General features: G+C 55.4%; 55 protein-coding genes (1 of these 55 running past the window's edge). 23 read left to right on the top strand and 32 right to left on the bottom strand.

Annotated elements, in window-relative coordinates; translation table 11 throughout:
• Both QC823_RS10730 and QC823_RS10725 read left to right on the top strand, forming a co-directional pair.
• Positions 1-36 carry the final stretch of a hypothetical protein gene (locus tag QC823_RS10730; protein ID WP_309656344.1) on the top strand. 117 nt of this gene lie to the left of the window's left edge, so the window shows 36 of its 153 coding nt (coding positions 118-153); the start codon falls outside the window, past its left edge; the stop codon is at positions 34-36.
• 178 nt (positions 37-214) lie between these two features.
• Positions 215-823, top strand: a complete 609-nt coding sequence (locus QC823_RS10725) for a hypothetical protein (RefSeq protein ID WP_309656343.1) — start codon at positions 215-217, stop codon at positions 821-823.
• 42 nt (positions 824-865) lie between these two features.
• On the opposite strand, the gene QC823_RS10720 is transcribed toward QC823_RS10725, so the two are convergent.
• Entirely contained in the window at positions 866-1,093 is a 228-nt protein-coding gene (locus QC823_RS10720) for a helix-turn-helix domain-containing protein (protein ID WP_309656342.1), read from the bottom strand.
• Between the two features lie 99 nt (positions 1,094-1,192).
• On the opposite strand from QC823_RS10720, the gene QC823_RS10715 reads away from it, so the two are divergent.
• The 5 genes from QC823_RS10715 to QC823_RS10695 all read left to right on the top strand — a co-directional run bounded on the left by QC823_RS10715 (position 1,193) and on the right by QC823_RS10695 (position 7,604).
• A complete protein-coding gene (locus tag QC823_RS10715; RefSeq protein WP_309656341.1) occupies positions 1,193-1,810 on the top strand; it encodes a hypothetical protein in 618 nt (205 codons plus the stop codon).
• On the top strand, positions 1,807-3,192 hold the full coding sequence (locus QC823_RS10710; protein ID WP_309656340.1) for a DEAD/DEAH box helicase: 1,386 nt from the start codon (positions 1,807-1,809) through the stop codon (positions 3,190-3,192). Before QC823_RS10715 ends, QC823_RS10710 begins: the two co-directional genes overlap by 4 nt.
• 67 nt (positions 3,193-3,259) lie before the next feature.
• The gene (locus QC823_RS10705) at positions 3,260-4,822 is read left to right on the top strand and encodes a TnsD family Tn7-like transposition protein (protein WP_309656339.1); all 1,563 of its coding nucleotides are present in this window, start codon (positions 3,260-3,262) and stop codon (positions 4,820-4,822) included.
• The gene (locus QC823_RS10700) at positions 4,782-6,437 is read left to right on the top strand and encodes a Tn7-like element transposition protein TnsE (RefSeq protein ID WP_309656338.1); all 1,656 of its coding nucleotides are present in this window, start codon (positions 4,782-4,784) and stop codon (positions 6,435-6,437) included. The genes QC823_RS10705 and QC823_RS10700 overlap by 41 nt, the downstream gene beginning before the upstream one ends.
• Positions 6,438-6,752: 315 nt before the next feature.
• Positions 6,753-7,604: a c-type cytochrome gene (locus QC823_RS10695; protein ID WP_309656337.1), complete on the top strand. Its 852-nt coding sequence runs from the start codon at positions 6,753-6,755 to the stop codon at positions 7,602-7,604.
• A gap of 131 nt (positions 7,605-7,735) precedes the next feature.
• Here QC823_RS10695 and rep read toward each other — a convergent pair whose 3' ends face one another.
• Positions 7,736-9,793, bottom strand: coding sequence for a DNA helicase Rep (rep, locus tag QC823_RS10690; RefSeq protein ID WP_309656336.1), 2,058 nt, complete (start codon positions 9,791-9,793; stop codon positions 7,736-7,738).
• Between the two features lie 36 nt (positions 9,794-9,829).
• On the opposite strand from rep, the gene QC823_RS10685 reads away from it, so the two are divergent.
• On the top strand, positions 9,830-10,300 hold the full coding sequence (locus QC823_RS10685; protein ID WP_309656335.1) for a tRNA (cytidine(34)-2'-O)-methyltransferase: 471 nt from the start codon (positions 9,830-9,832) through the stop codon (positions 10,298-10,300).
• Between the two features lie 6 nt (positions 10,301-10,306).
• Here QC823_RS10685 and pyrE read toward each other — a convergent pair whose 3' ends face one another.
• The gene (gene pyrE, locus QC823_RS10680; RefSeq protein WP_309656334.1) at positions 10,307-10,969 is read right to left on the bottom strand and encodes an orotate phosphoribosyltransferase; all 663 of its coding nucleotides are present in this window, start codon (positions 10,967-10,969) and stop codon (positions 10,307-10,309) included.
• 86 nt (positions 10,970-11,055) lie between these two features.
• Between pyrE and QC823_RS10675 the strand changes: the two genes are divergently transcribed.
• Entirely contained in the window at positions 11,056-11,823 is a 768-nt protein-coding gene (locus QC823_RS10675; RefSeq protein ID WP_309656333.1) for an exodeoxyribonuclease III, read from the top strand.
• Between the two features lie 117 nt (positions 11,824-11,940).
• Here the strand turns inward: QC823_RS10675 and rph are convergent, their stop codons facing one another.
• On the bottom strand, positions 11,941-12,678 hold the full coding sequence (gene rph / locus QC823_RS10670) for a ribonuclease PH (RefSeq protein WP_309656332.1): 738 nt from the start codon (positions 12,676-12,678) through the stop codon (positions 11,941-11,943).
• Between the two features lie 125 nt (positions 12,679-12,803).
• On the opposite strand from rph, the gene QC823_RS10665 reads away from it, so the two are divergent.
• The gene (locus QC823_RS10665) at positions 12,804-13,682 is read left to right on the top strand and encodes a YicC/YloC family endoribonuclease (protein ID WP_309656331.1); all 879 of its coding nucleotides are present in this window, start codon (positions 12,804-12,806) and stop codon (positions 13,680-13,682) included.
• Between the two features lie 22 nt (positions 13,683-13,704).
• Here QC823_RS10665 and QC823_RS10660 read toward each other — a convergent pair whose 3' ends face one another.
• The 12 genes from QC823_RS10660 to QC823_RS10605 form a co-directional block, all read right to left on the bottom strand.
• Entirely contained in the window at positions 13,705-14,196 is a 492-nt protein-coding gene (locus QC823_RS10660; protein ID WP_309656330.1) for a DUF4411 family protein, read from the bottom strand.
• Positions 14,193-15,332: an ImmA/IrrE family metallo-endopeptidase gene (locus QC823_RS10655; protein WP_309656329.1), complete on the bottom strand. Its 1,140-nt coding sequence runs from the start codon at positions 15,330-15,332 to the stop codon at positions 14,193-14,195. The genes QC823_RS10660 and QC823_RS10655 overlap by 4 nt, the downstream gene beginning before the upstream one ends.
• A gap of 82 nt (positions 15,333-15,414) precedes the next feature.
• Entirely contained in the window at positions 15,415-15,903 is a 489-nt protein-coding gene (locus QC823_RS10650) for a hypothetical protein (protein ID WP_309656328.1), read from the bottom strand.
• Positions 15,896-16,429: a type II toxin-antitoxin system MqsA family antitoxin gene (locus QC823_RS10645; protein ID WP_309656327.1), complete on the bottom strand. Its 534-nt coding sequence runs from the start codon at positions 16,427-16,429 to the stop codon at positions 15,896-15,898. The genes QC823_RS10650 and QC823_RS10645 overlap by 8 nt, the downstream gene beginning before the upstream one ends.
• A gap of 11 nt (positions 16,430-16,440) precedes the next feature.
• Entirely contained in the window at positions 16,441-16,869 is a 429-nt protein-coding gene (locus QC823_RS10640) for a hypothetical protein (protein ID WP_309656326.1), read from the bottom strand.
• Between the two features lie 106 nt (positions 16,870-16,975).
• Complete coding sequence (locus QC823_RS10635) at positions 16,976-18,388, bottom strand: restriction endonuclease subunit S (RefSeq protein ID WP_309656325.1); 1,413 nt, start codon at positions 18,386-18,388, stop codon at positions 16,976-16,978.
• 2 nt (positions 18,389-18,390) lie between these two features.
• Positions 18,391-19,962, bottom strand: coding sequence for a class I SAM-dependent DNA methyltransferase (locus tag QC823_RS10630; protein ID WP_309656324.1), 1,572 nt, complete (start codon positions 19,960-19,962; stop codon positions 18,391-18,393).
• 40 nt (positions 19,963-20,002) lie between these two features.
• Positions 20,003-20,539 carry a hypothetical protein gene (locus tag QC823_RS10625; RefSeq protein ID WP_309656323.1) on the bottom strand — a complete coding sequence of 179 codons (537 nt, stop codon included), beginning with the start codon at positions 20,537-20,539 and terminating at the stop codon, positions 20,003-20,005.
• A 6-nt stretch (positions 20,540-20,545) separates the two neighbouring features.
• Positions 20,546-21,730, bottom strand: coding sequence for an AAA family ATPase (locus tag QC823_RS10620; RefSeq protein ID WP_309656322.1), 1,185 nt, complete (start codon positions 21,728-21,730; stop codon positions 20,546-20,548).
• Positions 21,731-21,795: 65 nt separating this feature from the next.
• Positions 21,796-25,326 (bottom strand): type I restriction-modification system endonuclease, encoded by a 3,531-nt coding sequence (gene hsdR, locus QC823_RS10615; RefSeq protein WP_309656321.1) that lies wholly within the window; start codon positions 25,324-25,326, stop codon positions 21,796-21,798.
• 122 nt (positions 25,327-25,448) lie between these two features.
• Positions 25,449-26,741 carry a type II toxin-antitoxin system HipA family toxin gene (locus tag QC823_RS10610; RefSeq protein ID WP_309656320.1) on the bottom strand — a complete coding sequence of 431 codons (1,293 nt, stop codon included), beginning with the start codon at positions 26,739-26,741 and terminating at the stop codon, positions 25,449-25,451.
• On the bottom strand, positions 26,731-27,024 hold the full coding sequence (locus QC823_RS10605; RefSeq protein ID WP_309656319.1) for a helix-turn-helix domain-containing protein: 294 nt from the start codon (positions 27,022-27,024) through the stop codon (positions 26,731-26,733). The genes QC823_RS10610 and QC823_RS10605 overlap by 11 nt, the downstream gene beginning before the upstream one ends.
• Positions 27,025-27,215: 191 nt before the next feature.
• On the opposite strand from QC823_RS10605, the gene QC823_RS10600 reads away from it, so the two are divergent.
• Positions 27,216-27,791 (top strand): histidine phosphatase family protein, encoded by a 576-nt coding sequence (locus tag QC823_RS10600; protein WP_309656318.1) that lies wholly within the window; start codon positions 27,216-27,218, stop codon positions 27,789-27,791.
• A 99-nt stretch (positions 27,792-27,890) separates the two neighbouring features.
• Here QC823_RS10600 and QC823_RS10595 read toward each other — a convergent pair whose 3' ends face one another.
• Positions 27,891-28,502, bottom strand: a complete 612-nt coding sequence (locus QC823_RS10595) for a DNA-3-methyladenine glycosylase family protein (protein ID WP_309656317.1) — start codon at positions 28,500-28,502, stop codon at positions 27,891-27,893.
• A gap of 152 nt (positions 28,503-28,654) precedes the next feature.
• Here QC823_RS10595 and gmk point away from each other — a divergent pair, with 152 nt between their 5' ends.
• From gmk to QC823_RS10575, 4 genes are all read left to right on the top strand, one after another.
• Positions 28,655-29,287: a guanylate kinase gene (gene gmk / locus QC823_RS10590; protein ID WP_309656316.1), complete on the top strand. Its 633-nt coding sequence runs from the start codon at positions 28,655-28,657 to the stop codon at positions 29,285-29,287.
• Positions 29,288-29,382: 95 nt separating this feature from the next.
• A complete protein-coding gene (gene rpoZ, locus QC823_RS10585) occupies positions 29,383-29,640 on the top strand; it encodes a DNA-directed RNA polymerase subunit omega (RefSeq protein WP_309656315.1) in 258 nt (85 codons plus the stop codon).
• A 32-nt stretch (positions 29,641-29,672) separates the two neighbouring features.
• Positions 29,673-31,799: a RelA/SpoT family protein gene (locus tag QC823_RS10580; RefSeq protein WP_309656314.1), complete on the top strand. Its 2,127-nt coding sequence runs from the start codon at positions 29,673-29,675 to the stop codon at positions 31,797-31,799.
• A gap of 48 nt (positions 31,800-31,847) precedes the next feature.
• Complete coding sequence (locus QC823_RS10575) at positions 31,848-32,237, top strand: RidA family protein (protein WP_309656313.1); 390 nt, start codon at positions 31,848-31,850, stop codon at positions 32,235-32,237.
• A 42-nt stretch (positions 32,238-32,279) separates the two neighbouring features.
• Here the strand turns inward: QC823_RS10575 and QC823_RS10570 are convergent, their stop codons facing one another.
• Positions 32,280-33,161 (bottom strand): NAD-dependent epimerase/dehydratase family protein, encoded by an 882-nt coding sequence (locus QC823_RS10570; RefSeq protein ID WP_309656312.1) that lies wholly within the window; start codon positions 33,159-33,161, stop codon positions 32,280-32,282.
• Between the two features lie 159 nt (positions 33,162-33,320).
• On the opposite strand from QC823_RS10570, the gene QC823_RS10565 reads away from it, so the two are divergent.
• Complete coding sequence (locus tag QC823_RS10565) at positions 33,321-34,265, top strand: hydrogen peroxide-inducible genes activator (protein WP_309656311.1); 945 nt, start codon at positions 33,321-33,323, stop codon at positions 34,263-34,265.
• On the top strand, positions 34,262-36,340 hold the full coding sequence (gene recG, locus QC823_RS10560; protein ID WP_309656310.1) for an ATP-dependent DNA helicase RecG: 2,079 nt from the start codon (positions 34,262-34,264) through the stop codon (positions 36,338-36,340). The genes QC823_RS10565 and recG overlap by 4 nt, the downstream gene beginning before the upstream one ends.
• A gap of 7 nt (positions 36,341-36,347) precedes the next feature.
• Here recG and yccS read toward each other — a convergent pair whose 3' ends face one another.
• The 4 genes from yccS to QC823_RS10540 all read right to left on the bottom strand — a co-directional run bounded on the left by yccS (position 36,348) and on the right by QC823_RS10540 (position 40,671).
• Entirely contained in the window at positions 36,348-38,570 is a 2,223-nt protein-coding gene (yccS, locus tag QC823_RS10555; RefSeq protein WP_309656309.1) for a YccS family putative transporter, read from the bottom strand.
• Positions 38,571-38,741: 171 nt separating this feature from the next.
• Positions 38,742-39,098, bottom strand: a complete 357-nt coding sequence (locus QC823_RS10550) for a hypothetical protein (RefSeq protein ID WP_309656308.1) — start codon at positions 39,096-39,098, stop codon at positions 38,742-38,744.
• Positions 39,098-39,370, bottom strand: a complete 273-nt coding sequence (locus tag QC823_RS10545; protein ID WP_179930433.1) for an HU family DNA-binding protein — start codon at positions 39,368-39,370, stop codon at positions 39,098-39,100. The genes QC823_RS10550 and QC823_RS10545 overlap by 1 nt, the downstream gene beginning before the upstream one ends.
• Before the next feature lie 131 nt (positions 39,371-39,501).
• Positions 39,502-40,671 (bottom strand): NAD(P)/FAD-dependent oxidoreductase, encoded by a 1,170-nt coding sequence (locus tag QC823_RS10540; protein WP_309656307.1) that lies wholly within the window; start codon positions 40,669-40,671, stop codon positions 39,502-39,504.
• 147 nt (positions 40,672-40,818) lie between these two features.
• Here QC823_RS10540 and QC823_RS10535 point away from each other — a divergent pair, with 147 nt between their 5' ends.
• From QC823_RS10535 to phoR, 4 genes are all read left to right on the top strand, one after another.
• On the top strand, positions 40,819-41,358 hold the full coding sequence (locus tag QC823_RS10535) for a chorismate--pyruvate lyase family protein (RefSeq protein ID WP_309656306.1): 540 nt from the start codon (positions 40,819-40,821) through the stop codon (positions 41,356-41,358).
• Between the two features lie 37 nt (positions 41,359-41,395).
• A complete protein-coding gene (ubiA, locus tag QC823_RS10530) occupies positions 41,396-42,286 on the top strand; it encodes a 4-hydroxybenzoate octaprenyltransferase (protein WP_309656305.1) in 891 nt (296 codons plus the stop codon).
• 95 nt (positions 42,287-42,381) lie between these two features.
• Positions 42,382-43,068, top strand: coding sequence for a phosphate regulon transcriptional regulator PhoB (gene phoB / locus QC823_RS10525; RefSeq protein ID WP_309656304.1), 687 nt, complete (start codon positions 42,382-42,384; stop codon positions 43,066-43,068).
• A 2-nt stretch (positions 43,069-43,070) separates the two neighbouring features.
• Positions 43,071-44,357: a phosphate regulon sensor histidine kinase PhoR gene (phoR, locus tag QC823_RS10520; protein ID WP_309656303.1), complete on the top strand. Its 1,287-nt coding sequence runs from the start codon at positions 43,071-43,073 to the stop codon at positions 44,355-44,357.
• A gap of 15 nt (positions 44,358-44,372) precedes the next feature.
• Here the strand turns inward: phoR and cysZ are convergent, their stop codons facing one another.
• The 6 genes from cysZ to QC823_RS10490 form a co-directional block, all read right to left on the bottom strand.
• On the bottom strand, positions 44,373-45,113 hold the full coding sequence (gene cysZ, locus QC823_RS10515; RefSeq protein WP_309656302.1) for a sulfate transporter CysZ: 741 nt from the start codon (positions 45,111-45,113) through the stop codon (positions 44,373-44,375).
• Between the two features lie 114 nt (positions 45,114-45,227).
• The gene (gene phoU, locus QC823_RS10510; RefSeq protein ID WP_309656301.1) at positions 45,228-45,953 is read right to left on the bottom strand and encodes a phosphate signaling complex protein PhoU; all 726 of its coding nucleotides are present in this window, start codon (positions 45,951-45,953) and stop codon (positions 45,228-45,230) included.
• 38 nt (positions 45,954-45,991) lie between these two features.
• Positions 45,992-46,801, bottom strand: a complete 810-nt coding sequence (gene pstB, locus QC823_RS10505) for a phosphate ABC transporter ATP-binding protein PstB (RefSeq protein ID WP_309656300.1) — start codon at positions 46,799-46,801, stop codon at positions 45,992-45,994.
• The gene (gene pstA / locus QC823_RS10500) at positions 46,795-48,168 is read right to left on the bottom strand and encodes a phosphate ABC transporter permease PstA (RefSeq protein WP_309656299.1); all 1,374 of its coding nucleotides are present in this window, start codon (positions 48,166-48,168) and stop codon (positions 46,795-46,797) included. Before pstA ends, pstB begins: the two co-directional genes overlap by 7 nt.
• Positions 48,165-49,298: an ABC transporter permease subunit gene (locus QC823_RS10495; RefSeq protein ID WP_309656298.1), complete on the bottom strand. Its 1,134-nt coding sequence runs from the start codon at positions 49,296-49,298 to the stop codon at positions 48,165-48,167. Before QC823_RS10495 ends, pstA begins: the two co-directional genes overlap by 4 nt.
• Positions 49,299-49,400: 102 nt before the next feature.
• Positions 49,401-50,348, bottom strand: coding sequence for a PstS family phosphate ABC transporter substrate-binding protein (locus QC823_RS10490; protein WP_309656297.1), 948 nt, complete (start codon positions 50,346-50,348; stop codon positions 49,401-49,403).
• A gap of 132 nt (positions 50,349-50,480) precedes the next feature.
• On the opposite strand from QC823_RS10490, the gene QC823_RS10485 reads away from it, so the two are divergent.
• Complete coding sequence (locus tag QC823_RS10485) at positions 50,481-50,921, top strand: acyl-CoA thioesterase (RefSeq protein ID WP_309656366.1); 441 nt, start codon at positions 50,481-50,483, stop codon at positions 50,919-50,921.
• A gap of 68 nt (positions 50,922-50,989) precedes the next feature.
• Here the strand turns inward: QC823_RS10485 and QC823_RS10480 are convergent, their stop codons facing one another.
• The 4 genes from QC823_RS10480 to hexR form a co-directional block, all read right to left on the bottom strand.
• On the bottom strand, positions 50,990-52,078 hold the full coding sequence (locus tag QC823_RS10480; protein ID WP_309656296.1) for a TRAP transporter substrate-binding protein: 1,089 nt from the start codon (positions 52,076-52,078) through the stop codon (positions 50,990-50,992).
• A 103-nt stretch (positions 52,079-52,181) separates the two neighbouring features.
• Positions 52,182-52,661, bottom strand: a complete 480-nt coding sequence (locus tag QC823_RS10475) for a phosphate-starvation-inducible PsiE family protein (protein WP_309656295.1) — start codon at positions 52,659-52,661, stop codon at positions 52,182-52,184.
• A 57-nt stretch (positions 52,662-52,718) separates the two neighbouring features.
• On the bottom strand, positions 52,719-54,917 hold the full coding sequence (uvrD, locus tag QC823_RS10470; RefSeq protein ID WP_309656294.1) for a DNA helicase II: 2,199 nt from the start codon (positions 54,915-54,917) through the stop codon (positions 52,719-52,721).
• A gap of 48 nt (positions 54,918-54,965) precedes the next feature.
• Entirely contained in the window at positions 54,966-55,820 is an 855-nt protein-coding gene (hexR, locus tag QC823_RS10465) for a transcriptional regulator HexR (protein WP_309656293.1), read from the bottom strand.
• 340 nt (positions 55,821-56,160) lie between these two features.
• On the opposite strand from hexR, the gene QC823_RS10460 reads away from it, so the two are divergent.
• The gene (locus QC823_RS10460) at positions 56,161-56,382 is read left to right on the top strand and encodes a PA3496 family putative envelope integrity protein (RefSeq protein ID WP_309656292.1); all 222 of its coding nucleotides are present in this window, start codon (positions 56,161-56,163) and stop codon (positions 56,380-56,382) included.
• Positions 56,383-56,507: the final 125 nt, after the last annotated feature.

Below are 56,507 nucleotides of genomic sequence, written 5' to 3'. Positions count from 1 at the left end.
ATGAAAAGCTGCTGGCGATTCTCGATGATGCGATAAAGCAACAGCGTGAGCATACGCGGGTGATGTTAGATGCTGGCGACCCTTCGACAGGTTCAGGGTGATCGGAAGGTTCAAGGGAGCTTGATAATCAATTTGCCTTGAGGTATCCCAATAAAGGCACGGTGCCGGTGGCATGCTGGTTGTGCCCACCATAATAACGAGAAAGGAATCGGGGATGGATACGACAACATTGATACTGACAATCGCGATTTTGTCGATCTGGTTCAGTCTTAATTGCGGCTTGGTGGTGGTATATCTACTAATGAACGGCGATTCGTCGGGGGCGAAGTTTCGTTTCCGTAAGCGCTCTGCCCCTTCACCCGTAAGCCCTGCTAACACAGTGACGACAGACGATACCCCGGTGTTGGTGGATGAAGACGCGGGAGCGTGGGGGCTGTTTGTGATGTTCGATGACCCGACCATGGCCAGCAACGAGCGCTTGAGTATCGTGATTTCAGCGGCAGGGGCAGTGTATGAGAGCAGTAGTAAATCCTTCACCGTCGCGGGTGATTCACCGCGTAACCCTATCTATATCGCCAACGCTTACCCACCCGGCACACTGCCTTCGTTTAATCAGGATAACGGCCATTTTCCGGTTAAGGGTGTGACGGTGAAAATGCTCAAAAAATCGAGTAACGCCACTCCCAATAAGCTTCAGCTGGTACGCTTGGTGAACTTGGCGAAAGAGCTCTCACGTATTGGCGGCAAGGTGGTGGATGCCGCAAAGCAGCCGGTGACCGCCAGCGGCTTTCAAGCAGTGATCGATGGTAAGGCGAAGGTATAATAGCGTTTGTGCTCTGCTTCCCATATTAAAGTTGCTGTTTAGTCAGCCTATAAAGTGATCAACGCTTGGAAGCAGCGAAGCAGGCTCGCAACTCAGCACGGCAGCAAGCCTGTAAAGTTTCTCCACCGTAATATTGACTTCTCCTCGCTCGATTCTCCCCATGTAGCTACGGTCGATGCCTGCGACTAGAGCAAAGCCATCCTGTGAGAACCCTCTCTCCTTTCGTTTTTCCCTAATGCTTCTTCCCAGCACCTTTGCTAGCTCTTCCATATTGCCTCGCCCTTTCCTTTTGGGGGAGGACTATCTTTCGTTGCGGTCTATCTATCCACGGATTATAATCCTTATTAATTTTTTTCGGTGGTGACGGTCATGATTAGCGATGCTCCTTCCCTTGATCGGCGCATTTTTGAATTGCTGCAGCAGCCTGAAAACGCCCAGTTCACGGTATGTAGTCTTAGAGATGCCTACGCGCAGAAATTTGCCATAGAGGCCCATGGCCGTGCGGCTTTGCGTCGCTTTATTTATGAGCACCTCGTCAAGCTGCTGAATGCGGGACTAGTAGAAAAAGACGCTGAGCGACGTAAAAGAGATCAGCTCTTTCACGTGGCGTCAGGTCTGAAGGGGGAAGTACTGAACCTGGAAGGAGAAACCTTCGAGGTGTGGCATCAACGTTTATCCACGCAGCAAGCAAAACGAAAGGCATTAAACAAAAGTGCGAGTCCTCCAAGCGCGAAAAAGGAGACTGTCAACACGCGCGAGAAAGCCTCTCATGAGATGCTTGAGAAAATGCTGAAAGAGGTGCAGCGCGATTTTTTGGAAACTCTTGGTGAAACCGAAATTTTTCAGAAGCTTATTCAAGATTATCCAGAACTTGGAGAGAGTATTGGCGGCGAATACAAGGCTGCATGTGACCGCAGTTCACGCTTACTAGGTCATGTTAGTGCACTTGAAAAAGCAATACAGCGCTTTTCGGCAGATGCAAAATGAAGCCACTTCGTCGATGGCAGTCCGAATGTATTGTGCAGGCCTTGGCGCATTTCCAAAACGGCAGGCACTTTTTTGTACAGGCGACACCGGCAGCTGGAAAAACCCGACTGGCTGCTGAAATTGCAAAGTGTTTGCTTGAAAAAGGCCTGATTGACTTCGTCATCTGCTTTGCGCCGACGAGAGAAGTCGTTGCTGGCATACAGCGTACATTTACGGATGTTTTGCAGAAGCGCTTTGGGGATACAATCGGTGCGGTTGGTGCAGCTTACACGTATCAATCCATGGCGTACCAAAGCAATGATTTTTGGGATATTTTCAATAAATTTCGCATCTTATTGATTTTCGATGAAATTCATCATTGCGCGGGACACGACCCATTATTGAGCAACAGCTGGGGACAAAAAATTCTCCAGTATCTCCAGGATCAGGCAACTTACACAGTAGGCTTATCCGGGACACCTTGGCGCTCTGATTCTCTTCCTGTTGCATTGGCTCGCTATAGTGATCCTGATGAGCGGCTGGTTTGTGATTATTGTTATGACCTACGTACAGCAATCCGCGATGGGGTATGCCGCGCCCCGCGAGTCACGCTAATCGATAATTCGATGATTCAACTTGTTGAAGAGCAAGAAAACAGCAGTTCAGTACGTCTGTTCTCTGGAGTTGCTCAGTTATTAGGTGAGTCACCGGTTAGCTACGAAGACCTTCTCAGGCATGATGATATTTTGAATGCCGTGCTCGATATCGGGATTCATAAGCTGGGTAAAGTGAGGCGAGTAGTGCCAGATGCAGGTGGCTTGGTGGTCGCGGCGGATATTGAGCATGCGCATCAAATTTCTGAAATTCTGCATGCAAAAGGCGAGAGCTTTGTAGTGGTAACGAGCAAAACACCGCGAGCCCATGATGTGATCGAGCAATATCGCCACAGCGATATTTGCTGGATTGTCGCGGTAAGCATGATCAGTGAAGGAACAGATATCCCCAGGCTTTGCACTTGTTTATACCTTAGTCGGATACGTACTGAGCTCCATTACCGACAGGTACTGGGGCGTATTCTTCGAAAAATAGGCATCGAGGATGACATGGCGTGGCTCTACGTCATCGCTGAGCCAGTTTTACGGAAGTTTTCTAGGCGTATAGCTGACGACCTTCCGGATGACCAAGCGACCTTACAAACGAAAAAGTTAGCTGAACACCTAGAAAAAGCACGAACTGATCATGGAGCAGCTTTAATTAGTAACAGCGGAGGTGCTGAAGTGGAGGAAGCTTCGGCAATTGAGCATAAAAAATATCCTGAAAAAAGTAAGTTGCTTGTCAATAGTGATTTTTTAACGCTTAGTTTTTCTAATTACTACCGGCAGTACTTGTTGTCGTTAATATAAGGTAAGAATAAGAATAAAGGTTAGCTAAAATTATATATTTAACTGCTGGAAGTTAAGGAGAATAATCATGCTGATGCAGTTTCCAGTAGCCCATAGAGATGAGTTGCTCGGTAGTGTGATAGCGCGCTTTATTTATAGACAAGGTATCGAAGAGGATAAAGTGGCGTTATCGCAGTTATTTGGCTCTCAAAAAATATTGGCATCTTGTTTTCTACAGGGGCACGCCACCCAGCTTCTTTGCCGCATAGGGCATCTTTGGCCAGTTCAAGAGCGTGAATTATTGGAAGCACATACGATTCTTCCTCTCTTTAAGCCCTTTGTAGAAAATTCTATATATAAACGTTTAATTAGAGACCTTAGTGAGAGCGGGAAAAACAATAGTAGTTTAAGAACTGGCTTTAATGCATCTAACTTAGTTTATCCTGCATATTATAAAATATGCCCGCTTTGTTGGAAGTCGCAAAGGGAAAATTATGGATATAGTTTTTGGCAGCGGCTCTTCCAGTGTCCAGGTGTTGAAGCTTGCCCAGTGCATGGTTGTCTGCTTATTGATACCGAAGTGAAAACGCAATCAACAAGTCGGCATAAGTTTGTGGGAACCCATGCAATAGAGTTAAAAGTTCCCGAAGTTTTAGAACCCGCCGACGAAAAAAACATTAAGTTTTCTATTCTTGTATCTGATCTGCTTGGTTTGGGAAAAGAGACAGCGCCGACGAGAGTACAGTGGAGCCGTTTCTATCGTAATTTAGCACGACGAAAAGGGTTAACTTATCGCAAGGGAATTAACCATGAAGAAGTTGCAAAATATGTCGATGGTTTTTGGAAAAAAGAGTGGCTAGAGAAAAATGGGCTAACACTAAAAGGTAATGATAATTGGCTGATAAATATTTTCAGAAAACATCGTCGTTCCTTCTCATATTTGCAACATTTTACTTGCTGGCTTGCACTGAGCCCTGACAAGATAAGATTAAACCAAGTTCTGAATGAGGCAGCATGCCTTTCAAATAATAGCTACCAAAAAGTAGTTTATTTTTCATCAGCAGCGGAGAATCGTTGTCATGAGTATCGCAGCAAGTGGCTTGATTTTCTAAAGCAATACTCCTATTTGCGTGATATCAGAAAGCAACGAGAAGGAGCTAGCGTATACTCATGGTTATATCGCTTTGATTCTGAATGGTTGGAGCATCATAAGCCGGCTAAGAAAAAAAAGATGCACCGTGCTCGCATAGACTGGGCGAAACGAGATCGTTCGATTGTGAGAGAGCTGCTATCTATCGAACGATCTGTCTGGCTAGGCCTTGAGGGCCCGAGACGCTCGCGCAGCTGGTATTGCAAGCAGGTAACGCGCAGTTGCTTAGAGAGAAAGCTTGACAAGCTGCCTCTATGCCGTGCTTTTTTTGTAAGGTATACTGAAACTGTCGATGAGTTTCAAGCTCGACGCTTAGCATGTATATTCTCACAATGCATCTTAAATGGCCGAGGGCGAATACCCGTTTATGAGCTTGAACGAATGGTGGGACTCAAACCGCAGACATGTCGAGATGTTGGTCGACAGATTCTGGAGCGGGATATCCGAGGCTGGCAGGCAGATGAAAAAGTTGCCTTCTGGAGCCCCACTACAAAAAGTTGATGGTATCCACTCTCGTAAATTAGGCTTTTTTAAAGAAAGAAATTACGTCTACGCTAAGTTTGAGGGGCACCTCCCAAGTTATTTGCCTATTGAACTTCTCACTATGTTGGTTATCGGTAGTAGATATGAAAACAAGAAGCGATTTTCACAATATAATAGTATTAATTATGGGTTTAGAGTAGTCCGTGAACCAGAAGTTTTCTTGTTAAAAAATGAAGGGTATCGGGTGAGGTTTTTATCTGACGATGGCGTAATCGTTGAAATTCGCCAATTAGAAATTGCCAGGGTACTTTTCTTTCATAATATTCATTTAGTAAAGGCTGCTTTTCGACAAAATGGCTTGGCGGGTTTGGCACAAATTATTTCAGATGAAAATATAAAAATTATAAAAATCAATAGATTTAATGATTATCCTTTTTCTAGACTAAATTCGGACTCAGAATCTCAGCATTTTGCATGGCTGATTCTGGATCAGAAAGCGCGAATTAGTTTTAATTCAATTTTAAAAGAGTGGATGATGTCTGAAAATGAAACTCATGAGTTTAGCTTTCAGCCCCCACCCATGATGAATTGGAAAATTGGAGGCTGTGGTGACTACGTTGATAGGGCTGGAGTAAAAGTTTTTGTCATGAATGAAGTCACTGTTTTATATAATCCTAATTTCTTCCATTCTGAAAGAGTGATTATTGATCATCATCGCTCAAAGAATATTCTTGTCAGTGAACCTTCAAATGGCAGTAGTTCTGTAATCCAGCGTACAGATGATGACTCTCTGCTGGATCTTAGTGTTGATCCAGTTTTTGGAAAGCGTATAGATCGGGTATCGGAGTCTAGTCTTTCTTTTACCTTTGGAAATAGCCCAAGAGTTGAGATGAAAGATAATGGTGAAGAGTCACAGGTGAAACCAAGAGTTGACACTAAATCTGATCAGTCAGTTGAAAAAACGAGTGTTGGAGATATTAATGAAAGGGGAGAAGCTCGTGAGCTAGATCATGGCATAAATAAATCAGAAGAAGATGATGATGAGGTCTCAAATAATTTAATTGAAGCGGAACCAACGGATAAGTTTCGTATTTTTGAGAAAGTGATTCAAAAATTAGATAAGCATCCTGGGTTTAATGTTACTAATATAATTTGCTATAAAATGCCTAGCCCAAAAACTGGTCGACTTGCGGCGACACGTACAAAAATTGGAAAAATAGTTCAGTGTCACGTTGCAACTGTAACTTATAGAAAAATTTCGTTTATTATCATTGAAATTGATACAGAAAATATGAAAGTCGACCATTCGATCAGCACATTAATAGTAGGGTTTAAAAAAGATGCGACGGAATCCCTCAGTTCAGTACTTCAATCGTGTTCTGATGAGGGGGTGCGCTGGCCACGAGATAAGATTCACGAATTGAGTGTTGTAGCCGAATATTGTCACCACCCTCGGCGTATGAAGAAAGTAGAAAATAAGCGACAATCTCTTACGCCAGAGGAGTATCAAAAAGTCTGGCTAGAAAAAATCATGGCACGAATCAAGGAAGCAGCAAAGTGTATCGATATTGATCCCGTTCTTGGAAGGCGATCTCACACTATATCCGAGGATAGCGAGGAAGCTACAAGCTAGGTCTAGCGCTTTCCATAAGAAAATAACAAACTTTATTGTCAGCTTAAGAGGACCTATGAGCCGAAACCAGATAAAAAATTATCAAACTTTATGCTGAATTTGATCATATTTTGATCGTTTTAAGCCATTTTTATATCAAACTTTATTCTAATCCCACAGCGCCATACGTTGCATTTTCCTGCGGTTTGCGATGTCGGTATACTAGGTTCACAAGTGACAAGTACGTTTTGCGTCCCGGTAGCGCCTAGCCGATGTTGGCACCGCTGCGCGCGGAAGCGACAATAACTTCGATGTAAAACCCAAGAGGTGGTGAGAGTGAAATTTAAGCTGATCATGAGCGGGCTGGCGGCCTTTGGCGTCATGGCAGGCACTTCAGGTGCTTTCGCCCAAGAAGACGCGGTGCGTAATGCAATGGCCGAGCGCTTAGCGCCCGTCGGGCAAGTGTGCTTGCAGGGACAGGATTGTGGCACTGCCTCGGCGCCTGCTGCTGCCAGCAACGATAGTGGCGATGGCGATATTGATGGTGAGGGGATTTACAATAACGTGTGTTCTGCCTGTCACGATACTGGTGCAGCGGGTGCTCCTATCAGGGGTGATGAAGACGCCTGGGCAGCGCGAACCGAACAAGGCTTTGCAACACTGCTGGATCACTCGATCAACGGTATTGGTGCGATGCCAGCCCGTGGCGGTAACCCCAATCTGTCTGATGAAGAAATGGAAGTAGCGACCAAGTATATGGTTGAGCCTGTCATGGATGTATCTGACGTAGGCAGTTCGGCGGGTAACGATGAAGCCGCCTCTGAAGAAACCGCTGCCACAGACGAAGACGAAGCAGCAAGTACACAAGACGACATGGCCGTTGCTTCTGAAGAAGCGGCAGCAGGTACTCAGGAATCAGAGGCCGCGACTGCCAGCACGGATAGCGGTCTGGATGGTGAAGCGCTTTACAGCAGCCTTGGCTGTGTCGCCTGTCATGCAAATGGCGTGGCTGGCGCGCCGGTATATGGCGATGCGGAAGCGTGGGCGCCGCGTATCGAGCAGGGTAACGATGCGCTTTATCAGAGTGTCTACAATGGTAAGGGCGCTATGCCGCCGCGTGGTGGTAGCGGCGGCTCGGACGAAGAGATTCAAGCGGCGGTCGACCACATGGTCGCGGAAGCTCAGTAAGCAATCTAGCAAGCAGAACTGATCTATCCACAGGCGGGTGAAAAAACTGCCTGTGGATATTTTTTTGCTATACGCTCAATACCCAAGCCTCCTTTTAGACGCGCAAAGAGCCTTAAATTAAGTAAAAGCCTTCAGCCAAGTAGAGAGCGCAATCCGGCAATGGCATCCTGGCCGCGGGCCTGCTTTTTCTCAGGGGTTTCTTTATCGGCGCGGCCTTCCCACTCCAAGTCGTCAGCGGGCAGCTCGTCGAGAAAGCGGCTGGGCGTACAGTCTATTAGCTCGCCGTAGGCTTTGCGTTGGCGGGCAAGCGTTAGCGTCAGCGTGCGCCTGGCGCGGGTAATGCCGACGTAAGCGAGGCGACGCTCCTCCTCAACCGTTCCCATTTCGACGGCGTTGCGGTGGGGCAATAAGTCCTCTTCCAGCCCCATCAAATACACGTGGGGAAACTCCAACCCTTTGGAGGCGTGCATGGTGAGAAGCTGCACGCGGTCGGAATCGTCCTCTTCGGCCTGCTGTTCGAGAATATCGCGCAGCACGAGGCGCGAAATGGCCGCTTCAACGCCGTCGGTTTCGGTGGCGTTGGAGGCCGTGTCGTCTTCCGGGTCGCGGTTCAGTGACTTCTCCAGCTGATCGATCAATATCCACACGTTGGCCATGCGCCGCTCGGCGATCGTTGGCGCGCTGGCGTTTTGGTAAAGCCATGCCTCGTAATCCATCTCGCGCAGCATCTCGCGAATGGCGGCGATGGCGTCGTCTTGATCCATGCGCTTGCGCACGCCGTCGATAAAGTGGGTAAAACGTCCAAGGCGCTCAACCGCGCGGGTCGGCAGTTGTTGCTCAAGTCCCAATTCATGACAGGCGGCAAACAGCGAAATGGAACGCTCGGTGGCGTAGTTGGCGAGTTTCTCTACCGTTCCAGGGCCGATTTCCCGGCGCGGCACATTCACAATGCGCAAAAAAGCATTGTCGTCGGCGGGATTAATCAAAAGGCGCAGGTAGGCCATGGCGTCTTTGACCTCGTTGCGGGAGAAAAACGACTTACCGCCCGAGAGTTTGTAGGGAATTTGGTAGTGTTGCAGCTTGAGCTCTAAAAGCCGCGCCTGAAAATTGCCGCGGTAAAGCACAGCAAAATCGCGCCATTCAGCACGCTCCTTGATCCGCCGGGTAAATATTTCGCTGGCGACCCGTTCGGCCTCGGCTTCTTCGTGACGGTTGACGATGACACGAATTGGCGCGCCATCGCCCATTTCCGACCACAAGGTTTTCTCATAAACGTGAGGGTTATTGGCGATCAACGTATTGGCCGAGCGCAAAATCGTACCGGTGGAGCGGTAGTTCTGCTCAAGCTTGATCACTTTCAAACGCGGGAAATCATCGCCCAGGGTAATCAGGTTTTCCGGCCTTGCGCCGCGCCAGGCGTAAATCGATTGGTCGTCGTCGCCCACCACGGTAAAGGTTGCTCGCTCGGCCATTAATAGCTTCACCAGCAGGTATTGAGAAACGTTGGTGTCTTGGTATTCATCCACCAGCATGTAGTGGATTTTGCGTTGCCAGCGGGCCAACGCCTCAGGGTCGCGTTGCAGCAATACCACCGGCAGCAGAATTAGGTCGTCAAAATCCACCGCGTTGTAGGCTTTCAAATGGCGCACGTAGGCTTCATACACCCGCGCGGCAAACTGCTCGTTATCATCAGCGGCAAACGAGAGGGCGTCACCCGGCAGGACTAAGTCGTTTTTCCACTGCGAAATTTGGCCCTGAACGGCGTTGATCTGCTCGGCGTCGACCTGGGCATCTTTGTTCATCAAATCGCGCAGCAGTGCCTTGGCATCCTCTGGGTCGAACAGCGAAAAACCGGGCTTGTAGCCCAGGGCTTTCAGTTCGCCGCGAATGATATTGAGCCCCAGGGTGTGGAAGGTTGAGACGGTAAGCCCGTGGCCTTCTTTGCCCTTTAGCATTTGCCCCACGCGCTCTTTCATCTCCCGGGCGGCCTTATTGGTGAAAGTCACCGCGGCGATTTTGCGCGCGCTCATCCCGCACTCCTGCACCAGATAGGCGATCTTGGTGGTGATCACGCTGGTCTTGCCCGAGCCCGCGCCGGCGAGCACCAGGCAGGGGCCGTCGATGTAGCGCACGGCTTGCTGCTGACGCGGGTTTAAGCCGTTAAGACGTTGGGCGATGCTCGGGTTCATGGCAGAATGCGTCCTTTACGTGTGGAAGGCAGACCGATGTTTGAAATTGCGTTGTTCGAGCCCAAAATGGCGCCCAATACCGGCAATATTATGCGTTTGGTAGCCAATAACGGCTGTCGGCTGCATTTGATTGAACCGCTGGGTTTTGACCTGGAAGAAAAAAAATTGCGCCGCGCGGGCTTAGATTACCGCGATCTGGCCAATATCACCCGCCACGCGGATTTTTCGGCGTTTTGCGCCGCGATGCAGGGCCGTGTCATTTGGGCGCTGACCACCCGAGGGACACGCCCTTACAGCGAGGCGGCCTTTGCGCCGGGCGATGTGCTGTTGTTTGGCTCGGAAACCGGTGGGCTCTGTGCCGAGGCGCACGATTTTATCGCCCCCGAGCAGAAACTGTTAATCCCCATGCAACCCAATAACCGTAGTCTAAACCTATCCAACGCGGTGGCGCTGGTGAGCTATGAAGCCTGGCGCCAGCAGGGCTTTGCCGGCGCCGCGGGTATATAGCCGCGATTATTCGACCCCGTAACGCGCGCGGTAAGCGCGGATCGCCTCGGCGTGCGGTTGCATATCAGGGCCGGCGTGCGCTTCTAAATAGGCGAGCACCTGTGCCAGTGTCACAATACTGACCACGGGCATGGCGTAGGTGGCTTCCACTTCTTGGATCGCGCTCTGCTCGCCTTGGCCACGTTCTTGGCGATCGAGCGCGATAATCACCCCGCCTGCGCGGGCGCCGCTTTGTTCGATCAGTGCCATCACCTCGCGGATGGCGGTGCCCGCGGTGATGACATCGTCAATGATCAGAATATCGCCGGCAAGGGGGGCGCCGACGATGTTGCCGCCTTCGCCATGGGTCTTGGCTTCTTTGCGGTTAAACGCGTAGGGCATATCGCGGTCGTGGTGATCGGCCAGTGCGGCCGCAGTAACGGCAGCCAGTGGAATGCCTTTGTACGCCGGGCCGAACAGCACATCGGCATTAAGCCCGCTATCGACAATCGCTTGGGCGTAAAAGCGGCCGAGCTTGGCAAGCGCGCGGCCGGTTTGAAACAGCCCGGCGTTAAAAAAATAAGGGCTCACACGGCCGGATTTAAGCGTGAATTCGCCGAATTTCAGTACGCCCTGTTCGATAGCGAAGGCGATGAACTCACGTTGATAAGGTTGTAAAGGCGCAGTCACAGTGATCCTCGCGATTTTTCGTGGGGGGTTTACCCAAACGTCGAAACGTCGGGTATCATACAGCAGCGACGCAAAAGGGACGATTTATGAAAATTGCCAGCATCAATGTCAATGGTATTCGTGACGCCGTCGATCGTGGCTTCCTGGACTGGCTGGCTCAGCAGGACGCCGACGTGGTCTGCGTGCAGAACATTAAGGCAAAAAGTTTTGAATTGGGCGACCATATTCTCTACCCGGAAGGCTATGAAGGCTATTTTCTGGATGCCGAAGAAGATGGTTTTTCCGGCGTTGGGCTCTACTGCCGTAAGATCCCCAAGGCGATTATGTACGGTTTGGGCTTTCCGCAGTGCGACCATGAAGGGCGCTTTCTGCAAGCCGATTACGACCGTTTCAGCATCGCCTCGTTTTTGATGCCCGACGGCAGCGACCAGAAGGCGAAGCAGACCTTCATGGATCAGTACCAAGAGTATTTAAGCAAGATGGCGCGCAAGCGCCGCGAGTATATTATCTGTGGTACCTGGCATGTCGCCCATAAAACCCTCGATTTGGCCAACTGGTCCGATAATCAGCTGACCTCTGGCTTTCGCCCGGAAGAGCGCGCGTGGATGGACCAAGTGCTGGGCCCCATCGGTTTTATTGACACCTTCCGCGAGATCAATCGCGACGCGGGGGAGTACACCTGGTGGCCGAAGCGTGACCAAGAAGTGCCACGTGAGCGTCAAGAAGGCTGGCGCATTGATTACCAGCTTGTCGGGCCTAACTTCCGCCGCCACGTCGTGGATGCGTGGATTGATTACGACGCGACTTTCTCCGAGTTCGCGCCGCTAATTGTGGAATACGACCTCGACTTATAGCGGCGCTCAGTGCCATTTTCCCACGTCGCTGATACCCACAGGCCAGTGCAAATGCTGGCCTGTGGCGTTTTCGTTAACAGCAGCGGTGAAACGGTAAGCACTTAATGGCGAAAGCGCTTAACTGCGAATTTCCAAGGCGTCACGCTGGTGCTGGGTTAACGCGTTGCCCGTCTGCTCGGCTAAATCCAGCATGGCGTTTAGTTCAGTGCGGTTAAACGTGCCCGCCTCGGCGGTGCCTTGTACTTCGATTAGCTCGCCACTTTCGGTCATGACCACGTTCATATCGGTATCGGCTTGGCTATCTTCCGGGTAGTCCAGATCCACCACCGGCACGCCTTTGTAAATACCCACCGAGATCGAGTTCACCAGCTGTTTTAGCGGGTCGCCTTTGATTTTCTTCTCGCGTTGCAGGTAGCGAATGGCATCAACCAGTGCCACACAGCCGCCGGTAATTGCTGCCGTGCGCGTACCGCCGTCGGCCTGAATGACATCGCAGTCCACGGTGATAGTGAACTCACCGAGCTTTTTCAAATTCACCGCCGCACGCAGGCTACGACCAATCAAGCGCTGAATTTCCAGCGTACGCCCGCCCTGCTTGCCGCGCGTGGCTTCGCGTCCACCGCGGGTATGCGTCGCGCGTGGCAGCATGCCGTATTCGGCGGTGACCCAGCCTTGGTTTTTGCCCCGCAGCCAGCGCGGCACTCCGGCCTCAACGCTGGCGTTACACAGCACTTTGGTATCGCCAAACTCGACCAGTACCGACCCTTCAGCATGGCGGGTATAGCCACGGGTTAAGCGGACTTCGCGCGGCGTGTGGGCCTCACGGCCGCTAGGGCGAATTACCTCAGGACGCATAGTACCTCTCTTGTTCAACATTGGGGGATAGGCGCTCATTGTACACGTCTGAGCCCCCGGCTTTTGCGATATCGGGTAGACTGATTGCAATCTCATCAATCCGATGACTCACGAGAGGAGCCCGCATGGTTACCGCACGCCGCGTAAACAGCATGACCGCCTTCGCCCGCACCGAGCACGCCTACCCGTGGGGCACGCTGCAGGTGGAAATTCGTTCGGTGAATCAGCGCTACCTTGAGCCTCACTTTCGCCTGCCGGATACCTTGCGCGACTTAGAACCGGTGTTACGCGAAGCGCTGCGCGAGCGCCTAGCACGGGGCAAAGTGGAGTGCAGCGTGCGTTTTGAGCCCGCAGAGGAAAGCCAAGCACCCGCCGTCAATACTCAGCGACTGGCGGAAATCGCCGAGGCGCTGAGTGTGGTTCACCATCAAGTGCCCAATGCCGCGGTGCCCACCACGCTTGAACTTTTAAATCAGCCCGGCGTGCTGCAAGCCCAGCCTCTTGATGCGGATGCGGTGAAAGCCGCTGCCAAAGTGCTGTTTGACCAGGCGCTGAATGAACTTATCGATGCCCGCGCTCGCGAAGGCCACAAGCTCGCCGAGATGATTACGGCTCGCCTTACCGCCGTGGAAGAACAAGTCGTCGCCGTGCGCGCGTTAATGCCGCAAATTTTGCAGCGTCAGCGCGCTCAGTGGCTGGAACGTCTCGATGTCGCGAGAACCGAGCTTGACCCCCAGCGCCTGGAAGCCGAGTTGGTACTGGTGGCGCAAAAAGCCGACGTCGACGAAGAGCTCGACCGCTTAACAGCGCATATCGAAGAAGTCAGCCACCAGCTCGCCCAAAAAGGCCCCAAAGGCCGCCGGCTGGATTTTTTGATGCAGGAACTCAATCGTGAAGCCAACACGCTTTCGTCAAAATCGGTGGTCGCTGAGACCACCCGCTGCGCGGTGGAGCTTAAGGTGCTGATTGAGCAAATGCGCGAGCAGATTCAGAATATTGAGTGAAACGGTTTAGCGTTTGGCTTATTTATTGACCGAGAACAAACCGAGCTTCTAACTCCCGCAGAAACCGGAAGGTGTTGAGGCAGGGTACTTCGAATTGCTGGCAGATATTAGGTACTTTAACTTTTCGCGTATTAACGGGCGCGACAGTTTCATGGGTGACCACGCTGGCGCCGATGGCTTTAGCTTTGGCAATAATCCACGGGTCGGCTTTTGCCAGAAAGTTGTCGCGATTGCCAGGGTTGTAGTCCCCTTCCATAACGAACTGCACGATGTCAGCGAACAGTGATTGTGTTCGCTCGTCGTCGTTGTTGATGAAGTGGTCTGGCCGTTTGCGGGCCCAAGCGGCGAGCTCATCCTTGCCTTCTTTTAGCTCGCGGCCAATCATATCTACACTGGCAATGGTACCTAGCGCAAACTGCTTATCCAGCCAGTCCCAGTAAGCGGGGCAAATATCCATGCCGTAATACTGGTTTTTCGCTTCTATATAGGTATTTGCGTCCAGTAAATATCTCAAATTCCCAGCTCCTTAGCGAAGCGCTCCATCTTATTCGGTTTGACCCCGCCTAGCAGGTTGCTCGCTTCGCGTAGCATCAACTGACCACTCAGCGCTTCACTAACGACCGCTTTGGAAAAGCGTTGGCTGATTTGGGCTTTTTTGGCCTTGTAGTAGGTTGGCCCACCACTACCTTGATTAGCCTCATACTTAGCCTGCTGGTCAGCAATATAGCGACTGTATTGCCCTTGGGAGATAAAATTGAGCGTCAGCGCACGGCGGGCCAATGCCCAGGTACTGACGTGAAAATGAGCTTCCAGCGGGGGTAAGTTATCTTGCCAGTGCGCGAAATCGTGTTGCCAAAGAGAGCTGAACTCGCGTTCTGGCACTAAAAACTCTGCCGCAACGGCATTACAAAGCACTTCCTGCTGACGGTGTGTATTAGCATTTCCGTCGGAAATGCCAGATTGCCCAATCCAGATATGGCAGAGTTCATGAATCAATGTGAATAAACGCGCGCCTAGCGCATCGCCATGATTGACGAAAATGATAGGTGCGTAGTCATCAACAATGGCAAACCCGCGAAATTCTTCAACACGCAAAGGGCGTGTGTAGTGGCCCATATCGCCTTGGTGCATAACCAGGATGCCCAGTGCTTCGATTCGCTGGGTTAAATCGCGGTAATAGTCATCCCATTTGCCACGCTTTGGGTGATCCCCAACGCCTAACTGAGAGCGCATGTCGGCGACGATTTCATCGAAAGAGTGATTAGCAGAAAAGCGGCCAACATGTAGGTTGGGCTTAGCAAAGTGCTGCTTTAAATAGTCCCGGTACCACTCCTGGCGCTGAAGCATTAGCTTGATCAGATCAAGAAGCTCAGCGCTTGGCCGTGTGACGCCTTGGCCTTCCAGCGTTCGAAGATCGGGAATGGGCAACCCCTCTTCAGGTGGCTCCGTAAGAAACAGGTAGCCAAAAGGAACATAGGCCTTTTCGGCAAACTGCATCGCCTGGCGGAAAGTAAGGGGCTGTTCACCCGCTTCCCAAGCCAGCAGTTTTTCTTCACTTACTCCGCACTTATGTGCAAATTCAGGCACCGGGATGCCGGAGCGCTCGCGCGCCCAGGTCAGCATCTGGGTGTTGATATTTGCCTTGGCCATACAGGGCTTTCCTAGTAACTATCTGCGTAGATCAAATAAGTCTAGCAGCACCGGACATAGCGCCCAGTATGTGATGGGCCGGTCAATCTGCTATAGGATCGGGTTGCTTGCTAAACTGAACGGTAGGTAAAACGACCCGCGGTAAGCGCAAGCGTTCGCATTGTGAACTTAAGAATTCGCGCCAGTAGGGCCAAACGTGATAACTGGCATTTTTAAGCGCGTACTCGTCTATTGCTTCTTGCTCTAATGGGTCGGTGACTAGGTACTCTGCTATAAACTCCCCTTCTATCAGCGCTTGTATATTAGGCTCATCACCCTCTTCTTGTTGTGAAACCCAGCGAGCCCCAAGGCGAATGTAGATGCGTACCAGTTGGTCGTCGCCATCCACTTGTATCACTTCACTTTTACGCACAATGTGCATTTGCTGCACCGACAGCACTTCTAAACTATCGGCTGACTTGGGATCAAAACTGTCTTCGCACTCAGCTTGTGTGGATTTGAGATAAACATCGTGGATGACCAAGCTATCAATCGCTTGTTGTAACTTTTTACTTACTTTAGCTTTAGCCATAACAGGCCTCACGCTCGATCTCATGAGACTGGATTACTTTAGTATTTACCTTGGGTGAGAATGAGCGTAACCCGACGATAGAAGTCGTTTTCCAAAGGCGAGTTTCTCTGGTTGTTACTCCCGCATCGGCTTTCAGCTTCTCCAGCGCGGCTGGCACCTGATCGGCGACGCGTAACAGCTTATCCATTGCATCAGACTGCATGACATCATCTGATTCGTACTTAGAGAACGCCACAGGGCCACCACCAAAGATGCGGGCAGCGTCTTGCTGGCTTAATTTCCAACGTTTACGTAATGCGAGCACTTCTGCGCCAGTGAGCAACCCCTGCGCTTGTTTCTTAAAAGCAGTCATTGCGCGCTTATTCTCACGTGCTTCCTTTGTTCCTGCCTGCTCACTACCACAGCTATCACAAGCCAAAAAGTGGCTTTCAATGCGGCCATGTTGGCCCATGTGCTCAACGTCCATCCATTCGCTACGGGTATGAAGCTGCCCAGATTCGCAGATCGGACAAATGTGATTAGCCATGACACTCCTCGTTACGATATATGGCAAGAAACCAGTAGCAGTAGCTTGCCCGTTTTGCCAATCGCATATTTTACGTAATATTCTATGTGCATTTCTTTGTGTGCACGCTCTATCCACTCGGTTCTCTGCAAGCGGTAGCTATCGCATGCAGCCCATGGGCCTGTTGGCTTCTGCACACACCATTCAGATTTTAAATACTGACCACCGGTCAGCGCTTGTTTTAGCAACGCACGGACGTCTGATATGTCGTAAGCAAGTTGTTGAACATTTGCTACACACTTGCGTGTCCATAGCACCGTCTGTTCGTCTCCTGCATCCAGCAGCGATAGTACGTCGGTTACGGCGTATAGCGGCCCGCCTTCAATGTGAATTCGTTTGTTACCGGCTTCGCTAGGCGGTTGCCCTGAATAGGCGCTAACGTTGGTTGTATTGTTTACCATAATGGTAACTTTTTCCAATCAATTTGATGTGCCCGCTGCTTATTCGTTCATGTTGTACTTTCTTGCCTAGCCGTTGTTACGTCTAATTGCTAATGGGTTCAGGCGCTTATGCACTACGTTTGCGGCGTTTTGCTGGCGATTTCGCCGCCCGTTCTGCCTTGATCCTCTCCAGTAGCGCCTCAGCGCTGTTCTCGCCGCTAATCAGCTCGGAGTTATCCTTGCGCCACTGCTCGGTCAGCTCACCGCGGAAGGCTTTTGCGAGGATGGATTGGGTGAGGTTATTTACTCGCGCCAGGGCCTGATTGACCTGCTGCTCGATACGGTCGGCGTGGGCGAAAAGTTGGTCTACGCTGCGGACGATTTCGGTTTGTTCGTCTAACGGTGGGAAATAAACCTCAAGGTTTTTAATAACTTTCTGATTGAGGTTCACCATAGTTGAGCCAACTGATGCTGAATTGAAGTAACTAACAGCAGTTGGTGACCTGAGTATGATCTCAAGATATTTAGGCAATGCATTGTTTCCAGCCCGTAGAAGCATGGAGCTTGTTCCGCACAGTTGAGCTTCATCGCTGTCTACAACGGCTGCTCGACCCATTTCACCCCTTCGGCCAACAATGATATCGCCTTTGCGAAGGTGCCAGGCTTCGAGGCTATAGTACTTCTGCTGTGAGATTGTCATAGAATCGGAAGGTGTAATTATTCCTTCCGATATATGCATAGGATTGATGACTGGTATTCCCCCATGCACGTAATCTGACTTGTGGAGAGCACTGCCAAAAGGCCCAGTCTTAACTGCTACTCCTGCATCTGCGACTTTTTTGAAGTCCTGTTCAGGGTTATCTCCTGATCGCCACTCCTCCGTCAACCGCCCACTCACCGCGGCTGTCAGCACGGATTGACGAAAGCGTTTGAGGATTTGCGGAATGCGCTCAAGGCGGGCTTTAGTGTTTTCAACCTGCGCCAGCAGGGTGTCGAGTTTTTCGGCGATGACTTTTTGTTCGGCGAGGGGAGCAATTGGAACAGGCGACTCACGTAAAATTCCAAGAGAAACAAATTTTTGATTGCCTCCTCTCTTGTGTTCTTCAAGATAGTTTTGATATGGCTGTGAATTTAACCAATGAAAAGAAAACCTCCTGTTTAAAAGGGAGTCATTTTTTCTAAATAAACCAACATTTTTTACACTAAAATTTGTATTCTCTGGAACTGATGCAACATTTCCGATAGTACCTATCATTGAGAAAAGTAAATCTCCAGTGCTAACCCCTGAGCGTTTAGAGATTTCTAAGTGATCTTCAAAAGAAATGGTTTTAGTGTTTTTAAAATCAATAGAACCATTAACCAAGTTTTTTGATGTTATTAAAGGAACTCCCTTTTCTGACTGCTTAGGTGAGTCATGCGTGCCATCTCTAACCTCATTAAATGCGAGTTGTGCATACGTAACCCACCAATCATTAGGAAAACTAAATGAGCTTTTTAAATGCATTATTTTTTCTGTTGTGAGTGAAGCTAACTTTGACATTATTAGGTTCCTCTCAATGCCAGCATTAAGTTATCAAGCTCACCAAGCGCTGATGTCAGTTCACTCATCGCTTCACCGGCCAGCATTTCAGGCGCGGGTAGGTCGGCGGCGTCGATGCTGTCTTTATCTTTGAGCCAACTGATATCCAGCGAGTCGCCCTTGGTATCGCAAATCCACTCGCGGGAGAAGCAGCGCCAGCGGGATTTAGCGAGGCGGTCATCATCAACGTTCTGGTTTTCCTCAGTGGCCTCACGATCCACCGCGATTTCTTCGGCGTTGAACGACCACTCGCCTTCCTGACGCGGGCTCTGGGCATTGGGCTCACTGCCGTAAACCGCTTCGAACGGCTTTAAGTGCTGTTCGCCAAAAGGCGTGCGCTTGCCGAAGCTGGGCATATTGGTGCGCAGGTCGTAGACCCAGACGTTCTCGGTGCAGCCTTCTTCCTGATACTTATCCGTGGTGCTGCCCTTGGTAAAGAACAGCACGTTGGTTTTCACGCCCTGGGCATAAAAAATGCCGGTAGGCAGGCGCAAAATAGTGTGCAGGTTGCACTTATCCATCAGATCGCGGCGCACATCGGTGCCCACGCCCGCTTCAAACAGCACGTTATCCGGCAATACAACGGCAGCACGACCGCCGGGTTTTAGGTTGCGGTAAATATGCTGAAGAAACGCCAGCTGCTTGTTGCTGGTTTTAAATGTCAGGTCGTCGCGGGTAATGCTGGCGTCACCGCCTTTGCTGGTGCCAAAGGGCGGGTTGGCCAGTATGACATCGGCTTTGGCGAGGCTTGCGCCCGCTTGGCCCAGGGCGTTGCCTAGATGTACCACGCCGTCGTCGTCGCCTTCCATCCCGTGTAGCAGGCAGTTCATTAACGCCAAGCGGCGGGTGCCGGGCACCAGTTCAATGCCGACAAAGGCTTTGTTTTGCTGATAAAGCTGCTGTTGGGCGTCCAGGTCAGCTAGGTCGTCGGTGTGCTCTTTGATGTACTGGTCGGCGGCGGTTAAAAAGCCCGCCGTACCCGCCGCCGGGTCTTGAATGAGTTCGCCGGGCTGGGGCTTTAGGCAGCGTACCATGCTGTTGATCAGCGCTCGGGGCGTGAAGTACTGGCCCGCGCCGGATTTGGTTTCGTTGGCGTTCTTCTCCAGCAGGCCCTCGTATAAATCGCCCAGGCCATCTTGTTGCGCGCTAAACCAGTCGATTTGATCCAGGGTTTTGATCATCTGCTCTAAGTGGCGAGGCTCCCGCAGGTTGGTTTGCGCGTCGGCGTACACGGCGCTGATTAGCGAGTCGGTATGAATCAAGCGGCCAGTACCATCGCGTCCGCTGGAGAGGCTGAGCAGAATGCGCTTGTAGTCGTCCAACAGGTTAATGCCGGATTTATTGTTAAGATCCGTCCAGCGGCAACCTTCCGGCAGCGGGTGCTTTTTCAGGGTGCCTGCTTCGGTGTTCTCATGCACCATCTTGATAAACAGCAGCAGCACCAGCTCGGTGACGTAGTCGGAGTAGTTGATGCCTTCATCGCGCAGTACGTCACACAGATTCCAGAGTTTTTGAACGATGTCGTTATGGGTCATGGAAAAGCCTTTTAACCCGCTTTAATGATGAGCGGGGGTATTAAATGAGTTGTCCGGCTAGGGCGCTGCGGACTGTATTGACGGAGTCGTTGCCTGATATTTGTAATACTGCTCCGGGGAACAGCTCTGAGTAGGCTTCCGGTTGAGTGTGATTGCCGTTTAATCGAGGATGTAAACGATTTTTGAGCTGCTGAGCGGTTTCATGGGCACCCACGCGTTCTCCGAGAACCTCTAATAAAGCGCCTTCAAGACAAGTAGGTGCCCAGAGAATAAGGCAGTAGCCATTTTTGCGTGCTTTATCACGCTCCTGCTGTGACAGTGGTACATCGGCATCCAACACGATAAAGCGCTGATCAAAATCTTGGTGGACGTACTTTCGCGTTGCGTTATCGATGATATTGCCCGGTGAGCCACCCGACTGTTTTTCAATCTTTGGTTTGATGCCGCTCTGTCTTTGCCGAAGCTGCTGGTGCATATGTTTGATAAAGGCCTGATCGTCGGCACCTTCACCGACGATCAGGAGGGTAGTTTTGCTAGCCTGGCGCTGGCGATGTTGGGAGATGCGTTTCCTTGCCATGTTGATTCACAACTCCGGGGTGGCGCCAAGGCCTCCAGCCATATATTTGGCATAAAGATTATCGTCGGCGCGTAGTCCTGCCATATCGTCCAGCCGCCAGGCCTCACTCAGCTGGTTGTGCTTCTCAACCAGATAGATTTGATGTTTCTGCAGCAGGTTCAGTACTTCCGGCGTATGGCAGGTAAAGATGAGCTGCGCCTGATGTGGATTAGTGTGGTCAAATTCAAACCACTCCAGCAGATGCGGCACTAAGTGTGGATGCAGGTCATTGTCGATTTCGTCAATCACGGCCACACCGCCGTTTTGCAGGGTATTCAAAATAGGTTCGAGCAGCACAAAAGCGGACTGAGTGCCGCTTGATTCCTCAAAGAACGAGAGTTCGAAGGAGCGGCCGTCTTCTGCGGTGTGCGTGCCAAAGGGAAGGAAGATCTCTTTCTCTTGGCCAGTATCGTCGCGGGCTGTGAGTTCTCGTATATCAACACTGTTTAATCCAAGATCAAATTCACACATGGCAATTGACATACGATTGAGCAAATCAGGTGCCTTATGAAACTTTTCTGCAGCGCTCAGAAGATCGCCGTGCTGAAAATGTTGGCGTCCAGTGCTTACCACATTGGTTTCAATACGAGTAAAGAAGTCGATAAAGGGTTTTGCCGCCTCAATGTCGTAGCTATACGCGGCGCTAATCAATGAGGCGTTACCCCGCAGCTTTTCAGCCTGAGCTTTCGGAAAGGGGAAGCCTTTGTGTTTGAAACGATAGCCTTGCTCACCCTTCTCCCGTTTGAAAAGATAGCTGAACTGAGTGCTGGTCTTCTCATAGAGCGCCTCAAAGAGCACTTCTTGAGGAGTGAGTTCGAGGAGGTAGCGGTAGTCGGTACCTGCCAACATGAACTCAAGCTCAAAACGACTAGGGGTATCGGTATGGAGAAGATGTGCTGCAAAGGGGATATCCCTCTCGGGGTCGCCGCCCAGAAAGGAGTTAGCGATAAACCAGCGTAAAAAAGCCAACGGCTTTAGAAACTGTGTTTTACCTGAGCCGTTTGCGCCTACTACCGCAATAGCTTTGTTGTAGCGTTCGCCATTGATATCGATATCGTAGCCTGAGGGCGTGGGCTTTTTGCCCAAGGCAAAGTCGATGACGGTATCATCCGCGAAGCTGTAGAAATTTTTGAAGCTCAGGTTTTTGATCATATTCTTCAATATTTAACAATATTTTGTTGATTTTGCGCTCTTTATGGTGTGTTTTCAAGGTGGAATTAGCCGGTTTCTGGCCATATTGCCTCATTGAGCTCTTCCAATACGTTATCCAACTGCTCCCCGAGCACTTTATCCAGCTGCTTTGCGCCGCCTTGGAAGGCGGGGAGCTGGTTGACGGTCTCTCGGTCGAGAATCACTTCTTTGGTGAGCTGTTTGGCCAGTTTTCCCAGCCACTTGCGTTGGTTGGGCGTCCAGTCGTGCTGGGTGTAGAGGCGATCCATGGCATCGGCGACGCGCTGCTCAAACGGCTTTAACGGCTCGCCGAGGGCGGCGCGGCGAATGTGGCCGATGATGCTGGCGGCGATATCCTGATTGGTGTGGTTGCGCACCGCGCTCTGCAGGTTGGCTTCCGAGTATCCGTGGTTATCCAGCAGCACTTTAACCTCTTTCAACTGCGCTCGGGTAAGGTCGCGGGGTTGGTTAACCACCACGGCCAGGGCGGCGGACTGGTTGATCTGCTCGCTGATAAACGCATTGAAGCTATCCAGATAGTCTTCCGGGCGTTTATGTACACCGTAGCTCTGGCTGCGCTCGCGAATCTCATCGTCGTGGTCGGAAATCACCGGCATACGGTCGCTGCCCACCAAGTGCTTCACCTCGGCTAGCTGGTGTATCAAGCCGCTATGTTGGCGAAGAAACGCGGATGCCTGCCTTGGCCCTAGCTTATGTAAGTGCTCATGAAGCTTGCTCGGCTCCACGCCCCATAGGTTGTGCAGGTCATCAAGCTTTTGTTTAAGCGCGGGTTTATTTTCCGCTTTGGAGTCGGCCTTACGCAGTACGCGCATGACTTTTTGACTGAGCTGGCTGAGCACTACGTCGGCTTGGCTTTCGTCCGGCTGTTCGCCGGGGCTATTCAACGCATTTTCCAACTGGTGCTCATCGGTCAGTTCATCAACTAGCTGTGTAAGGCTGATATTGGGGTCACGCACCAGCGGCTTCATGGTGTTGACCTCGGCCAGGGCGGCGTAGATATCCACCGGGTCGTAGATGGTGAACACGGTCTTACCGATCTCATCGCAGCGCCGGGTGGCGCGGCCAATCATCTGTTCAAACAGAATCCGCGAACGTACCTGGCGCATAAACACCAAGTGGCAAATTTGGGGCACGTCGATGCCGGTGGTGAGTAGATCCACGGTAATCGCGATATTGGGATAGCGCTCGTTTTTATAGCGCCGGATCAGTTGGTCAACCTTGTCGCTTTTACCGGTGATTTTAGCCACTGCTGCCTGGTTGTAGCTGCCGTTATACAGCGCTTTGAAGGCGTCATCTAGCAGCCGTTTGACCATATCCGCGTGAAGGTCGGTGGCGCAAAAAATCAGTGTTTTTTCGTCGCCAAACGGGTCTAACTCTTCGGCTAGCTGTTCGCAGATTACGCGGTTGAAGTTTTCGTTGATGACCTGGCGATTGAAGGCGTCGACATCGAAGCGCAGCTCGTCTTCTAGTTCGGTGGTATCGACTTCGCCGGTTTGGGTGTTGACCACCTCGATAGGTTTACCCTTCTCAAACTGGATGCCTTCTTGGGTCAGCAGGGTTGCATAGCGAATCGGTGGCTCGTGGTCGATCAGCCAGTCGTCCGCTACCGCTTCCCGGTAGGAATAGGTGTAAACCGGCTTACCAAAAATCTCGCTGGTATGCTTGGCCGGGGTGGCGGTGAGCGCGATTTTGACCGAATCGAAGTAGTCGAGCACCCGGCGGTAGCTGGAGAGGTACTGGCTGGCATCGCGGGTGGCCAGCTCGCCTTCGGTCATCTCCTGGTCGAGCGTGTAGCCGCGGTGGGCTTCGTCGATGATGATGCAGTCGAATTGATCAATCGGCGGCGGCGCATCGCTGGCAAAAATGCGCTTCACCATGGCTTGCACGGTGGCGACCTGCACGCGGGTTTCGGCTTCTGCTGCCATATCACCCAGCTCTGCCACATTGTAGATTTTGCTTAGGGTTTGGTTCTGCTCTAACGGGGCTTCGTTGAAGGCATCAATGGCTTGGTCGCCAAGGGCGGTACGATCGACCAGAAACAGAATGCGGTGAAAGCGTTCGGTTTTTAAAAACCGATACATAAGACCAATAATGGTACGGGTTTTACCGGTACCCGTGGCCATGGCCAGAAGGGCATCGCGGCTGCCGTGGGCCAGGGCGTGCTCGGTAGTCAGAATTGCCTTTTGCTGATACTCCCTAAGCCGTAGGTAACCGAAAGGCTCGTGTTTAAGCAGTTTGTCGGCATTTTCTCTATCGCGCTCCAGCAGGTTTAGCAGGCCGCCGGGGGTATGAAAGCGGGGCAGGGCGCGGCGGGTGTTGCTGGGTTCTCGCACATCGCGAAACCAGGTGCCCGACTGTTCGGCTAGCTGGGGCAGGTAGGGGCGACCGTTGCAGGAGTATACAAAGGGCACTTTAAAATGGCCCTCTTCATCGGCGGGCCAGGCGATGGTGCGCCCGGCAAGCTCCCAGGCGCCCACCAGCGGTGGTTCAACGCTTAGGCCTTTGCTGTAGCGCTCAGATTGATCAATTTTGCCCGCGACATTAATGTTCTCTTTCTTGGCTTCGACCACGGCAATCGGCGTTAAGCCAAGAAACAGCACGTAGTCTGCTCGGTCTTTTTGGCCATTGGTTTGTTTTGCGGGCTGAGTGGGCCATTCGGCAATGGCGCGGTAGGTACCTTTCTCGGGGCGGGCGCCTTTTTGATAGCGGATCTCTTGGCTGTCAGCTTCCCACCCCGCTTCATTGAGCTGCTGGTCAATCAGTAGGCGCGTTAGCTCTTCACTCAGTACCAGAGTGTTGCTGGCGGCTTGGGTTTTGCTGACTACCTGCTGGCGCTGCTGATTAACGCTGCTTTCGCCCTGGGCGGTGAGCTGTGTTTGCAGGGCGCAAATTTTGGTTTCGTAAGCTTGCTGCTGTTGGGCTAACGCCTGTTCGTGGCTTTGTGCCTGTTTTGCCAGGGCGCGTGACTCTTCGTCCATGGCCAACGCCAGCGCCTCAAACTCTTGTTTCTCCTGCTCGACCAGCTGGCTAAGCTGTTGGCTGCTGTCCAGCGCCTTGTTGGCGTGTTGGAGCTCGTGGCGGAGTTTTTCGATATCGGCCTGAAACTGGCGCAGCTGTGCGCTAGGGTCGGCGGGCGGTACAAAAGGGCCGGGCTTGAAGGTAGTGCCTGCCTTGCCAAAGGAGCGGTGAAACCAGATAGCCAGTTCACGGGACAGCTTCAGGCCATCCATGGCTTCTTTGTGGCGGGTGCGAAATTGGTGAGTGGCCTTGTTGCCTTCAACTCGCAGGGTGTGAAATAGCTCTTTCACCTGGGGTTCCAGGCGCAGCTCGCGGTTTAAGCGGTAGAGCAGGTCGGCTTGGCTGGTTTGGTTATCAAACTCAACCCCAGAGATCGCTGCCATGTGCTGGGCAAGCGCTTCTCCCAATTGGCGCAGCTTAATCAAGGTGGTGTTGGGGTCGCTAACAAAGGCATGTTCGGCAGCGGCGGCCAGTTCGACAAACAGCGCATCATGCTCTGCTAAAAAGCCAAAGTTGCTGGGAAGATAGGGTGATGTCATGACATTTACTCTCCACATCTTTGCCAATTGGCTTTGTCGCAGTGTTTCATCACCACCCATACTAATGAAACAAGGGGTACTTGGCTAAGTGTACTTTTGGAGGTTGGCGTTAGCTAATGAGGTCATTTTGCCAGCAGTAGCCTCTTATTTTCCCGCCACGCTTGATTCAATCGCTGGGTGATCAGCTTGATCGTACTGGCTTGCACACCAAGATCTTTTGCCACAGCCGGGAAAGTGCCAATAACGTCCACGATCTCCTGGACGTGCGGCTGAGCCTGTTTCCAGTTGGCAAAGCCTGCATGGGCGGCGAGCTGCCGGATGGTTTTTATTGAGGGCTGCTTACCAAAACCCATATAAGCAGTGGCGTGTTCTGAAAAAGGGTGGGGACTAAAGGTAACATCATAAAACGGTGCTGGTTTCCATTGGCCGCGATCATCCTGCAGAAACGCCCAGTTTTTACTGTGGTCATCCTGGTTGCAGGCAAATAAGTTAAACAGTGCGCGTCGGAATTGCAGCTGGCCTACGGCGGGGGATTTACACAGCTGGCGGCTGGCTTTGATAAGGTCAGCGTAATCCAGACTCGGGGTTCGGAAATCGGCATCCAGCAGCCCACAGGCGCTGTGCATATGGAGACGCCCCGCAGGGTTTGTCTGATGGATCCAATCAAACCGTTTGATAGCAAGCCAGGCGCGCTCACCCTTTGGCGTAGGTATGCGCAGCAACTGCCATTCGGGCGGCTCAAGGCCTGCTGTTTTAGCCAAGTCCAGGTATGCTGCTTCGCACAGCCCCTCTTCGTGACCCAGTGGCAAGTGTTGAGAGGTAAATTTGACCAGCCAAGCGTCATCCTCTGGCTGAGCATAGGTTCTGCACGCTTTCGATTGGCCAGGAGGTATAAAAAGCTGTGCCTTCGGTCTTGCCCCGCCGGAGCTACCCGCTGCGACCAAGGCGCTGAGTACGTCCTCGGTTTGCCCATCAAAAACGGCCTGTGCCTGGAGGCCGAGTGTCGCCAGGTCTTCGAAATTGCTCTGTGTAGGCGCTGCCTCTGATTCTGGCTCAAAGGCCAGTGCGCCCATGCCACGTTGGCCAACAAATGCCAGCCGGTCCATCGCCGTAAGTTGCGTAGGCGCTATGCCATGCTGACGAAAGACGCGATCTTGCAGCAGCAGTCCCCAGCCATCGGGTAAACAGTCGCCAAATACGCCGTGAAGCCCTCGATGTGGCGCTCTAGGGGCGGGCTGAAGTGTCAGGTCGTGTTGTAACGTAAAGGGCGATAGATTGCCATGCTGATACACATAACCTTCCGCGTACTGAAAAAATACCCCTTGGCGGTTTTGTGCCAATACGCCAGCCGTTACCTGTTCACCGGTTGATAGCGTACGCGTCACGTTCAGCCGTTGCGTAGGCTTAAAAGCCATCTTTGAGTACCTCATCGATTGAGGAAGGTATCTTGGCGTTGAATGCGTCTTCCTGAGTCAGCGCGTATAGCCGCGCCAAGTCATCTAGGCTTTGCCATAGCAACAGTAGCTGGCGAAATGAGATTTGCCCCGTGAGCTCAAATTTTTTGATAGTAGGGGCGGGCACACCGCTGCGTTCTGCTAGAGCCACGCGGGATAGCTTGGCCTGTTCGCGTAACCGGCGTAGGTGAGCAGCAAAGGCTTGCTGCACATCGGTATCGTCTAACAGCAAAAAACGGTGCATTCGACAGTTTTCCTGATATGGATATTATTGTAGCTATTATAGCTTATTTAGGCTTTATTTGGATATCATGATATCTATATCTGCTATTTTTCAATTCGAGACGCAGCGCATCTAGAATTGAAAAAATTGATGGGTATCACGTAAATATCGCCTTTTGCTTTTTAATACTTATCGATGATGAAGGTGTCCCCATGCCCATCCTACGCCACTTTACGTTAATCCTGCTTCTGGGTGCTTTGGGCATGCTCCCCATCAGCGCTCAAGCATATGATGCTACCTGGCAGGCGCTGCAGGAGGGCGGGCTGGTAATTTTGATGCGTCACGCGTTGGCACCGGGCGTAGGCGATCCGCCTGGCTTTGTATTGGAGCAGTGCGATACTCAGCGCAATCTTTCCGCCGAAGGGCGGGCTCAGGCAAAAGCAACTGGCCAGGCGTTACGCGAGCGAGGCGTGCCGATTAACGCGGTCTATTCATCGCGCTGGTGCCGAGCACAGGAAACCGCTGAGCTCATGGAGGTGGGCGAGGTAGTTCCTGCGCCGTGGCTAGATTCTTTTTTTCGTGAGCGTAGTGAACGGTCGGAGCGCACCCAAGCCGCGCGTGAGCGCATTTTGTCGTGGCAGGGGCCGGGCAACCTGCTGCTGGTGACGCATCAGGTCAATATCTCGGCGTTGGTCGGCAGCGGCTTGGGGTCTGGCGATATGATCATAGTGCGTCCCGATGGAAACGAATTGCCAGTGGTGGGGCGGTTAAGTATTAGCGTGCCTTAAGCCGGTTTCCAACAATTTCCTGCAACGAAACAGGGCAAATTATTCGCTCCTCATCCGCAGCTGCAAATTTTACGCTGGGCGATATTAATAAGGCGTTTGCTATAAGGGCTCGCCGCGGTAGTAGTGCCACAAAAACAGCGAGCCTACGCTGCGCCAGGGCGCCCAATGTTCCACCAGCTGACGGGCCTGCTTGGGCGTGGGCTTGTCGTCCATGCCTTTTAAACGACCAAGTGCCACTCGCAGGGCAAGATCGTCGGCGGGGAAAATATCCGGGCGTTGCAGCGAGAACATCAGGTAGATTTCGGCGCTCCAGCGACCAAAGCCGTGTAGTTGGGTAATCGCCGCTATGGCCTCGTTGTCGTTTAGTTGTTCAAGTTCATCAGCGCTAAAAGTGCCGGCGAGTTCGGCTTCTGCCAGCCCTTTGGCGTACTCGATCTTGCGCCAGGAAAGCCCGGCATCGCGCAGCGCTTGGTCTTCGATGTCGATCACCGCTTTGGCGTGGAGTTCGGGCAGCAGCGTATTGACCCGGCCCATAATCGCGTGGGCGGCCTCGGTGGAAAGCTGTTGACTGACGATAGTACTGAAAAACGTCGCAAAGCCCTGATCGCGATGGCGTGGTTCAGGCGCCCCTACCCGTGGGTAAGCGCGGGCGATATCCGGGTCGGCCGCGGCCAGCGCCTGCATGGCGTGGGCAATTGTTGTCGGTGTCATGGTGTCTCCGTTTGCTATCAACACTCTACAGTCGCGTCGACGGGTGTGCGATACTACTTCTTCTGTGTGTCGCTGATGTTTCCGTTGCGTAAGCTCGTTGCTGCGTGAATCTTTTGTTAATTACAGTTCCTTCGCCAACAAGGGAAGCGCGTATGTCCCAAGGTACATTATTTGTTGTTTCTGCGCCGTCGGGGGCAGGTAAGACCAGTTTAGTTCGCGAGCTGGTCGAGAGTCTGGATGGCATTCAGGTCTCGGTATCGCACACCACCCGTGCTAAGCGCGAGGGCGAGGTTGATGGCGTTAACTACCATTTTACCGACGTGGCTGACTTTGAGGCGATGATCGCGCGTGGTGAGTTTTTTGAGCATGCCAAGGTGTTTGATAACTATTACGGCACTTCGCGCAAGGCTGTGCAGACGCTACTTGACGTGGGTCAGGACGTAATCCTGGAAATCGACTGGCAGGGCGCGCGTCAGGTGCGTGAGCAGATGCCCGAGGCGGTGTCGGTGTTTATCCTGCCGCCCTCACGCAGTGAGCTAGAGCGTCGCTTGGCGAGTCGAGGGACCGATGAGCACGCGATCATTGCGCGACGCATGCGCGATGCCGTCAGTGAAATGTTGCACTACGACGAGTACGGTTACCTTGTGATCAATGACGATTTCACCACGGCTCTTGAAGAGCTTAAGTCTCTCGTCATTAGCCGCCGCATTACCCTGGTGTCCATGCGTGAACACCATGCGCCGCTGCTGGATGCGCTCTTGTCACAGGCGCCCAGCGTCGAGTAATCTATCGGATTGTGTAAATCCTCTTTTTTTACTGGGCTGGCGCCGTTAACTAAACTTGACGGCGTCGGCCCGGCCGTCATTACAGGAAGGCCCCCATGGCTCGCGTTACTATTGAAGATTGCCTAGATCACGTTGAAAACCGCTTCAAACTCGTGATGATTTCCACCCATCGTGCACGCCAACTCGCGCGCGGCTCGCGTGATGCCCTGCTGCCTTGGGAAAACGATAAGCCCACCGTCATGGCGCTGCGTGAAATTGCCGCTGGCCTGGTGGATCACACCATACTGGATGAGCCAGTGGAAGCGCCGGTTCGCGCCCGCCCGGTTGCTGCAAGCCTCCCGGTTGACGACTGATAAGCGAACCTGACAGCGATAGAGGCGCGTAAATGTTTACCATTGATGACCTAGCGGATCGACTTGGCGGCTATCTTCCCCCGGATGAGATTCAGCAGGTTAAACGCGCCTTCTACTACGCCGAGCAGGCTCACGATGGTCAGCGTCGCCGCTCCGGCGAGCCTTATGTGACCCACCCACTGGCGGTGGCCAATATTCTGGCCAATATGCACATGGACCATCAGAGCTTGATAGCGGCCATGTTGCACGATGTGATTGAAGATACCAGCGTGGCGAAGTCCGCGCTGGAAACGCAGTTTGGCAAGCCTGTGGCCGAGCTTGTCGACGGTGTGTCTAAGCTCACTCAGATTACGTTCGAAGATAAAGCCGTCGCCCAGGCGGAAAACTTCCAAAAAATGGTGTTGGCGATGTCGCGGGATATCCGCGTGATTATCGTCAAACTCGCCGATCGCCTGCACAACATGCGCACCCTGGGCGCATTGCGGCCGGATAAAAAACGCCGGATTGCCCGCGAAACCCTGGAAATTTACGCCCGTATTGCCGGGCGGTTGGGCATTAATACCATTCGCGTCGAGCTTGAAGACCTGTCGTTTCAGGCCATCTACCCGATGCGCGCCGAGCGCATCAAGCGGGCGGTGGCCAGCGCGCGTGGCAATCGGCGTAGCGCCATGCGCGAGATTCAAGCGTCACTGCAGCAGAGCCTGGACGATGAAGGGCTCAATGGCACGGTGATGGGGCGTCAAAAGCACCTGTTGTCGATTTACCGCAAAATGCGCGACCAGCGAAAGCCCTTCGCCGAGATCATGGACGTGTTTGGCTTTCGCATCGTCACCGAAGATGTCGCCAGTTGTTACCGTATTTTGGGCGTGGTGCATAACGTGTATAAGCCTGTGCCGGGGCGCTTTAAAGACTATATTGCCATCCCCAAAGCCAACGGCTATCAAAGTTTACACACGACCCTTTTTGGTTTTCGCGGAATGCCCATCGAAGTCCAAATTCGCACCCGTGAAATGGAGGCGATGGCCAATAATGGCATTGCCGCCCACTGGTTATATAAAGCGGGCCAAACCGAGCATCCGATTGCCGAGGGTAGCCGCGCTCGCGCCCGCGCCTGGGTGAAAGGCTTGCTGGAAATGCAGCGCCACGCCGGCGATTCGCTTGAATTTATCGAACACGTCAAAAATGACCTTTTTCCCGACGATATTTATGTGTTTACGCCCAAAGGCGACATCATGGAGCTGCCTCAGGGCGCTACCGTAATTGATTTTGCCTACACCGTTCACACCGATATTGGCAATAACTGCATCGCCTGCCGGATTGACCGTCAGCTGGCACCGCTCTCTACTCGGCTGGAAAGCGGGCAGACGCTGGAAATTATCACCGCACCAGCGGCACGTCCCAACGCTGCCTGGCTCAATTTTGTCACCACAGCGAAAGCACGCTCGGCGATTCGTCATGCGCTGCAACATCAGCAGCAGGCCGAGGCGATCCAGTTGGGTCGTCGGCTGTTAAATAAGTCTTTGTCAGTATTCGACACCAGCTTGGAAGAGCTGGATCCGGCGGTCATCAAACGCGCATTAAAAGAGTTCGATGTCAGCGACCAGGATGCCCTGTTGGAATCGATTGGCCTTGGCACGCGGATCGCCCATGCGGTGGCCAGGCGGTTGATGGATTTAGCGGACGGTGGCAGCGCCGTCCCTGCACAGGCAGCGAGCAGCCAGCCGGTGGTGATCAGCGGCAGTGAAGGCATGGTGACAAGCTTTGCGCGCTGCTGCCACCCGCTGCCTGGCGATGCCGTGGTGGGGCATCTCTCGGCGGGTAAGGGGCTAGTGGTTCACCGCGCGGAGTGTAAAAACGTGGTGGATAAAGCCGACGCGGAAAAGCTTTTCGCACTGGAATGGTCAGAAGAAACCGACGCCGACTTCCCTGTGGCGCTGCGCATCGAAATTGAAAGCCGCCGCGGCCTGGTGGCAGAACTTGCTGGCCTGGTGACCGATGCCGATGCCAATATCGAGCGTATTGGTATTGAGGAGCGCGATGCCCGGCTTTCAACGGTCAATATCACCTTGGCGGTGAAAGGCCGCGTCCATCTCGCGCGCATTATCAAGCGTCTTCGCAATCTCCCTAACGTGGGTAAAATCACCCGCTTAGGTAAGTAATTTCTTTTATACCCCCTCTTATTTTTTTATCCATAAGGAGTGCTCATTATGAGTAATAAAGCGGTTATTAATACCGAGAAAGCCCCCGCCGCGATTGGCCCGTATTCTCAGGCAGTGAAAGCGGGGAATACCGTGTATATGTCAGGTCAGATTCCGCTCGACCCCGCCACCATGGCGCTTGTCTCGGATGACTTTGAAGCGCAGGCTCGCCAGGTGTTTACCAACTTGCAGGCCGTGTGTGACGAAGCGGCGGGATCGCTTGGCGATATCGTTAAGCTCAATCTCTACCTGGTGGACCTGGAAAACTTCGCTATTGTTAACCGCGTGATGGAAGAGTTCTTTGCGTCGCCTTATCCTGCCCGCGCCGCTGTCGGCGTGAAAGCGTTGCCCAAAGGCGCCCAGGTCGAAGCCGAAGCCGTGATGGTGCTGGGCGACTAAACGCCTCGGGTTAAAAAGCTTGGGGCTACGCTTTCTGCGTCGTTACACTTTTTGAGTCGTTAAAAAACCGCCGGCTTTGAGCACCTGCGCATACCCTTCGCGGAAGCTGGGGTAGTGGAAGGTGTAGCCGGTGGAGAGTAGCCGTGAGTTATCGCAGCGTTTGCTGGTGCGGCGGCGCAGCGGCGACTGCATAGTCTGGGTGGCCTCAACTTTAAGCTGTGACGCAAGCCACATCATGACGTTGTGTAACGCTGCCGGTTCGCAGTCGCTGGCAAGGTAAAGCGACTCCAGCGGCTGGTCTCGCTCTTGGCTGTCGATAAAGTGACGCAAAATGCCCACGCAGTCGTCGCGGTGAATGCGGTTGGAGTAAACCGTCGGTGTAATCGCGGCTACCCGACCTTCCACCACCTGGTGGATCAACCGATCACGGCCCGGCCCGTAAATCCCCGAAAAGCGCACGACCGTTCCGGGAATAGGGTGGTTAATCAGCGCTTGCTCCGCCTCGCGCATCAAGACCCCGGAAAAGCTGGTGGACTCCGTGGGGCTCTCTTCGTTGACCAACTCGCCCTCTTGCTGGCCGTAAACGCTGGTGGATGAAATAAACAACACGCGCTTAGGCGCGCTAGCCTGCTGTTCAAGCACCTTGAGCACGTTGTTAAGCCCCTCGGGGTAAGCGCGGCGGTAGGCGCTCTCTTCAAAGTGGTCGGCGCTGACGGTGTAAATCACGTAGTCCGCTTGGGGCAGCGCGCTGGCGTCAGCGTCATCAAGCGTGTCGAGGTCCAGCGCCAACGGTTCAATGCCGGTGCCTTCTAGTGCTTCAACGTGGCGGCGCACGCCAATCACGCGGTGGCCTTCGCCTAACAGCTCGCGACCTAAGGTAATGCCGATATCACCACAGCCGATAATCAGTACGGTTAATGCCATGTTGCTCTCCTCGCAATAAATAATCCCTATTAGCGGCCGCTTCCCTCCTTTAAAATGCACGAAAGGGTTGGTCGCGTCGGCAAGTGCTGGCCAGCCAGACCCCGTCGTCTGGGTGACGACGACACACCGGTGACTAACAGAGGATGCCACGGCGCCGCTATGACTCTAACAGAACTGCGCTATATCGTAACCCTTGCCCAAGAGCGCCACTTTGGCCGCGCGGCGGAGCGCTGCCATGTTTCTCAGCCAACGCTTTCGGTGGCGGTGAAAAAGCTCGAAGAAGAGCTAGAAGCCGCGTTGTTTGAACGCACAAAATCAACCGTCCAGGTCACGCCCCTGGGGGAGAAAATCGTCGCCCAGGCGCAGCGCGTGCTAGAGCAGAGCAGCCAGATTTATGCCATGGCGAGTGAGGGTAAAGACCAGCTCGCCAATCCCTTGCGCATCGGCGCGATCTATACCATCGGGCCGTATCTGTTTCCGCATTTGATCCCGGCGCTTGCCAATGCCGCGCCGCAAATGCCGCTCTACATTGAAGAAGGGATGACCGGAAACCTGCGCGGTAAACTGCGTAGCGGCGAGTTGGATGTGATCATCGTGGCGCTGCCGTTTACCGAAACCGATGTGGTGACCAAGCCGATCTACGAGGAGCACTTTGAAGTGCTAATGCCCGCCAGCCACCGGTGGGTTGAGCGCGACGCCATTCATAAAGAGGATTTGCTCGAAGAGCGTTTGCTGCTACTCGGGGAAGGCCACTGCTTCCGGGATCAAATTCTTGAAGCCTGCCCGGCGATCACGCAGAAGCTCAATAGCCCGCACAATACGCTGATTGCCGAAGGCGGCTCGCTTGAGACCATTCGCCACATGGTGGCCTCCAAGCTGGGCATTACCGTGCTGCCCCAATCGGCGTTGGGTACCGATGCGTATGAAAACGCCATGCTGGTCAGCCGCCCCTTTACCTCCCCCGCGCCCTCACGCACCGTGGCGATTGCCTGGCGAGCGAGCTTCCCGCGGCCTAAGGCCATCGAGGCACTGATTCAAGCGATTTCCCAATGCCGCCAGCCGGTGCATGGCCGGTCGGTCGATGAGCAAAGCGCTGTCTCATGAGCACGCTTAACGCCCCGATCACGGCGCTAAAAGGCGTCGGTGAAGCGCTGGCGTTAAAACTGTCGCGCCTGGGGATTGAGCAAGTCAGCGATATTCTCTTTCATTTGCCGCTGCGTTACCAAGATCGCACGCGCCTCACGCCGATGGGCACGTTGCGCGCTGGGCAAGAGGCGGTGGTGGAAGGCGAAGTGACGGCCTCTGACGTGGTCAAAGGACGACGCCGCAGTTTGCTCGTGCGTCTGCGCGACGCCAGCGGCATTATCAGCCTGCGGTTTTTTCATTTTTCGCCCGCGCAGCAGCAACAGCTGCGCCCCGGCGTCACCGTGCGCGCCTTTGGCGAGGCCCGTGCGGGTGCCACGGGCTTGGAGCTTTACCACCCGGAATACCGCTTGACGACACCGGGGGCGGCGCCGGTGGAGGAGTATTACACACCGGTGTACCCGACCACCGAGGGCTTGAATCAAACCCGTCTGCGGGCGTTGGCTGAGCAAGCGCTAGCGCTGCTCGATAACGACCCCCAGGCGCTGCCGGAGGTGATTCCCGAGGCGCTACTGGCGCGCTTTCGCCTACCCGGCTTGCACGCCAGCCTGCACCTACTGCACCAGCCGCCCCCCGATGTGAATATTGAGCCGCTGACCAGCGGCCAGCACCCGGCCACGCGGCGGCTGGCGCTGGAGGAGCTGTTGGCGCATCAGCTTAGCTTGCGCCAGGTACGGCTGCGGATTCAATCCGACGGCGCACCGGCGTTGCCCTCCGGGCGTAGCCTGCAGGCGCGCTTTCTGGCTCAGTTGCCGTTTGCGCTGACTGGTGCCCAGCGCCGTGTGCTCGAAGAAATCGGCCTGGATCTCGCCCGCGCCGCGCCGATGCTGCGCCTGGTGCAGGGAGACGTGGGGTCGGGAAAAACCGTGGTCGCGGCGATGGCGGCGCTCTCAGCGCTGGCGGGCAACTGTCAGGCGGCGATCATGGCGCCGACGGAAATTCTCGCCGAGCAGCACTACCGCGCCTTTAAAGCGTGGTTTGAACCGCTAGGGGTCGAAGTCGCCTGGCTCGCGGGCAAGCTCAAAGGCAAAGCACGGCTAGACGCTAAGGCGGCGATTGCCGACGGCCGTGCTCGCATGGTGGTGGGTACCCACGCCCTGTTTCAAGATGATGTGCACTTTCAGTGCTTGGGGCTGGCGATTATCGACGAGCAGCACCGCTTTGGCGTGCATCAGCGCCTGGCGCTGCGCGAAAAAGGCGAAGCCGGCGGGCTAACTCCGCATCAGCTGATCATGACCGCCACGCCCATCCCGCGCACCTTGGCCATGAGCGCCTACGCCGATCTGGACGTGTCGGTGATCGACGAGCTGCCCCCTGGGCGCACGCCGGTGAAAACCGTGGTGGTGTCGGATGAACGCCGCCCGGAGGTGGTCGAGCGTATTCGCCGCGCTTGCGGTGACGGTCGCCAAGCGTACTGGGTGTGCACGCTGATCGAGGAATCCGAGGTGCTGCAGTGCCAGGCCGCGGAGGTAACCCGCGACGAGCTGACCGAGGCGCTGCCCGAGGTGGCGATTGGCCTGGTGCATGGGCGCATGAAAGCCGGCGAGAAAGCCGAGGTGATGGACGCCTTCAAAGCCGGCGAGCTGGACTTGCTCGTGGCCACCACGGTGATCGAGGTGGGCGTGGATGTGCCCAACGCCAGCCTGATGATTATCGAAAACCCCGAGCGCCTGGGGCTTTCGCAGCTGCACCAGCTGCGCGGTCGGGTGGGGCGCGGCAGCACCGAGAGTTTTTGCGTGCTGCTTTATCACCCGCCGCTGTCCAAAAGCGCCCGCGAGCGGCTCGGCGTAATGCGCGAAACCACCGACGGCTTTCGCATCGCCGAAAAAGACTTGGAGCTGCGCGGGCCGGGCGAAGTGCTCGGCACCCGCCAGACGGGGCTGGCGCAGATGAAAATCGCCGATCTTGAGCGTGACGCCGACCTATTAGAGCGCGTTACGGCGCTGGCACAAGCGCTACAGGGCGACGATCACGCTACTGCCGTGCTGGTGCGTCGCTGGCTCGGCGATGCCGCCGGGCGTTACGGCCAGGTGTAGGGCGGCGTCACCCCGGTGGGGATGAAGGCGATGACGAAGAAGATGAAGATGGCGTTGGCGTTTTGATCGCGATCAGCCGGTTGGCGGCTTTTGCCAGCGGCGTTAGTTGCTCGGCAATCAAGCGCAGCTGGCTTTGCATCGGGCGATAGAGCGTCAGCGCATGTGTTTCCCGCGCGGTGGGTGTTTCCAGCTGGCGCAGTAACGTTGCCACCTGCTCGCTAAGGTCATCCGTTGGTTGGCGCGTGCGCAGCCGCTCGGCAAGCTCACCGAGCAGCGCGCTGACGTGCTTGGCCACTGGCACGAGCGTGACGTCGTCTTCCTCGTCAGTCAGCCGATGACGGTGGGCACCAAGGGCCGAGAGGTGGCTGAGCAGGGTGTTCGAAAGCACTAAAAAGCGCAGACCGTGCTCCGTCTCCTGTTTGCGGTAGTATGCCGGCTCGTGGAGCATATTGTTCATCTGGGTCGAAAACGCCGCGTCGCTATTGTGGGCATTGCGCCGCGCCAGCCGATAGGCGAGATCGTCCTGCTTGCCGGCTTCGTACTGGTGAATCACCTCGTCGAGATAACGGCGCTGGCTATCGAGCACCTTCGCCGCCTCGCGGTAAAGCTTACGCCCCTGCCAGTCGGGCAGAATAAAAAACACCGCGAGCCCCGCAATCAGTGCCCCGATCAAGGTATCAAACAGGCGTGGCCAGATCAGATCAAACCCATCACCCACTTGGTTAAAGCTGCACAGCACCAGCAGGGTGATCGAGGCGGTGGCGATCATGTAGTGCTTCTCGCGGGTGGCGAAAAAGCTCACCCCGGCCGCGATCGCAATCAAACTCTGCACGTTGGGTTGCGGGAAAAGGCTAATCGACGCCCAACCCACCAATAGCCCCAGCACGGTGCCAAGAATACGTTTGATCAAAAAGCGGCGCGTGGTGGCAAAGTTGGGCCGGCAGACGAACAGCGTGGTGAGCAAAATCCAAAAGCCCTGCTCCGGGTCGAGCCACTGCAGCAGCAAATACCCCGCCAGCAGCGCCAGTGACAGGCGCACGGCGTGGCGAAAGGTGGGTGAGCCCAGGGTCAAATTGAGCCGCACGCGCCTCCACGCCTCTAACAAGCTCCCCGGCGAGCGATCAAGCAGGGCGGTATCGCGGCGCGGCTCGCTGGCATCGGGGTTATGGGCGCTGGCAATCTGCGCTTCCAAGGTGGTGAGGTTATCGGCAAGCGCATTGAGCGGTTGAATCAGCGGGCGCCATTCGGGCTTATCGCGGTCGCGTAGGTTGGCGATGGAGGCGCGCAAATCTGCCAGCGCTTCTTCGCTTTGGCGGTGGTCGAAGGCGCGATCAAGCAGCAGCGATTTCGCCAGCCGCCGGCAGGCAAGCCCCTGCTGGTCCAACAGCCGCTGGCAGCGAAACAGCACGTCATGATGAAAAAACGCCTCGGTCAGCGCGCTGTAGGGGTAGTGGGTGGAGCTGGCGCGTTCGTGAATGTCCTGGGCGATGAAGTAGATTTGTAAATAGCGATTGAGCTTGCGGTTACCGCGCTGTCCTTCCATGCGGCGCAGGAGTATTTCTTTGGCGTGATTGAGCGCCGCCACGACCTGGCCGTTTTGGCGCGCGAGGGCCACGCGCCGGGCGTGGATGTCGACCCCGCGCACCGGTTCAAACAGCGCCGATTTCAATACCAGGTAGTGGCCAAGCGCTTTGTAGAGCCGGGCCATGCTCTGCTTGACGGGCTGGCGCGAAAATAGCGCGCACCACACCACCGAAATCAGCCCGTACCAGGCAGCGCCGATCAGCAGTAACAGTTGGCGAAAGGCGACGTCGTCGTCTACACCGCCGTGCTGCTCGATGTTGATCATGACGTAGAGAGAAAGAATCAGCGTGCCCGAGGCGATGGTGGCGTAGCGTTGGCCGATGGCGCCGAGCATGATCAGGCCAAAGGTGGCGCCCGCAAGCCATAGGGCAAGCAACCACGGCCAAGGAAAAAGCTTTTGCACGATCAGCGAGACCAGCGCAAAACAGACAAGTGTCACGGCAAGCGCCTGCAGCCGCCCCTGCCAGCTATCGTCAGTCTCAGAGAGGGCGCTGGCGATAATGCCAAGAAATAGCGGAATGACAAAGCTGACGTCCCCCCACAGCGTGGCAAAGGCGAGCGCTCCGCTAAAGGCGAGAAAAACGCGCAGGCTGTAGGCGAATTTATCTAGAGTCCAAAGGCGCCGCAGCGGCAGTGCGATAGGCATAGAAGCTCTGATCGGTGAGTTATTTTAGACTTTAGTATAAATAATCGCGAGGCAAGTGGCTATGCCGGCGGCCGATAAAACAAACGCCCCGCCGCGGTTAGGCGGCGGGGCGAACGGTAGGCAAAAGCGGCGGGATGAATAAAGCTTACAAATGCTGCTTATAAATACTGTTTACAAATACTTCAACAGTTTTTGCAGCTTGTTCATATCGGCGGAGTCGCCGACAAGGCGGACATCACCGGCCATCATGCCGTCAAGAAACGCCTGCTGAGTGGGCTTTTTGAGAATGCGTAAGGCAGCCTCGGGGTCGCGAAAGCGTAGCTCAAGGTCCAAGTCCACCGGCAACCCCTTTCCCGTCGTGACCCGTTGGGGTGAAATTCGGTAGTGGCGTGCAACCTTCAAGTCTTCGGTGGCAATCCCCCAATCCAGGCTGCGCATGCGTTCAAGCTGCTCGCGAAAGCGCGGCTTGCGACGCAGCGCACGCTTAAGCAAAAAGCCGAGTAGCCACAGCGTTAGCGCAAGTTTCATTAGGAAACTGCGTCCTTCAGCGCTTTACCTGGCTTAAACGCCACGTTTTTACTGGCCGGAATTTGCAGCGGCTCGCCCGTTTGTGGGTTTTTGCCGGTGCGGGCGGCGCGTTCACGTACGGTGAAGGTACCAAAACCAATCAGAGAAACATCGTCACCTTTAGCGACACTGTTGGTGATTTCATCGAGGATTACGTTCAATACTTGGCCAGCTTTATCTTTGGATAGATCGGCGCTTTCGGCAATGGCAGCGGCGAGTTCAGGTTTGCGCATTAGGTATCTCCGGTGTTTTCGTTCAGGTGTTAAGGCGTTATCAAAAGCGAATAAAACATTGCTCGATACAGCAGCGACTAACAAGTGCTTGCAAGTCAGTGCCCTAAGCGTAGCGCGTAAGGCAGTGAAAATCAGCCTAGCAGCGCAGGGGCGGCTCTGGAAAGCTCCACTTTCCGTCTCACGCAGCCGCCTGTCAACGCAAAACCGATCAAACGTTCGTCTTTATCTTCGGCGAGGGCGGTCATGTCCGTGCCGTCTGCCTCGATGCGCCAGCGCGCTGGGGTTGCCAGCGGGGGGTAGGCAACCACCGGCAAAAGCGGTGTTTTTACGATCACCGGCCAGGCCCCAAAGTGAACCGGCGTGGGCGTTCCGGCAAGCGTCTTGGCCAGGGCGTTGGCACTGGCTTGCAGCGGCTGCACGTACATGGCGTTCACACCGGCCACGCAAGCCGCGTCACCGAGGGCGAAAATAGCCGGGTGCGAGGTTTGCAGAGTGCGGTCAACCGCAATGCCGTTGGCAGAGACCTCAAGCCCGGCCTTGGCGGCAAGCGCGGTGCGGGGCGCAAGGCCGGTGGCCAGCAGTACCACATCGGCGTCAATGCGTTGGTGGTTATCAAGTGTCAGCTGCACGGCGTCGCTGGCGCCACGGGCAATGCGCTCAAGCGAGCGCCCCAGCGCCAGCTGCATGCCCGCTTCAATAAACGTCTCGCCTAGTGCATGACCGAGTGGCTCGGGCAGAAGGCGCGGGAGGGGAGCGCTCTCAGGGGCAATCAGGCTAACGTGATGGCCGCCAGCGTGCAGGTCGTTGGCAAATTCGCAGCCGACCAGCCCCGCGCCGATAATCGCGACCCGGGCGGGGCCGTGACGCAGAGCGGCGTGAAAGCGGCGGTAGTCGTCCAGGTCGTTAACGCTGAAGCAGTGAGCGGCGCAATCGCTGGGAATGGCAAACGGCGCGCGCGGCGCTGCTCCCGTGGCAAGCACCAGCTGGGTGTAAGCGTAGTCGCTGCCATCGGCAAGCGTCAGCCACCGCGCCTCGGGGTCGATTGCGGACACGGTGGTGTGCGACAGCAGCGTGGCATTAAGCGCTTCAGCGAGGGTTTCGGCATCGCGCTGGGCGAGCTTATCCGGGGCTAGCTTTTTGGCAAACCCGGTGGAAAGTAGCGGTTTGCTGTAGTCGTCGCCGCTGTCGGCGCTGATCAAGGTGAGGCGGCGCGTATCACCTTCGCGGCGCAGCGCGCGTGCAAGGCCTACCCCGGCCATGCCGGTGCCAATAATGACTAAATCGGCGTGGGGTATCGACATAAGTTACCTATCAAGCTAAAAGGCGAAAAAAGTCAGTAATGCCAGCATGGTACACTAGCAAGCGTTGGGATGGTTTGGGTCAATCGCCTTGATTGGCCGCTTGAGTGGCTCTTCAGGGAGAGGCAGGCTTTGCCGGATATTGGTGTAATGCAAACGCAATCATGCGCGCCCATTGCGCGCTGGCTGCCGGTTACGGCGGCGCGCCCCGCCATGTCGCTTCCTTGGTGGCGCTGGGTAGCGTCTACTGACTCGTTGACCGCGCGGCTGATCGCCGCAGGTGAAGGGCGTAAGTTTCGGGTGCGGCTACTGCGCCAGAGCATAGGGTTTGCGTTTGCCGATGAGGCCATGGCGCTTGGCATTGGGCAGCGACGCTATGCGTGGCGACGTGAAGTGGCGCTGTGCCTAGACGGTACGCCCTGGGTGGTGGCGCGCACGGTGGCGCCGCTGGCGCAATGTCGTGGTCAGCGTCTGGAGCAGCTGGGGGAGCGCTCGCTGGGAAGCTGGCTGTTTCAGCAGCCGGACCTAAAGCGCGGCCCGCTTGAGGTCACCTCTCAGCCGCCGCGTTTCGCCGCCGTTGACAGCTGCTGGGGGCGGCGGTCGCGGTTTCAGCACGCTGGGTTGTCATTGCTGGTGCAGGAGTACTTTTTAACCGCCATGGCGGATGCGTTGGCGCTGCCTTCGCGCTAGGCTAGCCGCTTTTGCGTTTTCTTGAGACGAGGTAAGCATGGACCGTTCCCTACTGCGGCCGATTGGTTGGGCTCGCGTGCCCGATTTTCTTCACCTTACCCGGTTAGACCGGCCGATTGGCACCTGGCTTTTGATGTGGCCGACACTCTGGGCGCTGTGGATTGCAGCACAAGGCGTGCCGGGGCGCGATGTGCTGGTGATTTTTGTTGCCGGGGTTTACGCCATGCGCGCGGCAGGATGTGTGGTCAACGACTATGCTGATCGTCACTTCGACGGGCACGTCAAACGCACTCAAGATCGCCCGCTGGCCAATGGGCGCATTAGCGAGCGTGAGGCACAGCTATTGTTTGTGGGGCTGGTGGCGGTTGCGTTTGTGCTGGTGCTGTTTACCAATTTGTTCACCATTATACTTTCCCTGGGCGGGCTGATATTGGCGTTTATCTACCCGTTTATGAAGCGTTATACCCACTTCCCGCAAGTGTTTTTGGGGGCAGCGTTCTCCTGGGCGATCCCCATGGCGTGCGGCGCGGTGCTGGGGTACGTGCCGCTGGAGGGCTGGCTGCTGTTTTTTGCCAACGTGCTGTGGACGGTGGCTTACGACACCGAATACGCCATGGTGGATCGCGACGACGATCTTAAAATCGGCATTAAATCCACCGCCGTGCTGTTTGGCCGCGCAGATCGTTTGATCATCGGCCTGCTGCAGCTCGCGACCCTTTTGCTGCTTGCGGCGGTGGGTTGGCGCTTGGCGCTAGGAGGCTTTTTCTGGCTAGGGCTCGCCGCCATGGCGGCGACTTTCGTGCACCAGCAAGCGCTGATTCGTCACCGCGAACGGTCGCGCTGCTTTCAAGCGTTTTTGAATAACCACTGGTCGGGATTGGTCGTTTTCGCCGGAATCGCCTTGAGCTTGTGGCCCAGTGCGGGGTAAAACCCTAGGTGTCATGTAATTGTCATCAAGTCATGGTGTGATCGTCATCGAAATGTCGTGTTGATCTTTTCCGTTTAAGCACCGTGAGGCTTGTAATGACCGCCAAGACCGTTTTGATCGTCGATGATGAGGCGCCGATTCGCGAAATGATCGCGGTAGCCCTGGAAATGGCTGACTATCGCGTACTTGAAGCGGATAATGCCCAGGATGCTCACGCGATGGTGGTGGATCACCAGCCCGATCTTTTGCTGCTTGATTGGATGATGCCGGGCACTAGCGGTATTGAGCTCGCCAGGCGCTTAAAGCGTGAAAAAACCACCGCTGAGTTGCCGATTATCATGCTTACCGCCAAAGGCGAGGAGAACAATAAAATCCAGGGCTTGGAAGCCGGCGCCGACGATTACATCACCAAGCCGTTTTCCCCGCGCGAACTGGTGGCTCGGCTCAAGGCCGTGCTGCGACGCACCACACCGCGCGGCGTGGAAGACCCCATTGAAATTGAAGGGTTACTGCTGGACCCTGCTAGCCATCGCGTCAGTTCTTATGGCAAATCGGTCGATATGGGGCCCACCGAGTATCGGTTATTGCAGTTTTTTATGACCCATCAAGAGCGCGCTTACACGCGTGGCCAGTTACTTGATCAAGTCTGGGGCGGCAATGTCTATGTCGAAGAGCGTACCGTGGATGTGCATATTCGAAGGCTGCGTAAAGCGCTGGGTGAGCATAACCGGCTCATTCAAACGGTACGCGGCACAGGCTACCGCTTCTCCGCGCGAGGGTAGGCGTGCGCCTTTGGAGCCGTGAAATTTGGCGTCTAGTGTGGCTCTCGGCGGTAGGTGCCACACTGGGGGCGTTCTTGGGTGTGCCAGGGCTTGGTTTGGCCGTTGGCTTGGGGGGGTGTCTGGGGTATCACCTTTACCAGCTGCGCGCGCTTCACCGCTGGCTTATCCGCTCCCCCCACGATGAACCGCCGGCTGCCCCTGGGATTTGGGGCGAGCTTTTTGACCGTCTCTACCGCTACCAAAAAAGCCAACGCCTCACGCAAAACCGCCTACGCGCCACGCTTGCCAGGATTCAAGAGTCCTCAGAAGCCATGCGCGATAGCGTGGTGATGCTCGACCGGCATGGGGATTTGGAGTGGTGGAACAGCGCCGCGGCTAAGATGTTAGGGCTGAAAATCAAACATGATCGCGGCCAGCACATTACCAATTTTTTGCGCGACCCGCGCTTTGTCCGCTACTTCAATTCCCGCGATTACAGCGAGCCGCTAACGCTCACGTCCCCCATCGATGAGCGGCGCATTCTGCAGTATCAAATTACCTTATACGGCGACGACGAGCGCTTGGTGATGGCCCGCGACATTACCCGGTTGCATCGCTTAGAGCAGATGCGCCGCGACTTCGTGGCCAATGTCTCCCATGAGCTGCGCACGCCGCTGACGGTCATTTCCGGCTACTTAGAAACCTATGGCGACTTAGCGGAACAGCTGCCGCCGCGGTTGGGCCGCGGTATTGAGCAGATGCAGGCGCAGACCACGCGGATGCAGAACTTGGTCAACGACCTGTTGCTGCTCTCGCGCCTGGAGATTGATCAGGGCGGTGAGGACCACCAGCCAATCGATGTCGCGGCGTTATTGAAAGGCGTGCGCGAAGACGCACTGGCGTTGTCAAAAGGTCGGCAAACCCTTGAGATCGACATAGCGAGCGACGCCAAGCTTATCGGCAGCGAGCAAGAGTTACGCAGCGCGATTTCCAACCTGGCATTTAATGCCGTGCGCTATACCCCCCCGGATAGCCACATCACGCTGCGCTGGCAAATGGAGGGGGACGGCGGCTGCATCGACGTGGAAGATGATGGTGAAGGGATTGACCCGGTGCATCTTCCCCGCCTCACCGAGCGCTTTTATCGCGTGGATAAAGGGCGTAGCACTGCGACTGGCGGCACGGGTCTCGGGCTTGCGATCGTCAAGCACGTGCTACTGCGCCACGACGCCACGCTTTCAATTGACTCCCACCCTGGGGAAGGCGCCCTGTTTCGCTGCGTGTTCCCCAAAGAGCGGCTTGCCTGCTAATCCCGAAACGACGTTTTAACGCACGATAGCCCCGCCTGTCATGGCTTCTGTGCGGTAGTGGGCGTCCCACATCAACACGGCACCAGCCACTGCGCCGGGAAGTAAAAACAGGTTCGCCAGGGGTATCCAGGTAATCAACGTAACCAGCCCGCCGTAGCTTACGCTATGCCACCAGCGGCCAGAGAGGCGCCGGCGCATCTCGGCAAAACTCACCTTGTTGTTATCCATGGGGTAATCCAAGTAGGTAATGGCGGCCACCCAGGCGGAAAAGAGCGCCCACAAAAGCGGGGCGAAAAGGTTCAAGCCCGGAATCCAGCTGATGACAAACAGTAAAATAGCGCGCGGCAAAATATACCCGAGCTTAATCAGTTCACGTCCTAAGGCATCCATCGCGGTTTTCGCTAGACCGCGGTCGTCGAGCGGCTCGCGCCCGGTGGCGGCGACTTCCACCTTAGCGGCAAGAAAGCCGTAAAACGGTGCGGCAATCAAGTTCGTCACCACGGTGAAGGTAAAAAACACCACGGCAACCAAGCATAAGAAAAATAGCGGCCAAATCAGCCAGGCAAGCCAATCCAACCAGCTGGGCACCAAGCTCATCCAATAGCCAAGCCACCCTTCAAAGCGTTGCCACACCACGCTGAGTAGCGTCGCGTAGACGAGAAAATTGACCACAATGGGTAAAAAAATATAGCGCCGCATGCCGGGGCGGTAAACCCAGCAGGTTCCCTGAGCGATGGCGGTGAAGGCGTTCAGCATAGAAGGTGTATTCCTGGCAAAAAAACGGGCCGCAAAGCGGCCCATAAGATACGGGATATGACCATAATGGCAATAGCGTAACGCGTCCGCGATGTGTCTCTTCGCTTTTTCGGGTTATCTGCCCTGCTGCATTTGCTGTTCAAGCGTTTCCGGGTTGCTGTGACGAATATCGAGTCCTTTGACCAAATACACGACGTGCTCAGCGAGGTTGTCAGCGTGGTCGCCCACCCGCTCTAATGCCCGCAACACCCACATCACGCTGAGTACCGCGGAAATGGAGCGGGCATCCTCGGCCATGAACGTGATGAGCGAGCGCATCGCACTGCCGTACTCGTCATCCACTAGTTCGTCCTCTCGCACGACTTCTAACGCCAGGTCGGTATCAAAGCGTGCAAACGAGGTCAGCGCATCACGTAGCATCTTGCGCACGTGCTCGCTGATGTGGCGCACCTCCACCAAACCGCGTACGGCCGCGCCACTTTCGCTTAAGGTAATGGCGTTGCGCGCGATCTTGCTCGCTTCATCGCCAATACGTTCAAGATCAGACGAGGCGCGGATGACGGCGACGACCAGGCGGAGGTCAGAGGCGGCGGGCTGGCGGCGCGCCAGCACGCGGGTACACTCGTCGTCAATTTGCAGCTGCAAATCGTTAACCTCGCGGTCGCTGTCGCGGACCTTGATGGCAAGCTTGGTATCGCCTTCCAGCAGAGAAGTAACGGCATCGCTTACCTGCTTTTCCACCAGGCCGCCCATGGCCATGAGGTGGGTTTTGAGCTCTTCCAGCTCTTGGTTGAACTGACGCGAGATATGTTGGCTGTGGCTGTCGCTGGTGATATCCATGGAACGCTCCTTATCGTGGTGATCGGGGGGTAGGGGGGTCATGCCATTCGGCCGGTAATGTAGTCTTCCGTTCGCTGTAAGTGCGGGTTGGTGAAGACTTGGTCTGTCGGGCCGTACTCAATGAGTTCACCGTCGTGTAAGAAGGCGGTGTAATCCGAGACGCGTGCGGCTTGCTGCATGTTGTGGGTGACAAGTATTAAGGTTAGCTGAGATTTCAAGTTGCGAATCAGCTCCTCGATTTTGAGCGTTGAAATCGGGTCAAGCGCTGAGGCTGGTTCATCGAGCAGCAAGATATCGGGCTGTACGGCGAGCGTGCGGGCGATCACCAGGCGCTGCTGCTGCCCGCCTGAAAGCTGCCAAGCGGATTTGTGTAAGCGATCCTTGACCTCATCCCAGAGCGCCGCCGAGGTAAGCGCCCACTCAACAATGTCATCGCGTTTACGCTTAGAGATGCGCTTTTGCAAGCGCAGCCCGAAGGCGACGTTTTCGTAAATCGACATGGGGAACGGGTTTGGCGTTTGAAACACCATGCCTATCCGCCGCCGCAGTTCCGATACATGCATGTTATCGGCATAAATATCCTCACCTTCAAAGGTGATACGGCCACTGTGGGTGGCGTTTTCGTTTAAATCGTGCAGTCGATTGATCGCCCGTAAGAGAGTCGACTTGCCACACCCAGAGGGGCCGATAAATGCCGTGACCCGGTGGCGTGGCACGTTAAGCGTTAACTCGCGCAACGCGGTTTTTCCCGCGTAAGCGAGGCTAAAGCGTTCAATACTGAGGCAGCTTTGCGCAGCGCTAAAGTGCGTCAGGTAAGCGGCATTCGAGACGTTTGGCGACGCTAACATGACTGCCCCCGTTGGTGGCGTAAATGATGACGCAACAATATGGCAGTTAGATTAAGCACTAACACAATGAAGACCAAAAGCAGGGCGATCGCGTAGACCAGCGGGATGGCGGCCTGGATATCCTCGCCGTGAAAGGCGGTATCAAACAGATGATAGCCCAGGTGCATAAACTTGCGTTCGACGTGCAAATAGGGGAATTCGCCATCCACCGGCATTTGTGGTGCCAGTTTTGCCACGCCCACGAGCATTAGCGGCGCCACTTCGCCCGCGGCGCGGGCGATGGCGAGTATGACCGCGGTGAGCATCGCCGGGGCTGCCATGGGCAATACCACCCGTGTGAGCATTTCAAGGCGGGTTGCACCGAGGGCGACGGCGCCTTCGCGCTGAGCATCGGGGATGCGCGCAAGCCCTTCCTCGGTGGCGACAATCACCACCGGCAAGGTCAAAAGCGCCAGCGTTAGCGATGCCCACAGAAGCCCCCCGGTGCCGAAGGTCGGCGACGGCAGCGAATCGCTAAAAAACCACTCGTCCAATGAGCTACCAAGGCCGTAAACAAAGACGCCCAAACCGAATACGCCATAAACAATGGACGGCACGCCCGCCAGGTTGCGCACACCAATGCGCACCAGCCGGGTAAGACGCCCCTGATGGGCGATTTCATTTAAGTAGATGGCCGCCAGCACGCCAAAGGGCATGACGATCAACGACATCACCATCACCATCAACACCGTGCCGAAAATAGCCGGCCAGACACCGCCGCCGGTATTCGCGGCACGCGGCCCTTCGCTTAAGAACTGCCACACGCCTGACGACCAGAAGCGTATTTTTTCCCACCACGCCATGGCGTTAGGGCGATAAGCGCGATGAATTTCATTAAGTGGCTGGCGCAGCGTCTCACCTCCGGCGCTTTTGAGGATCAGCGTTGCGTTGGGGCGCTCGGGGGGAGGCCGCGTTAGCGCTGTTTTAAGCGCTTGCCAGGCCGCTTCACCCTCAAGATGGCTCCCGGCGGATTCAACGGCGGTAAGGTAGCCGATAAAATCGCCCCAGGGGCTGCGCTCTAAACGCACCAGCGCGTGTGGCGTGCTGCGTTCGTCGATGTGGTTAATTTCCACCCAGCGCCAACGATGACTGTCCAAGTCGCGGTTAGCGGTGAAGTAGAGCCGCTCTTCGCCGTCGCGATGGGGCAGCGGTATTTCACGCACCGCCTCGCCGGCGATGACCTCGCCCGAGTCCAGCGTGACGCTTTCTAGCGTCGCCGGCCAAAAGTGGCCCAGGCCACGGGTGAGCAGGAGTGTCAGCAGCGCGGCGAGCATCAAAAGGGAAAGTGCCACGCTTGCGGCGCACAGCCAGGGCCATAGGCGGCTCATCCTCCACCTCCCATGCGGCTTAGGCGAATACGCAGCCGTAAACGCACCACTTCGGCCAGGGTATTGACCAAAAAGGTAAACAAAAACAGTACCAGCGCGGCGAAAATCAGCACATGGTAGGTGCTACTGCCGGGGGCGGCTTCCGGCATCTCAATGGCAATGGCGGCGGCGATAGAGCGCATGCCTTCAAACGGGCTGACGCTGAAAAGCGCGGTATTGCCGCTGGCCATCAGCACAATCATGGTTTCGCCAACGGCGCGGCCAGCGCCGATCATCACCGCGGAAAAAATCCCAGGGCCAGCCGCTGGCAGGGCGACCTTCCACAACGCCTGCCAGCGGGTGGCGCCGAGGGCTTGTGCGCCTTCCAGTAGCGAGGCGGGCACATCGGCAAGGGCGTCTTCCGCCAACGCATAAATGCTAGGAATCACGGCAAACCCCATGGCCATTCCCACAATCATGGCGTTACGCGTGGCGTAATTAAGCCCGAGCTGTTGATCCAGCCACTGGCGAACATCGCCACCGATCAGCACCTGCTCAACACCGGGTGTCGCCCAGAGCGCAAGGAACGTCATGACAACGAGCCAGGGCACAAGCCATAGCCCGGCCCAGCTGAAGGGTAAGTACTGGCGCAGTGATTGTCGCGCGCGGTGCCATAACGCCCCGGCTAGCAGGGTGCTGAGAGGCAACCACACCAGTAACACGAGCGTGCTAGCTAAATGACGCTCGACCCACGGCGCTAAAATCAGCCCGGCGATAAACCCCACCACGACGCCGGGGATCGCCTCCATCATTTCCAGTACGGGCTTTATGCGGCTGCGCAGCGGAGGTGGCATGTAGAGGGCGGTGTAAACCGCCGCGCCTAGGGCGACGGGTAAGGCCAATAACATTGCCGCCAAGGCCGCTTTTAAGGTGCCCCAAGCCAACGGTGAGAGTGTCTCCAAGGTAAACGTCCCTGTCATGGAGAGCAGGGGGAGGCTTTCCCAGAGCAAAAAAATCCCGATGGCCAAAATCGCGGCCAAAACGGCAAACGCGCCCACCGTGATGGACGCCGTGGCGAGCCGGTCGAGTCGTTGACGCCGTGGGTCAGAACCCGAAGGCGTTGAATGGTGTAGCCGAGAGGGCGGGGTCATGGCAGTGGAATACAATGATCGGGCGGATGAACGTCGCGCATGGCGCTATCTCCTGAGAGTCGCTTAGCGTAAGACATGTTTATGACATTTCCATGACAGCGCTTACCAGCGGGCTTGCTGTTGGCGTACCGTCTCTGACAGTGGCACAAAGCCGGCGGCACGGACAATTTTCTGCCCTTCGGGCGAAAATATCAGCGCCAACAGCGCGCGCTCAGCCGGGGGCAGCGGGACATTGGGTGGTGCGTTTACGTAGAGGTATAAATAGCGCGATAGCGGGTAGGCGCCGGTTTGGACGGCCCCTTCGCTCGGCGCGATGGTATTGCCATCACCGTCCTCAATGCGTAAGGCTTTCACTAGCGCGTTTAAGTGCGAATAGCCGGCGTAGCCCATGGCGCCGGGCGATTCGCCCACCGCGGCGACCACCGGTGCGGTGCCGGGGTGCTCACTGACATTGCGGCGAAATTCGCCGCCGCAAAGCGCCCGCTGCTGGAAGAGATCGTGGGTGCCCGAGGCCGTGTTACGCCCATGCAAGGCAATGTGGTAAAACGGCCAGTCCGCCTGATCTAAAATTGTGTCCCAACGGGTGATGGAGGCGTTGGCACCGCACGCGCGGGAGGTCGAAAAAATGGCATCCACCTGCCGTTGCGATAGCGCGTCGAGCGGGTTGTGGCGGTGGACAATCACCGCCAATGCGTCTCGGGCAACTTTCAGCTCCAGTGGTGGATAACCATAGCGATTCGTAAACGCCTGTATTTCGTCAGGCGTCAGTTGGCGCGACATAGGGCCTAGCCGAGTGGTGCCCGCGATTAACGCCGGCGGCGCGTTGGCCGAACCGGCGGCTTGGAACTGAATTTTAACGTCAGGGTGGCGCTGCTTTAGCGCCTCACCCCAGCGCAACACTAAGCCCGCCATGGTGTCAGAGCCGACAGCCCCTAAGGTGCCGTCCACCGTCGGCGCTTGGGCATCGGCGTGCGTGAACGTTAAGGCCAGTAGGAGGGTAAGCCAAATGGGCGTCGCCCTACGGCATAAAGATAAAACATGACTATTCAAACGCCCGCCCTCATATGGTTAACTGCTGTCTATTATTGCAGTGCAGCAATGATACACTGCGGATAACTCGCAAAAAAACGCAGCACTCCGTATTCTTATGTCACAACAATAAATTCAAAAAGCGACGCGATGATGACTTTTTCAAATAACGAGGCTCTTTTGCATAACGAAGTGGATGATATACCCACCCCCACGGGCCAGTTAACGCTTAAGCTTTTGGCTTCGCGCCAGGACACCAATCTTTACGGCGATATTTCCGGTGGCTGGCTGGTCAATCAGATGGATCAAGCGGCTGAGCTAGCGGCTGGTCGTGAGGCTTACGGCCGCACCGCGACAGTGGCGATTGAGGCGATGGACTTTCTCAGCCCGGTGCGCGTGGGATCGATGGTGAGTGTTTACACGCACGTGCGTGAGATTGGCCATAGCTCAATTAAGATTGAGGTCGAAGTGTGGGTGCGTCCGCCCCATGGCCATAGCGTGAAAGAACGGCAAAAGGTAACCGAAGCGCACTTTGTAATGGTAGCGCTCGATGACAATGGCCGCATTCGCGCGGTGCATGGCAGCGATGGCTGATAAGCCTTGAACCCACACGCCACGAGGCGTTTAGACGACCTCCGTGGCGTGACGCGGTAATCACGCCATTAGGCGCCGACGTTTTCGCGGGTCTTCAGGTAAGTGAACTCGCCGCTGTCCGTTGAGGGGCGTACCGTTTCTTGGAAGGCGCGGTAGGAGTCGTATACTTTCTTGGAATCGGCATCGCGTTCGGTTTGCTCGCGGATGACCTCGTTGGACGCCTCATAAAGTGCCTGCATCACGTCTTCCGGGAAAGTGCGCAGCTTAACGTCGTGCTCGTTAACCAGCGTATCCAACGCTTGCGCGTTGCGGAAGGTGAACTCGCTGATCATCGAAAGGTTAGCGGCACGGGCGGCTTCAGTGACCACGGCTTTTAAATCGTCGGGCAGGGCGTTCCAAGCGTCTAGGTTAATGGTGCCTTCTAGCACGGCACTGGGCTCGTTCCACGCTGAGGTATAGTAGTAATCCGCTACTTGGTGCAGGCCGAACGCTAAGTCGTTATAGGGGCTTACCCAGTCGGCGGCATCCAGCGAGCCGGTTTGCATGGCGGTGAAAATTTCGCTACCGGCCATATTAACGGTGGTCACTCCGATGCGGTTCATCGCTTCACCCGCGAGCCCCGGCAGGCGCAGTTTGACGCCCTGTAGGTCATCTAACGAGTTAATCTCTTTTTTAAACCAGCCGCCGGGTTGCGTGGTGGTGTTGCCTACCGGGAAAGGCTTGAGATTGTGTTTGGCGTACACTTCATCCCAGAGTTCTTGACCGCCGCCGTAATACAGCCAGGCGTTGGTTTCTTGCGTTGTCATACCGAACGGCACGGCGGTAAAAAACTGCGACGCTGCGACTTTGCCGCGCCAGTAGTAAGAAGCTGAGTGGCCCATTTCCGCGGTGCCCGCTGACACGGCATCGAAGACTTCAAGCGCCGGGACCAGCTCGCCGGCGCCGTGAACGCGAACGCGCATACGCCCACCGGAGAGGGCTTCGATACGCTCGGCGAATTCATTCGCCCCCGTTCCCAGCGCGGGAAAGTTTTTTGGCCATGAGGTAACCATGTTCCAGGTGATGGTCTCTTGGGCCTTGGCGGTGGAAATAAACGGGGCGGCAGCGACACCGGCGGCACTCAGGCCGGCGGTTTTCAAAAAGTGACGGCGTTGCATAATGAGCAAGACTCCGAACAGTATGGTTTTTATGTAAGCGCAAAAAGCGCGGTGTCCGTCGATTAGTATGCGTTAAAGCGAATTTTGCCCGCAAGCATTCTGATTACTCATCTGAGGGGTCTTTCATGCGATTGGCGTGGCGGACCAGCCAATAGCAACCCCCCAAGGCCAGCACCGCGGCGGCGAGTGCGCCAATTTGCCAAGGATCAATGACTTCCATATCCAGCACCATGAACTTGCGTACCAGTGCCATAATCGCGATTAGTACCACGATTTCGACGTGGATAAAGCCTTTTCCGCCGGCCATCGTGCGGATGATGGAGTTATTGAACTCCATGGCGATGAGTACGGTGAGAATCATGTCGAACAGCGCTTGGAACACGCGGTAGTCGAACGGGTCGCGGCTTTGAATGAACAAAAGCTGCACCACATGAATTACCAGGTAGTACATAGCGACCAGTACTGCCCCGGCAATGGCAACGCTCAGTACCAGCGAGACCAAGCGTTCAAAGCGGTGGTAGCCGCTCAGTTCGGACCAGCCGTTGCACACTTCAGGGAATAGGCGTTTTAAGCGTTGTTTCATAAGGCCCTCTTTACGGCGTATGGATGCTGTAAGCCCTGAAGCACACAGGCGTCATGTCTACAGGGGTGTCAGCTTAGCAAACCCTAGTACTAGCCATTTAATGCCCTCGCCTTCGAAGCTGACCTGCACCCGGGCGCGGGCGCCTTCGCCTTCGGCATTGAGGATGATCCCCTCACCAAAAACGGGGTGTTTCACCTGCTGGCCGACGTGCAAGCTGGGTAAATCGCCGTCACCTTCCACGCTTTGCTGGGCGAAGCTTGAGCGCTGCGCGGTGACCGGGCGCGAGACTTGGCCGCGCAGGCGCACCTCTTCGAGTAAATGCGGCGGCAATTCGCGCAGAAAACGCGACGGGCGCGGAAAGACTTCCTTGCCGTGCAGGCGCCGGGTTTCGGCGTGGGTGAGGTAGAGTTTTTCCATCGCGCGGGTGACGCCGACATAGCAAAGACGCCGCTCTTCCTCCAGGCGCCCCGGCTCCTCCAGCGACATTTTGTGGGGGAATAACCCTTCTTCGACACCGGCGATAAACACCACCGGGAACTCCAGCCCTTTGGCGGAGTGCAGGGTCATCAACTGCACGCTGTCCTCGAACTCTTCGGCTTCGTGGTCGCCGGCGTTGAGGGCGGCCTCGGATAAAAACGCCTCCAGCGCGGCCATGCCTTCGCCGGCTTCCGGGGCGTCGAACACATCGCCTTGGGTAAAGGCGCGGGCAGCGGTCACCAGCTCTTCTAAGTTTTCCACCCGCGCCTGGCCTTTCTCGCCTTTTTCGCTCTGGTGGTGCTCGATCAACCCGGTACGGGCGATGGCGTGGTCGATGATTTCGTGTAGCGAGAGTCCGGCGGCATCGTTATCGAGTTGCTCAATGAGGTTGGCAAACGCCTGCACGGCATTGGCCGCACGGCCTTTGAGCGTACCGTCTTGGGCGGTGTCGTGGAGCGATTGCCACAGCGAAACGCTCTGCTCGCGGGCGCGCTGGCGGATGATTTCTACCGTGCGCGTGCCAATGCCCCGCGTGGGCACGTTGATCACTCGCTCCAGCGAGGCGTCGTCCTCGCGGTTGAGCAGCAACCGCAGGTAGGCCAGCGCGTTTTTGATTTCTAACCGCTCGTAAAAGCGGTGGCCGCCGTAGATACGGTAGGGCATGCCTTGGCGAATCAGCGACTCTTCGAGTAGCCGCGACTGGGCGTTGGAGCGGTAGAGAATCGCCATATCCCGGCGGTTTAAGCCTTCGTCGACTTTCTCCTTGATAGTATCGACGATAAAGCGCGCCTCTTCGAGGTCGTTAAACCCGGCATAAACCGAGATGGGCGCGCCCTCGGCGCCTTCGGTCCAGAGGTTTTTGCCCATTCGTTCGCTGTTGTGGCTGATCAGCGTATTGGCGGCTTCCAGGATCGCGCTGGTGGAGCGGTAGTTTTGTTCCAGGCGCACGGTTTTGACCTGCGGGAACTCCTGCTCAAAGCGGCGGATATTTTCCACTTTGGCGCCGCGCCAGCCGTAGATTGATTGGTCATCGTCGCCGACCACGGTCATTGGCGTTTGCATGCCGCTCAAAAGCTTAAGCCAGGCGTACTGCAGCGTGTTGGTGTCCTGAAACTCGTCCACCAACACGTGACCAAAGCGCTCGCGGTAGTGGGCGAGCAGCGCCGGGTTATCGCGCAACAGCTCCAGGCTTCTAAGCAATAGCTCGCCGAAATCCACCAGCCCGCCGCGATCACAGGTGAGCTGGTAGCGCTCATAGAGTTCCACCATCTGGCCCAGGTAGGCATCGCCGGCGACATCCACTTGAGGAGGGCGGAGGCCCTCTTCCTTGCAGCCGGAAATGAACCCTTGGACCTGGCGCGGCGGGAAGCGCTCGTCGTCGATGGAGTAGTCTTTCAGCAGGCGCTTGACCAGGCGCAGCTGGTCATCGCTGTCGATAATCTGGAAGTGCTGTGGCAGCCGCGCGTCCTGCCAGTGGGTGCGCAGCAGGCGGTGGGCAATCGAGTGAAAGGTGCCGACCCAGACGTGGCGCAGCGAAATACCCAGTAGCGCTTCTAAGCGCGTGCGCATCTCGCGCGCGGCTTTGTTGGTAAAAGTGACCGCCAACAGCGCATAGGGCGAAAGCCCTTCGGCCTGCATCAGCCAGGCGATGCGGTGAACCAAGACGCGGGTTTTGCCGGAGCCGGCGCCCGCGAGCACCAGAAGATTGCCTGGCGGGGCGCTTACTGCCTCGCGCTGATCGCCGTTGAGCTGATCGAGAATCGCCGTGACGTCATCCATAAAAGCCGCTGCCGGGGTCGAAAAAGGGGCGCCTAGTCTAGCATAAGGCTAGCTCTCTTCGGGGAAGCGCAGCGGATTGAGGCTCTTTTTCACCGCTTTCAGCTGCTCGGCAAGCTTAGGGCCACGGGTTTTGGCCACGCCCACCGCGAGCACGTCCACCAGCACCAGATGGGCAATCCGCGAGCTCATCGGGGTGTAGATCTCGGTGTCTTCGTGGACATCGATATAAAGCGGCAGGGTTACCTCTTTGGACAGCGGCGAATCGCTGGGGCACAGGCCGATCACCGTGGCGCCGGCTTCGCGGGCTAGGCGCACGCTGGCGACCAGCGCTTTAGTGCGGCCGGTTTGCGAGATGGCGACCACCACATCGCCTTCTTTGAGTGTTACCGCCGACATGTTCTGCATGTGCGGGTCAGCATAGGCGGAGGTGGAGATCTGTAGGCGAAAGAACTTGTGCTGGGCATCAAACGCGACCGCACCGGAGGCGCCAAAGCCGTAAAACTCCACCCGGTTGGCCATCGCCAGCGCATTGACCGCTCGGCCTAGGGCGTTGTTGTCCAGGCGGTCGCGTACCGAAAGCAGCGTACCGACGGTGGAGTCAAAAATGCTATGGGAAAACTCCGCGACCGAGTCGCTATCGTTCATCGAGAATTGCGCGAATTGGGTGCCGGTCGCGAGCATTTGCGCCAGCTGGAGCTTGAAATCCTGAAAACCGTTACAGCCCAGTGCACGACAAAAACGTACCACGGTAGGCTCGCTCACTTTAGCTTCGGTGGCCAGATCCACAATGCGCATGTGGATCACTTCGTCGGGGTTGCGCAGCACAAAGCGCGCCACTTTTTGCTCGGAGCGGCGAAAGTGCTCCATGCGGCGTCTCATTTCATCGAACAGGGCGCGGCTCAAGGTCAGCTCCTTCGTTAGTGGTGCGTGCGAGGCAATGGTGGGTAGGGCGCTCGTATGTAAAACAGTCGTATTCAGAACAGATGTACATAAAACAATAGTATGCCTGAATCACGGGTAAAATGGGCAGCATCGCGTTTGCCTAGGGGTTTGCATAAAAGACAGTGCGTTTAAAAGGCGTGGACGATTTTTTGTCCCGACCTTCATCATTTTGTCAACTGCGTTATAGTAAAACTAACAGTGCCGCACTGCATCATCGCGTGAAAGTGAGTGCAGACAGGCGGGAAATGTCACTGTGGATAAGGTCGGCTGTTAACAGCAGCCACCCGAAGGAGCGTCGATTATGCGTAATGTCGAACGAGTTACCTCGGTAAAAAGCGAACTGCTCGATATTTTTATGAGCATGGAAGTCAACGAGCATACCCAGCGTAAGCGTGCATGTGCACAACGCAATCTGCGGGCCCGCCGCGGCATCGAGCTACACCGCGAGTTCCAAAAACTCTCGCAAGAGATTGCGGATTTGCCTGAGCACGATGACGAGCCCATCGAGCACGAACTGCACTAACCCGGAAGTTTGTCTTAAAGCCTGAGTGGGTAGGTGTCGGGTCCCGTGTGATTAACCACCTTCTTGGTAAATAACTCAGGACGCTTGGTTTGCCATTCCTTCATTATCGCAATCGGTGATTGATG

It is taken from the genome of Vreelandella vilamensis (genome assembly GCF_031451755.1).
Lineage (GTDB): Bacteria > Pseudomonadota > Gammaproteobacteria > Pseudomonadales > Halomonadaceae > Vreelandella > Vreelandella vilamensis.
This window is presented reverse-complemented; position numbering and strand designations above follow the sequence as displayed.

Coding starts and splice junctions, on each gene's coding strand:
- QC823_RS10645 (WP_309656327.1), bottom strand. CDS start 16,429: ATGGCTAATCACATTTGTCCGATCTGCGAATCTGGGCAGCTTCATACC.
- QC823_RS10705 (WP_309656339.1), top strand. CDS start 3,260: ATGCTGATGCAGTTTCCAGTAGCCCATAGAGATGAGTTGCTCGGTAGT.
- QC823_RS10480 (WP_309656296.1), bottom strand. CDS start 52,078: ATGCAACGCCGTCACTTTTTGAAAACCGCCGGCCTGAGTGCCGCCGGT.
- QC823_RS10550 (WP_309656308.1), bottom strand. CDS start 39,098: ATGAAACTTGCGCTAACGCTGTGGCTACTCGGCTTTTTGCTTAAGCGT.
- QC823_RS10580 (WP_309656314.1), top strand. CDS start 29,673: ATGTTTACCATTGATGACCTAGCGGATCGACTTGGCGGCTATCTTCCC.
- QC823_RS10540 (WP_309656307.1), bottom strand. CDS start 40,671: ATGTCGATACCCCACGCCGATTTAGTCATTATTGGCACCGGCATGGCC.
- QC823_RS10595 (WP_309656317.1), bottom strand. CDS start 28,502: ATGACACCGACAACAATTGCCCACGCCATGCAGGCGCTGGCCGCGGCC.
- QC823_RS10635 (WP_309656325.1), bottom strand. CDS start 18,388: ATGTCAAAGTTAGCTTCACTCACAACAGAAAAAATAATGCATTTAAAA.
- rph (WP_309656332.1), bottom strand. CDS start 12,678: ATGCGTCCTGAGGTAATTCGCCCTAGCGGCCGTGAGGCCCACACGCCG.
- QC823_RS10565 (WP_309656311.1), top strand. CDS start 33,321: ATGACTCTAACAGAACTGCGCTATATCGTAACCCTTGCCCAAGAGCGC.
- QC823_RS10475 (WP_309656295.1), bottom strand. CDS start 52,661: ATGAAACAACGCTTAAAACGCCTATTCCCTGAAGTGTGCAACGGCTGG.
- QC823_RS10650 (WP_309656328.1), bottom strand. CDS start 15,903: ATGGCTAAAGCTAAAGTAAGTAAAAAGTTACAACAAGCGATTGATAGC.
- QC823_RS10685 (WP_309656335.1), top strand. CDS start 9,830: ATGTTTGAAATTGCGTTGTTCGAGCCCAAAATGGCGCCCAATACCGGC.
- QC823_RS10535 (WP_309656306.1), top strand. CDS start 40,819: ATGCAAACGCAATCATGCGCGCCCATTGCGCGCTGGCTGCCGGTTACG.
- QC823_RS10575 (WP_309656313.1), top strand. CDS start 31,848: ATGAGTAATAAAGCGGTTATTAATACCGAGAAAGCCCCCGCCGCGATT.
- QC823_RS10655 (WP_309656329.1), bottom strand. CDS start 15,332: ATGGCCAAGGCAAATATCAACACCCAGATGCTGACCTGGGCGCGCGAG.
- rep (WP_309656336.1), bottom strand. CDS start 9,793: ATGAACCCGAGCATCGCCCAACGTCTTAACGGCTTAAACCCGCGTCAG.
- phoU (WP_309656301.1), bottom strand. CDS start 45,953: ATGGATATCACCAGCGACAGCCACAGCCAACATATCTCGCGTCAGTTC.
- QC823_RS10710 (WP_309656340.1), top strand. CDS start 1,807: ATGAAGCCACTTCGTCGATGGCAGTCCGAATGTATTGTGCAGGCCTTG.
- QC823_RS10460 (WP_309656292.1), top strand. CDS start 56,161: ATGCGTAATGTCGAACGAGTTACCTCGGTAAAAAGCGAACTGCTCGAT.
- QC823_RS10545 (WP_179930433.1), bottom strand. CDS start 39,370: ATGCGCAAACCTGAACTCGCCGCTGCCATTGCCGAAAGCGCCGATCTA.
- QC823_RS10700 (WP_309656338.1), top strand. CDS start 4,782: ATGAAAAAGTTGCCTTCTGGAGCCCCACTACAAAAAGTTGATGGTATC.
- gmk (WP_309656316.1), top strand. CDS start 28,655: ATGTCCCAAGGTACATTATTTGTTGTTTCTGCGCCGTCGGGGGCAGGT.
- hsdR (WP_309656321.1), bottom strand. CDS start 25,326: ATGACATCACCCTATCTTCCCAGCAACTTTGGCTTTTTAGCAGAGCAT.
- QC823_RS10675 (WP_309656333.1), top strand. CDS start 11,056: ATGAAAATTGCCAGCATCAATGTCAATGGTATTCGTGACGCCGTCGAT.
- pstA (WP_309656299.1), bottom strand. CDS start 48,168: ATGAGCCGCCTATGGCCCTGGCTGTGCGCCGCAAGCGTGGCACTTTCC.
- yccS (WP_309656309.1), bottom strand. CDS start 38,570: ATGCCTATCGCACTGCCGCTGCGGCGCCTTTGGACTCTAGATAAATTC.
- QC823_RS10665 (WP_309656331.1), top strand. CDS start 12,804: ATGGTTACCGCACGCCGCGTAAACAGCATGACCGCCTTCGCCCGCACC.
- pstB (WP_309656300.1), bottom strand. CDS start 46,801: ATGTTAGCGTCGCCAAACGTCTCGAATGCCGCTTACCTGACGCACTTT.
- QC823_RS10625 (WP_309656323.1), bottom strand. CDS start 20,539: ATGGCAAGGAAACGCATCTCCCAACATCGCCAGCGCCAGGCTAGCAAA.
- QC823_RS10630 (WP_309656324.1), bottom strand. CDS start 19,962: ATGACCCATAACGACATCGTTCAAAAACTCTGGAATCTGTGTGACGTA.
- QC823_RS10495 (WP_309656298.1), bottom strand. CDS start 49,298: ATGACCCCGCCCTCTCGGCTACACCATTCAACGCCTTCGGGTTCTGAC.
- recG (WP_309656310.1), top strand. CDS start 34,262: ATGAGCACGCTTAACGCCCCGATCACGGCGCTAAAAGGCGTCGGTGAA.
- rpoZ (WP_309656315.1), top strand. CDS start 29,383: ATGGCTCGCGTTACTATTGAAGATTGCCTAGATCACGTTGAAAACCGC.
- QC823_RS10620 (WP_309656322.1), bottom strand. CDS start 21,730: ATGATCAAAAACCTGAGCTTCAAAAATTTCTACAGCTTCGCGGATGAT.
- uvrD (WP_309656294.1), bottom strand. CDS start 54,917: ATGGATGACGTCACGGCGATTCTCGATCAGCTCAACGGCGATCAGCGC.
- QC823_RS10720 (WP_309656342.1), bottom strand. CDS start 1,093: ATGGAAGAGCTAGCAAAGGTGCTGGGAAGAAGCATTAGGGAAAAACGA.
- phoB (WP_309656304.1), top strand. CDS start 42,382: ATGACCGCCAAGACCGTTTTGATCGTCGATGATGAGGCGCCGATTCGC.
- cysZ (WP_309656302.1), bottom strand. CDS start 45,113: ATGCTGAACGCCTTCACCGCCATCGCTCAGGGAACCTGCTGGGTTTAC.
- QC823_RS10605 (WP_309656319.1), bottom strand. CDS start 27,024: ATGCACCGTTTTTTGCTGTTAGACGATACCGATGTGCAGCAAGCCTTT.
- QC823_RS10640 (WP_309656326.1), bottom strand. CDS start 16,869: ATGGTAAACAATACAACCAACGTTAGCGCCTATTCAGGGCAACCGCCT.
- ubiA (WP_309656305.1), top strand. CDS start 41,396: ATGGACCGTTCCCTACTGCGGCCGATTGGTTGGGCTCGCGTGCCCGAT.
- QC823_RS10715 (WP_309656341.1), top strand. CDS start 1,193: ATGATTAGCGATGCTCCTTCCCTTGATCGGCGCATTTTTGAATTGCTG.
- QC823_RS10725 (WP_309656343.1), top strand. CDS start 215: ATGGATACGACAACATTGATACTGACAATCGCGATTTTGTCGATCTGG.
- QC823_RS10485 (WP_309656366.1), top strand. CDS start 50,481: ATGACTTTTTCAAATAACGAGGCTCTTTTGCATAACGAAGTGGATGAT.
- QC823_RS10610 (WP_309656320.1), bottom strand. CDS start 26,741: ATGGCTTTTAAGCCTACGCAACGGCTGAACGTGACGCGTACGCTATCA.
- QC823_RS10570 (WP_309656312.1), bottom strand. CDS start 33,161: ATGGCATTAACCGTACTGATTATCGGCTGTGGTGATATCGGCATTACC.
- QC823_RS10600 (WP_309656318.1), top strand. CDS start 27,216: ATGCCCATCCTACGCCACTTTACGTTAATCCTGCTTCTGGGTGCTTTG.